General features: G+C 64.6%; 51 protein-coding genes (2 of these 51 running past the window's edge). 19 read left to right on the top strand and 32 right to left on the bottom strand.

Annotation, left to right across the window (positions count from 1 at the left end; all coding sequences use genetic code 11):
- Positions 1–352, top strand: partial view of a formate/nitrite transporter family protein gene (locus HV711_RS05145; protein ID WP_028360235.1) — the final stretch only. Its footprint begins 557 nt before the window's first position; only the last 352 of its 909 coding nucleotides appear in the window; the start codon falls outside the window, past its left edge; it ends in the stop codon at positions 350–352.
- A gap of 63 nt (positions 353–415) precedes the next feature.
- On the opposite strand, the gene HV711_RS05140 is transcribed toward HV711_RS05145, so the two are convergent.
- The gene (locus HV711_RS05140) at positions 416–1,666 is read right to left on the bottom strand and encodes an arsenic transporter (protein ID WP_013591776.1); all 1,251 of its coding nucleotides are present in this window, start codon (positions 1,664–1,666) and stop codon (positions 416–418) included.
- 299 nt (positions 1,667–1,965) lie between these two features.
- Here HV711_RS05140 and HV711_RS05135 point away from each other — a divergent pair, with 299 nt between their 5' ends.
- From HV711_RS05135 to dinB, 4 genes are all read left to right on the top strand, one after another.
- Positions 1,966–2,529, top strand: coding sequence for a YceI family protein (locus HV711_RS05135; protein WP_013591775.1), 564 nt, complete (start codon positions 1,966–1,968; stop codon positions 2,527–2,529).
- A 61-nt stretch (positions 2,530–2,590) separates the two neighbouring features.
- Positions 2,591–3,169 (top strand): YceI family protein, encoded by a 579-nt coding sequence (locus HV711_RS05130; protein ID WP_035478059.1) that lies wholly within the window; start codon positions 2,591–2,593, stop codon positions 3,167–3,169.
- Positions 3,170–3,362: 193 nt separating this feature from the next.
- Entirely contained in the window at positions 3,363–4,037 is a 675-nt protein-coding gene (locus HV711_RS05125) for a hypothetical protein (RefSeq protein ID WP_035478057.1), read from the top strand.
- Between the two features lie 59 nt (positions 4,038–4,096).
- Positions 4,097–5,263 carry a DNA polymerase IV gene (gene dinB, locus HV711_RS05120; protein WP_013591772.1) on the top strand — a complete coding sequence of 389 codons (1,167 nt, stop codon included), beginning with the start codon at positions 4,097–4,099 and terminating at the stop codon, positions 5,261–5,263.
- Here dinB and HV711_RS05115 read toward each other — a convergent pair.
- The 6 genes from HV711_RS05115 to HV711_RS05090 all read right to left on the bottom strand — a co-directional run bounded on the left by HV711_RS05115 (position 5,230) and on the right by HV711_RS05090 (position 14,181).
- A complete protein-coding gene (locus HV711_RS05115) occupies positions 5,230–6,714 on the bottom strand; it encodes a heavy metal sensor histidine kinase (RefSeq protein ID WP_035478054.1) in 1,485 nt (494 codons plus the stop codon). The two genes, dinB and HV711_RS05115, sit on opposite strands and share 34 nt — an antisense overlap.
- Positions 6,711–7,397, bottom strand: coding sequence for a heavy metal response regulator transcription factor (locus HV711_RS05110; RefSeq protein ID WP_035478051.1), 687 nt, complete (start codon positions 7,395–7,397; stop codon positions 6,711–6,713). Before HV711_RS05110 ends, HV711_RS05115 begins: the two co-directional genes overlap by 4 nt.
- A gap of 83 nt (positions 7,398–7,480) precedes the next feature.
- Positions 7,481–9,007, bottom strand: coding sequence for an efflux transporter outer membrane subunit (locus HV711_RS05105; protein ID WP_051223937.1), 1,527 nt, complete (start codon positions 9,005–9,007; stop codon positions 7,481–7,483).
- Positions 9,008–9,033: 26 nt separating this feature from the next.
- Positions 9,034–10,257, bottom strand: coding sequence for an efflux RND transporter periplasmic adaptor subunit (locus HV711_RS05100; RefSeq protein ID WP_028360241.1), 1,224 nt, complete (start codon positions 10,255–10,257; stop codon positions 9,034–9,036).
- A gap of 82 nt (positions 10,258–10,339) precedes the next feature.
- Positions 10,340–13,528 carry an efflux RND transporter permease subunit gene (locus HV711_RS05095; RefSeq protein ID WP_035478047.1) on the bottom strand — a complete coding sequence of 1,063 codons (3,189 nt, stop codon included), beginning with the start codon at positions 13,526–13,528 and terminating at the stop codon, positions 10,340–10,342.
- 215 nt (positions 13,529–13,743) lie between these two features.
- Positions 13,744–14,181: a VOC family protein gene (locus tag HV711_RS05090; protein WP_013591766.1), complete on the bottom strand. Its 438-nt coding sequence runs from the start codon at positions 14,179–14,181 to the stop codon at positions 13,744–13,746.
- Between the two features lie 132 nt (positions 14,182–14,313).
- On the opposite strand from HV711_RS05090, the gene HV711_RS05085 reads away from it, so the two are divergent.
- Positions 14,314–15,189, top strand: coding sequence for a LysR family transcriptional regulator (locus HV711_RS05085; protein ID WP_035478044.1), 876 nt, complete (start codon positions 14,314–14,316; stop codon positions 15,187–15,189).
- Between the two features lie 145 nt (positions 15,190–15,334).
- Complete coding sequence (locus tag HV711_RS05080; RefSeq protein WP_035478043.1) at positions 15,335–15,982, top strand: LysE family translocator; 648 nt, start codon at positions 15,335–15,337, stop codon at positions 15,980–15,982.
- Between the two features lie 6 nt (positions 15,983–15,988).
- Here HV711_RS05080 and HV711_RS05075 read toward each other — a convergent pair whose 3' ends face one another.
- From HV711_RS05075 to ftrA, 3 genes are all read right to left on the bottom strand, one after another.
- Positions 15,989–17,686, bottom strand: coding sequence for a SulP family inorganic anion transporter (locus HV711_RS05075; protein ID WP_035478042.1), 1,698 nt, complete (start codon positions 17,684–17,686; stop codon positions 15,989–15,991).
- 516 nt (positions 17,687–18,202) lie between these two features.
- Entirely contained in the window at positions 18,203–19,405 is a 1,203-nt protein-coding gene (locus HV711_RS05070; protein ID WP_035478040.1) for a DUF2252 domain-containing protein, read from the bottom strand.
- A 63-nt stretch (positions 19,406–19,468) separates the two neighbouring features.
- The gene (ftrA, locus tag HV711_RS05065; RefSeq protein ID WP_035478036.1) at positions 19,469–20,431 is read right to left on the bottom strand and encodes a transcriptional regulator FtrA; all 963 of its coding nucleotides are present in this window, start codon (positions 20,429–20,431) and stop codon (positions 19,469–19,471) included.
- A gap of 127 nt (positions 20,432–20,558) precedes the next feature.
- Between ftrA and HV711_RS05060 the strand changes: the two genes are divergently transcribed.
- The 4 genes from HV711_RS05060 to HV711_RS05045 all read left to right on the top strand — a co-directional run bounded on the left by HV711_RS05060 (position 20,559) and on the right by HV711_RS05045 (position 25,245).
- Complete coding sequence (locus HV711_RS05060; protein WP_051223930.1) at positions 20,559–21,032, top strand: rhodanese-like domain-containing protein; 474 nt, start codon at positions 20,559–20,561, stop codon at positions 21,030–21,032.
- A gap of 146 nt (positions 21,033–21,178) precedes the next feature.
- A complete protein-coding gene (gene ypfJ, locus HV711_RS05055) occupies positions 21,179–22,045 on the top strand; it encodes a KPN_02809 family neutral zinc metallopeptidase (protein ID WP_035478033.1) in 867 nt (288 codons plus the stop codon).
- 130 nt (positions 22,046–22,175) lie between these two features.
- Positions 22,176–24,254: a putative bifunctional diguanylate cyclase/phosphodiesterase gene (locus tag HV711_RS05050; RefSeq protein WP_035478029.1), complete on the top strand. Its 2,079-nt coding sequence runs from the start codon at positions 22,176–22,178 to the stop codon at positions 24,252–24,254.
- Between the two features lie 184 nt (positions 24,255–24,438).
- Positions 24,439–25,245, top strand: a complete 807-nt coding sequence (locus tag HV711_RS05045) for a hypothetical protein (protein ID WP_035478026.1) — start codon at positions 24,439–24,441, stop codon at positions 25,243–25,245.
- Between the two features lie 23 nt (positions 25,246–25,268).
- On the opposite strand, the gene HV711_RS05040 is transcribed toward HV711_RS05045, so the two are convergent.
- The 4 genes from HV711_RS05040 to dapA all read right to left on the bottom strand — a co-directional run bounded on the left by HV711_RS05040 (position 25,269) and on the right by dapA (position 28,204).
- On the bottom strand, positions 25,269–25,685 hold the full coding sequence (locus HV711_RS05040) for a bactofilin family protein (RefSeq protein ID WP_013591756.1): 417 nt from the start codon (positions 25,683–25,685) through the stop codon (positions 25,269–25,271).
- Positions 25,686–25,718: 33 nt separating this feature from the next.
- A complete protein-coding gene (locus HV711_RS05035) occupies positions 25,719–26,006 on the bottom strand; it encodes a hypothetical protein (protein ID WP_309586299.1) in 288 nt (95 codons plus the stop codon).
- Between the two features lie 79 nt (positions 26,007–26,085).
- Positions 26,086–27,099, bottom strand: a complete 1,014-nt coding sequence (locus tag HV711_RS05030; protein WP_035478020.1) for a M23 family metallopeptidase — start codon at positions 27,097–27,099, stop codon at positions 26,086–26,088.
- Between the two features lie 214 nt (positions 27,100–27,313).
- Positions 27,314–28,204: a 4-hydroxy-tetrahydrodipicolinate synthase gene (gene dapA / locus HV711_RS05025; protein ID WP_035478017.1), complete on the bottom strand. Its 891-nt coding sequence runs from the start codon at positions 28,202–28,204 to the stop codon at positions 27,314–27,316.
- 420 nt (positions 28,205–28,624) lie between these two features.
- Here dapA and HV711_RS05020 point away from each other — a divergent pair, with 420 nt between their 5' ends.
- Entirely contained in the window at positions 28,625–29,917 is a 1,293-nt protein-coding gene (locus tag HV711_RS05020; RefSeq protein WP_035478014.1) for an aspartate carbamoyltransferase, read from the top strand.
- 60 nt (positions 29,918–29,977) lie between these two features.
- Here HV711_RS05020 and HV711_RS05015 read toward each other — a convergent pair whose 3' ends face one another.
- Positions 29,978–30,787: an alpha/beta hydrolase gene (locus HV711_RS05015; RefSeq protein ID WP_035478264.1), complete on the bottom strand. Its 810-nt coding sequence runs from the start codon at positions 30,785–30,787 to the stop codon at positions 29,978–29,980.
- 269 nt (positions 30,788–31,056) lie between these two features.
- Positions 31,057–31,833 carry an NAD(P)H-dependent oxidoreductase gene (locus HV711_RS05010; protein WP_014973035.1) on the bottom strand — a complete coding sequence of 259 codons (777 nt, stop codon included), beginning with the start codon at positions 31,831–31,833 and terminating at the stop codon, positions 31,057–31,059.
- A 75-nt stretch (positions 31,834–31,908) separates the two neighbouring features.
- Between HV711_RS05010 and HV711_RS05005 the strand changes: the two genes are divergently transcribed.
- Positions 31,909–32,817, top strand: coding sequence for a LysR family transcriptional regulator (locus tag HV711_RS05005; protein WP_035478012.1), 909 nt, complete (start codon positions 31,909–31,911; stop codon positions 32,815–32,817).
- A 19-nt stretch (positions 32,818–32,836) separates the two neighbouring features.
- On the opposite strand, the gene HV711_RS05000 is transcribed toward HV711_RS05005, so the two are convergent.
- Positions 32,837–33,724, bottom strand: a complete 888-nt coding sequence (locus HV711_RS05000) for an aldo/keto reductase family oxidoreductase (RefSeq protein WP_035478011.1) — start codon at positions 33,722–33,724, stop codon at positions 32,837–32,839.
- 103 nt (positions 33,725–33,827) lie between these two features.
- Between HV711_RS05000 and HV711_RS04995 the strand changes: the two genes are divergently transcribed.
- Both HV711_RS04995 and HV711_RS04990 read left to right on the top strand, forming a co-directional pair.
- The gene (locus tag HV711_RS04995; protein ID WP_035478009.1) at positions 33,828–34,724 is read left to right on the top strand and encodes a LysR family transcriptional regulator; all 897 of its coding nucleotides are present in this window, start codon (positions 33,828–33,830) and stop codon (positions 34,722–34,724) included.
- 106 nt (positions 34,725–34,830) lie between these two features.
- Positions 34,831–36,057, top strand: coding sequence for a sensor histidine kinase (locus HV711_RS04990; protein ID WP_028360255.1), 1,227 nt, complete (start codon positions 34,831–34,833; stop codon positions 36,055–36,057).
- A gap of 38 nt (positions 36,058–36,095) precedes the next feature.
- Here the strand turns inward: HV711_RS04990 and HV711_RS04985 are convergent, their stop codons facing one another.
- Both HV711_RS04985 and HV711_RS04980 read right to left on the bottom strand, forming a co-directional pair.
- Positions 36,096–36,560, bottom strand: coding sequence for a hypothetical protein (locus HV711_RS04985; protein ID WP_035478008.1), 465 nt, complete (start codon positions 36,558–36,560; stop codon positions 36,096–36,098).
- An 8-nt stretch (positions 36,561–36,568) separates the two neighbouring features.
- The gene (locus tag HV711_RS04980) at positions 36,569–37,738 is read right to left on the bottom strand and encodes a hypothetical protein (protein WP_035478005.1); all 1,170 of its coding nucleotides are present in this window, start codon (positions 37,736–37,738) and stop codon (positions 36,569–36,571) included.
- Positions 37,739–38,239: 501 nt separating this feature from the next.
- Here HV711_RS04980 and HV711_RS04975 point away from each other — a divergent pair.
- Complete coding sequence (locus HV711_RS04975) at positions 38,240–38,617, top strand: DUF2917 domain-containing protein (RefSeq protein WP_035478002.1); 378 nt, start codon at positions 38,240–38,242, stop codon at positions 38,615–38,617.
- 147 nt (positions 38,618–38,764) lie between these two features.
- Here HV711_RS04975 and pcaF read toward each other — a convergent pair whose 3' ends face one another.
- The 8 genes from pcaF to HV711_RS04935 form a co-directional block, all read right to left on the bottom strand.
- Positions 38,765–39,967, bottom strand: a complete 1,203-nt coding sequence (gene pcaF, locus HV711_RS04970) for a 3-oxoadipyl-CoA thiolase (RefSeq protein ID WP_035478000.1) — start codon at positions 39,965–39,967, stop codon at positions 38,765–38,767.
- Positions 39,968–40,369: 402 nt separating this feature from the next.
- On the bottom strand, positions 40,370–41,350 hold the full coding sequence (denD, locus tag HV711_RS04965) for a D-erythronate dehydrogenase (protein WP_035477998.1): 981 nt from the start codon (positions 41,348–41,350) through the stop codon (positions 40,370–40,372).
- Between the two features lie 42 nt (positions 41,351–41,392).
- Entirely contained in the window at positions 41,393–42,178 is a 786-nt protein-coding gene (gene otnI, locus HV711_RS04960; protein ID WP_035477996.1) for a 2-oxo-tetronate isomerase, read from the bottom strand.
- Positions 42,179–42,259: 81 nt separating this feature from the next.
- On the bottom strand, positions 42,260–43,594 hold the full coding sequence (locus tag HV711_RS04955; protein ID WP_035477993.1) for an MFS transporter: 1,335 nt from the start codon (positions 43,592–43,594) through the stop codon (positions 42,260–42,262).
- A 74-nt stretch (positions 43,595–43,668) separates the two neighbouring features.
- Positions 43,669–44,364, bottom strand: coding sequence for a 3-oxo-tetronate 4-phosphate decarboxylase (gene otnC / locus HV711_RS04950; protein WP_051223928.1), 696 nt, complete (start codon positions 44,362–44,364; stop codon positions 43,669–43,671).
- Positions 44,361–45,707 carry a 3-oxo-tetronate kinase gene (otnK, locus tag HV711_RS04945; protein WP_035477991.1) on the bottom strand — a complete coding sequence of 449 codons (1,347 nt, stop codon included), beginning with the start codon at positions 45,705–45,707 and terminating at the stop codon, positions 44,361–44,363. Before otnK ends, otnC begins: the two co-directional genes overlap by 4 nt.
- A 15-nt stretch (positions 45,708–45,722) precedes the next feature.
- Positions 45,723–46,631 (bottom strand): L-threonate dehydrogenase, encoded by a 909-nt coding sequence (gene ltnD, locus HV711_RS04940; protein ID WP_028360263.1) that lies wholly within the window; start codon positions 46,629–46,631, stop codon positions 45,723–45,725.
- 81 nt (positions 46,632–46,712) lie between these two features.
- A complete protein-coding gene (locus HV711_RS04935; RefSeq protein WP_035477988.1) occupies positions 46,713–47,417 on the bottom strand; it encodes a FadR/GntR family transcriptional regulator in 705 nt (234 codons plus the stop codon).
- 213 nt (positions 47,418–47,630) lie between these two features.
- Here HV711_RS04935 and HV711_RS04930 point away from each other — a divergent pair, with 213 nt between their 5' ends.
- A complete protein-coding gene (locus tag HV711_RS04930; protein WP_013591734.1) occupies positions 47,631–48,455 on the top strand; it encodes an IclR family transcriptional regulator in 825 nt (274 codons plus the stop codon).
- A 98-nt stretch (positions 48,456–48,553) separates the two neighbouring features.
- Here the strand turns inward: HV711_RS04930 and HV711_RS04925 are convergent, their stop codons facing one another.
- From HV711_RS04925 to HV711_RS04910, 4 genes are all read right to left on the bottom strand, one after another.
- Complete coding sequence (locus tag HV711_RS04925) at positions 48,554–49,744, bottom strand: M20 aminoacylase family protein (protein ID WP_035477985.1); 1,191 nt, start codon at positions 49,742–49,744, stop codon at positions 48,554–48,556.
- 65 nt (positions 49,745–49,809) lie between these two features.
- A complete protein-coding gene (phnN, locus tag HV711_RS04920) occupies positions 49,810–50,361 on the bottom strand; it encodes a phosphonate metabolism protein/1,5-bisphosphokinase (PRPP-forming) PhnN (RefSeq protein WP_035477983.1) in 552 nt (183 codons plus the stop codon).
- 137 nt (positions 50,362–50,498) lie between these two features.
- Positions 50,499–52,322: a sensor domain-containing diguanylate cyclase gene (locus HV711_RS04915; RefSeq protein WP_013591731.1), complete on the bottom strand. Its 1,824-nt coding sequence runs from the start codon at positions 52,320–52,322 to the stop codon at positions 50,499–50,501.
- On the bottom strand, positions 52,322–53,470 hold the full coding sequence (locus HV711_RS04910) for an extracellular solute-binding protein (RefSeq protein WP_035477980.1): 1,149 nt from the start codon (positions 53,468–53,470) through the stop codon (positions 52,322–52,324). The genes HV711_RS04915 and HV711_RS04910 overlap by 1 nt, the downstream gene beginning before the upstream one ends.
- 603 nt (positions 53,471–54,073) lie before the next feature.
- On the opposite strand from HV711_RS04910, the gene HV711_RS04905 reads away from it, so the two are divergent.
- A complete protein-coding gene (locus HV711_RS04905; protein ID WP_013591729.1) occupies positions 54,074–54,856 on the top strand; it encodes an ABC transporter substrate-binding protein in 783 nt (260 codons plus the stop codon).
- Between the two features lie 242 nt (positions 54,857–55,098).
- Positions 55,099–56,214, top strand: coding sequence for a succinylglutamate desuccinylase/aspartoacylase family protein (locus HV711_RS04900; RefSeq protein ID WP_028360269.1), 1,116 nt, complete (start codon positions 55,099–55,101; stop codon positions 56,212–56,214).
- Positions 56,215–56,297: 83 nt separating this feature from the next.
- On the opposite strand, the gene HV711_RS04895 is transcribed toward HV711_RS04900, so the two are convergent.
- Positions 56,298–56,968 carry the 3' portion of a MetQ/NlpA family ABC transporter substrate-binding protein gene (locus HV711_RS04895; protein WP_035478261.1) on the bottom strand. The gene runs 145 nt beyond the window's last position, so the window shows 671 of its 816 coding nt (coding positions 146–816); the start codon falls outside the window, past its right edge — the gene reads right to left on this strand; its stop codon occupies positions 56,298–56,300.

Below are 56,968 nucleotides of genomic sequence, written 5' to 3'. Positions count from 1 at the left end.
CGACGTGTCGCGCGCGGCCGTCGGCTCGGAGCACATGCTGCCGACCATGGTGAAGGCGGTTTTTGCCGGCTGGCTGATCGCGCTGATGGTGTGGCTGTTGCCGAGCGCCCGCTCGGGGCGCCTGTTGACCGTGCTGCTGATCACCTATGTGGTGGCCGTCAGCCATCTTTCGCACATCATCGCCGGATCGACGGAAGTGGCTTATGCGGTGATGAGCGGCGACGCGAGCCTGCGCGACTACTTTCTGCGCTTTCTGGTGCCGACGTTGGTGGGTAATACGGTGGGCGGCATGTCGCTCGTCGCGCTTCTCAATCACGCGGCGATTGCGCCGGAAATCAACGGTCCTCGCTGACGCGCGCCAACATACCGGGCCGCGGCGCATCGTGCGCGCCGCGGCGCCGTCACGCGCCCGGCATCAGCCGATCAGAATGCGCGCGCCGAGCGCCAGCACGAGCGCGGGCAACATCACGACGGCACCGACCTTCAGGAACCGCATGAAGCTTACGTCCTCGCCTTCGCGGCGAATCGCGTTGAGCCAGAGGATGGTCGCAAGCGAACCCGTGATCGACAGGTTCGGTCCGAGGTCCACGCCGATCAGCAGCGCGTCGATCACGCGCTCGGGGCTGTGCGCCTGCATCACAGTGGAACTGGCGATCAGCCCGGCGGGCAGATTGTTCATCAGATTGCTGCCGATCGCGATCGCCGCGCCGGCCCAGCCTGCCGTGCTCGCTTCATGGTGCGCCGCGCCGGCTTGTGTCAACGCGGCGAGCATGCGGATCACGCCGGTGTGGTCCAGCATTTCAACGAGTACGAAGAGCGCAGCCACGAGCGGCAATACGCTCCACGAAATTTCGCGGATCATCGGCACCGGCGATTTGCGTTCCTGAATCAGCACGACGATGGCAGTCAGCGCGCCGAGTATCGCGGTGGGCAGGCCGAGCGGCACGTCGAACGCGGAGACCGCAAGCAGCACCACGGCCGTCACCGCAATGCCCGCCAGCGCCACACGGCCGCTGGACGACAGCCGCAGCGGCTCCAGATTCGCCTCGCAGGTGCCGGCCAGCGCCTCGCGCTGCGTCCAGCGCAGCAGCACATAGGTCGCGCCGATCGACAGCAGCGACGGCAATGCGAAGCGCGCGAGCCACGGCCCGAGCGCGGGCGTGTGGTTGCCGTACAGCACGATGTTGGCAGGATTGGAGATGGGCAGCACGAAGCTCGCCGCATTCGCGATGAACGCGCAGACGAACAGGAGCGGCAACGGATCGGTCCTGGCTTTCTTCGCGGCCGCGAACACGGCAGGCGTGAGGACGACCGCGGTGGCGTCGTTCGAGAGGAACGCGGTGATCACCACGCCGACCAGATAGACGAGCATGAAGAGCTTGCGCGGCGAGCCCTGCGCATGATTGACCGCGAGCACGGCGACCCAGTCGAACAGTCCCTCGCGGCGCCCAACTTCGGAAAGCAGCATCATGCCGAACAGGAACAGATAGACGTCGGTGCCCTTGCCGACGGCCTCGATCGCGAGATTGAGCGGCAACAGTCCGAGCGCGACCAGCAGCACGGCGCCGGCCACGGCCCACACCGCCTCCGGCCATTTGAAAGGACGGGTGATGACGCCGGCGGTCGCACACGCGGCGATACCCCATGAAAGGAAAATCGAAGTCACAACGAACGTCCTGAAATGGAGGGTTATACGTGGGCAACGCCCGGTGCGCAGCATAACCCAAGTCGTGAGCGGTGCTTTCTTTCTGCCTGCTTCGATGCAATGCGCAAGCCCGGCCCGCATTGGCGTCACCAGTAGAACGATGCGTTCTCGTGCGTACGGCTATTCGGTTGTTATCGGCATGCCTACCATGCGCAGTCTCCGCGTTTCCTGCCGGGCGCGGATTCGCTACGGCCTGTTGGCAATCAAATTCCCCACTGTGTGCAATGAACGCGCGTGGGTTCGATAGGATGCGTACCACCATGAAAACCACACTCCATCACTCCATTCTCGCGGGCGTCGCCGCCCTTTCGCTGCTCGGGGCCAGCCTCGCGCATGCCGACGTCGACACGAGCAAAAGCACCGTGATCGCGACCACGAAACAGATGAACGTGCCCGTCGACGGGAAGTTCAGGAAGTTTTCGGCGCAATTGTCGTTCGACCCGGCCAAGCCGACGGCGGGCAGCGCAAACGTGTCGATCGATACCGGCAGCTACGACCTCGGCGCGGACGATTACAACAAGCAGGCACAAGGCAAGGAATGGTTCGACAGCGCCACCTATCCGGCGGCGACCTTTGTATCCAGCGCAATCGCGCCGGCGGGCGGCAACCAGTACAAGATCACCGGCAAGCTGACCATCAAGGGCAAATCGCAGACCGTGGTCGTGCCGGTCACCATTGCTAGCCAGGGCTCGACTCAGACCTTCGACGGCTCGTTGCCCATCAAGCGCTCGCAGTTCGACGTGGGCACGGGCGAATGGAAAGACACGTCGGTCGTCGCCGATGAAGTCGTCATCAAGTTCCACCTCGTCGCCTCGAAGAAGTGATTGCCGATATCCCGGCAGAACGTCCAAGCGTCATCATCCTTTTTTAAGCCTGGAGAACATCTTGAAGAAGCAATTCCTGCTCGCCGCGGGCGCACTGGCCGCCGCATTGTCGTTCAACGCAATGGCTGCCGACACCTATCAGCTCGATCCGACGCACACGGCCCCGAGCTTCGAGGCTGACCACTTCGGCGGCGTGTCGATCTGGCGCGGCAAGTTCAAGAAAAGCAGCGGCAGCGTGGTGCTGGACCGCGCGGCCAAGACCGGCACCGTCGACGTGACGATTTACATGAGCTCGGTGGATATCGGCAATGACAAGCTGGATTCGGAACTGGTCGGCGAGAAGTTCTTCGACGTGGCCAGGTACCCCACCGCGACCTACAAGGGCACGCAGATCCGCTTTGACGGCGACAAGCCCGTGGAAGTGATCGGCACGCTGACCCTGCATGGCGTGACGAAGCCGGTGAATCTGAAGATCGAGTCGTTCAAGTGCTTCGTGAACCCGATGCTCAAGCGCGAAGTGTGCGGCACGGAATCGACGGCGACGTTCAATCGCGACGATTTTGGCGTCGACTTCGGCAAGACGTACGGCTTCAAGATGCAAACCGTGCTGCACATCCAGGCCGAAGGCATCAAGCAGTAAGTGTCATGGCAGCCGCGCTCGCCTGCGCGGCGAAGTGCTCGGCACAAATTACAGGGCGATATTTCCGCTTTTTCCGCCGCCGCCGAATGGAGTGGGAAGAGCCGCCGGAAGTGCCCGCTGTTCCCGCATTTGAACCGCGCGCCCGAACCGTAAAGTCATCCCCACGCAATTGATTTTTGTCGGGAGACAAGCGGTGGTGAAGTTCGAAGGGCAAGTAAAAAGTGCGGCTGCGGCCGCGATGACTGCGCTGGCGCTGGCTGCATTAGCGGGCAAGGCGCAGGCGCAGGAGGTCTATGTACACGGCGGCACGCTGGGCGCGGGCATCGGCGCCGCGTTGCCGCTCAATTCCTGGACGGGCGTGCACGCGGAGTTCGAGGGGCTCGGCTTCTCGCACTCGGTCAACGGGAACGACAACCAGTATGACGGCCACCTGAAGCTGCTGCAAGGCGGCCTGTACATGGACGTGTTCCCATTCCATTCGAGCGGCTTTCGCCTGACGGCCGGCGCGCTCATCAACGACGACGAACTGTCTGCCCACGCCGTGCCGAATGCGCAAGGCAACTACAAGATCGGCGACGACTTCGTGCCCGCCGTCGGTCCGGCACCGTCGGCCACGGTCACGCTGCCGCGCGTGATGCCTTACGTCGGCATCGGCTATGGACACAAGCCGGTTTCCAAGGGCTTCGGCCTCACGTTCGACCTCGGCGTCGCCTATGGCCGTCCGCGCACGCACTATAACGTGCCCGCCATTTACTCGATGTTCACGACGCAGGCGAACATCGACGAGCAGGAACAGAAGATCAACGACAAGGTGGAGCGCTACAAGATCTATCCGGTCGTGCAGCTCGGCGTGAGCTACCGCTTCTAGACGGCACCCGCGAAGGCGGAGCAAGGTACTATTACGGGTGCCATTCGTTTCCGCCTTCCATGAGTTCAGCAAGCCGCCGTATCGCGCATCTCGACATGGACGCGTTTTACGCGTCCGTCGAGCTATTGCGCTATCCGGAACTGCGCGGCAAGGCCGTGGTGATAGGCGGCGGCCGCAACGGCGCGCCGCAAACACTCGCAGACGGCAGCCGCCGGTTTGCGAAGCTGCGCGACTACGCAGGGCGCGGCGTCGTGACCACCTCCACTTACGAAGCGCGTGCACTCGGCGTGTTTTCCGCCATGGGCATGATGAAGGCGGCCGTGCTCGCGCCGGACGCGATCCTGCTGCCCACGGACTTCGACTCCTACCGTCATTACTCGCGGCTCTTCAAGGCTGCGGTGGCCACCTTTACCGACCGCATCGAAGACCGCGGCATCGACGAAATCTATATCGATCTCACGGAACTCCCGGGCGAGCCGCGCGACATCGCCGCACGCATCAAGCAGGCGGTGAATCAGGCCACCGGCCTTACGTGTTCGATCTGCGTGGCGCCGAACAAACTGCTCGCGAAAATCGGCTCCGAACTCGACAAGCCCGACGGCCTCACCCTTCTCACGCCCGCTGACGTGCCGCTGCGCGTGTGGCCGCTGCCCGTGCGCAAGGTCAACGGCATCGGCCCGAAGGCGGCGGAAAAACTCACGGCGCTCGGCATTGCGACCGTCGGCGATCTGGCCGCGGCAGACGCGGGCCTGCTGCAGGACCACTTCGGGCGCAGTTACTCGGCGTGGCTCATGCGTGTCGCGCAAGGCGAGGACGAGCGGCCCGTGGTGGTGGAATCGGAACCGAAATCGATGAGCCGAGAAACGACCTTCGAGCGCGACCTGCATCCGCGCCACGACCGGCCCGCGTTATCGAGCTCGTTTACCGGCCTGTGCGTGCGGGTCGCGGAAGACCTGGTGCGCAAGGGCTATGTCGGCAAGACCGTCGGCATCAAGCTGCGCTATGACGATTTCCGCACCGTCACGCGCGACCTGACGCTGGAGGCGCCCACCGCCGACGCCGCGGAAATACGCCGCGCGGCCACCGAATGTCTGCGGCGGGTCGAGCTCAACCGCAAGCTGCGGCTGCTCGGCGTGCGCGTGAGCGCGCTGAGCCTCGCAAGCGCCGCGCCGCCGCAGCGGCGTCTCCCCGTTCAGGCAGACTTGCCCTTCACGAGCGACGAATAGGAAGCCGCGCCTGGCACGGAGGCGTTCTGCGCATTCGCAGCCGCACTCTCCGGCACATTCGCACGCGCCGGCTGCCCAACGCTCTCGACACGCGAAGCGGCTACCGAAAAAGCAAAGGTGTTCACGCCGTTCGCGGACTGCACCGACACCGTGCCGCGATGCATCTCCGCAATCGCCTTGACGATGGCAAGACCCAGCCCGTGATTCTCGCGGCTATTGGTGCGCGAGGCTTCCACGCGATAAAACCGGTCGAACAGATGTTCAAGCACCGCGGGCTCGATCGGCTCACCGGGATTCGCGACTTCGATTCGCACCTGCTCCGCTTCGCGCGCGATCCTGACGCTGATCTGCGCACCCGGCCGGCAATGCTGGATCGCATTCATCAACAGATTCGTGCAGGCGCGGCCGAACAGCGAGCGGTTGACATGCGCGACCGCGTCGCCCTGAAGGCGCGCCTGCACGCGGGCTTCTTCGAGCGGAATCTCCAGAAACTCCAGCGTATGCGCGACTTCTGCCGCGAGCGAGACTTCCACGAGCCCCGTCGCGCGCTCGCCCTGGTCGGCGCGCGCGAGGAACAGCATGTCGTTGATGATCGCGCGCATGCGTTCGAATTCTTCGAGGTTCGATTGCAGCGTGTGGCGCAGATCGTCCACGGAACGATTGCGCGTCAGCGCGACTTCCGTCTGACCAATCAGGATCGTCACCGGCGTGCGCAATTCGTGCGCGACGTCCGCATTGAACGACTCAAGCCGGCAATACGCGCCGTCGAGCCGCTCAAGCGCGCCGTTGAACGAATTCGCCAGATCGTTCAGCTCGTGCGGCAGCGACGCGGTATTGAGCCGTTGCGAGCGATTGTTGGGACTGACGGCGGACGCGTCGCGCGTGAGGCGCGTGAGCGGCGCGAGCCCGATGCGTGTGACCGAGTAGCTGAGCAGCAGCACCGCCAGACTGCCGAGCGCCGACAGCGCGGCGAGCGCGAAGCCGAATACGCGCATGGTGCGAATATTCGGCATGTAGCTCGACGCCACCTGCAGCTGCATCGGCGGACGCGTCGAATAGCCGGGAATGGACACGGTGGTGGTGAGCATGTCTGCACCGCCGCCCACTGGCCTCACGCGCGCGTAGCCGCCGGGCAGGGTCTTGATAATGGTGCCTTCTATCGGCTTGCCGTAGTTGTAAGACGGCTCGATGCTCGTGACCGCATACACGGTACTGCGGTCGGGCGGCGTCATGTCGGTGAGCTTTTCGCGCGACATGCGCCATTTTTCCGGCGTCAGCCCATGATTGCAGATGAGCCGCGCGATCTGCGCGCGGTCATCGAGCGACTCGCGCAAGTGGCTCTCCAGCTGCGAGCGCAGCACCGCAAAAAGCCCTGCGCCGACGAGCGTAAACACAAACAGCGCGACGAGCGCGAACATCAATGCAAGGCGCCGCGCGATGGAACGGTTCATGACGGCTCCGCCTCTTCACGCACTTCGAGCACGTAACCCATGCCGCGCACGGTATGCAGCAGCTTCGACGGAAACGGGCCGTCCAGCTTCGCGCGCAATCGTTTGATGGCCGTCTCCACCACGTTCGTATGACTGTCGAAGTTGACGTCCCACACCAGCTCGGTGATGGCCGTCTTCGACAGAATGTCGCCTTGCCTGCGGGCCAGAACGCTCAGCAACTGGAATTCTTTCGCGGTCAAATCGAGCCGCACGCCGTCACGTGTCGCGCGCCGTCCGATCAGATCGACAAACAGATCGCCGACCGAAATCAGCGTGGATTCCTGCGACCGCGTGCGGCGAGCGAGCGCGTGCAGGCGTTCGACCAGTTCGAGGAAGGAGAAAGGTTTGGTGAGGTAGTCGTCCGCGCCTTCGCGCAGGCCGCGCACGCGGTCGTTCACATGATCGCGCGCGGTGAGCATGATGACGGGCGTCGACTTGCGCATGCGCAGAGCCTTCAGCACGCTAAAGCCGTCGCGCTTGGGCAGCATGACGTCGAGCACGATGACGTCGTAATCGAACTCGGTGGCCAGATGTATGCCTTCCTCGCCGTCGAGCGCGACATCCACGACCCAACCCTGCTCTGTCAAACCGGAGCGCAGGTAGTCCACCACCTTGTGCTCGTCTTCAACAATCAGCAATTTCATGCGCGTCCCCTAGTGTCTGCATTATACGAAAGGCCTTGCATGGCTTCTCCCACGGGTTCATGGCGTCCGCGACCGCGCTCGTCTCACTGCGCGGCAGCGCGCGTTTGAATCGCGCCGTCTGCCTGCGAGTGCGGTTGCGTGTTCTGTTGCGCGGTCGGCTGCGTGTTCTGCTGCGACCCGCCCGGTCCCGCAGCGGCGGCTGCCGCGCCCTCGTCCCAGCCGCCGCCCAACGCCTTCACGAGCGCGACGGAAAGCGTCATCTGCTGACCGCGAATCTGCGCGTCCTGGCGCCTGCTGTTAAGCAGCGACTGCTGCGCGGTGATCACGTTCAGATACGCGACAAGACCGCCGGAATAGCGGTCGTTGGCGAGCCCGAGCAGGCGCTGCGCGTCCGCGACCGCTTCTTCCGACTGCTTCGCGGCGCCGTCGAGCACCGCAAGACCCGTGATGCCGTCCTGCACCTGCTGGAATGCGTTCAACACGGTTTGCCGATAATTGGCCTCCGTCGCCTTGTAGCCTTCGCTCGCGTATTGCACATTGGCCGCGCGGCGCCCGCCGTCGAACAGCACCTGGCCCGCCGCCGCGCCGAGCGTCCACATGAGCGTCGGCGCGCTCAGCAAGCTCGCGAACTGCGTGGCTTCCCAGCCGATGCCCGGCGTGAGCGTGAGGCTCGGGAAAAACGCCGCCTTCGCGACGCCGATCTGCGCATTGGCCGCCGCCATCGCGCGCTCGGCCGAGGCGATATCGGGCCGCCGCTGCAGCAGATCGCTCGGCACGCCGAGCGCAATGGCCGGCACCTGAAACGTCAACACCTTCGGTTCGATCGCGAACTGCGGCGCGGGCACGCCGACGAGTGCGGCAATCGCATGCTCGTATTGCGCGCGCTGGTTCAACAACAGTTGCGCCTGCACACGCGTCGAGTCGAGCAGCGACTTTTGCTGCGCGACGTCGAGGCCCGATACCGCGCCGAGTTCGTGTTCGGCGTTCACGTAGTCCAACGCTTTTTGCTGCAGCTTGACCGATTGATTGAGCACGTCGATTTCGATATCGAGTTCGCGCAGAGAGAAGTAATCGCTTGCGACCTCGGTCGTGAGAATGAGCCGCGCGTTGGCGAGATCGTCGGCCGACTGTTCCGCGGAAGCCGTCGCGCCTTCCACCTGACGGCGTATGCGGCCGAACAGGTCCGTGTCGTAGCTGACGGTGGGACCGAGTTGCAGATTGTTCTGCACGGTCGAGACGGTCGGCGTGGCGTAGTTGGTGCGCGGCCTGTCCTGCGAAATACGAAAGCGCGACGCCGACGCCGCGAGGTCCACTTCGGGCATTTGCTGCGCGCGCGTGTTCGCGAGCGTCGCCTTCGCCTGCGCATAGTGCGCGCTGGCCGCGACGAGCGTCTGGTTTTGCGCGAGCGCCTGCGTTTCCAGTGCGGCGAGCGTGGCGTCGTGATAGACGTTCCACCAGTCCGGGTCCATCGGCGCATGCGACGGAGCGGCAACGCGCCAGTAGGAGTCGGTGTTCCATACCGGCGGCACCTCGGCCTGCGGCCGTTTATAGTCGGGCCCCACGGTGCAGGCGGCGAGCATGCCCGCGCTCGCCGCGGCTAAACACGTCATCACGACGCGGCCGGCGCATGGCTGCTTCACGACGCCCCCTTCGCGCTCTTCTGCGGTGCGGCGATCTCCACATGATCGCCGTCCGCAATCGAATCGCTCGGATTGATGATGATTCTGTCGTTGCCGTCAATTCCGCTTTCGATTTCGAGCGTCTGTCCGAGGTCCTGCGCGATCACGATCTTGCGCAACTGCACGTCTCCCTTCGCGTCGACCACGGCAAGCCGCGGCCCCTCCGCGCGAAACAGCAAGGCATTGCCGGGCACCATCCACTGCGCGCGGGCGACGGAAGGCAGCGCGACCTGCACGTAGGCGCCGGGACGCAGCGTGTTGTCGGGATTCGGCAGCGTCACCTCGACCTGCAGGGAGCGGGTGGGCACGTCGATGGCGCCCGAAATGTGCGTCACGGTGCCGTGAAACTGCTGCCCCGGCAGTTCGGCCTGCGTAACAACGACCTTCTGCCCCACCGACACGTTCTGCGCATACGCCTGCGGCAATTGCACATAGACGCGCAGCGGGTCCGATTGCGCAAGCGCGAAAAGCGCGCGGCTCGTGCCGCTGCCCGCGTCGATGAGATCGCCGACATCCACATTGCGTTGCGTGATCACGCCTGCGAACGGCGCGACGATGCGCTTGAACGATTCGAGCTGGCGCAGGCGCTGCACGTTCGCATCGGCAGCGGCCAGGTTGGCAATGCCCTGCGTATAGGTGCTTTGCCGCTCGTCGAGCTCCTGCTGCGAAACCGCGTCCCGTTGCCGAAGCTGCTGCCAGCGCTCGAGCGAGCTCTTTGCCAGCGCGAGACTGGAACTGGTCTGCTGGCGCTGCGCCAATGCCTGCGCAAGTTCCTGGTCGATTTCGGGCGTATCGAGTTCCGCGAGCAGTTGACCCTGCTTCACACGCGCGCCGATGTCCACGTACCAGCGCAGCAGATAACCGGTGGAGCGCGCATAAATCGGCGATTCGACGCTGCCGCGCAAGGTGCCCGGCAAGGTGGTGACGCCGCCGCCTTCGGCGGGTGCCGGCCTCACCACATCGACATATTGCGTGGCGTTCTGCCGGGTCGTTTGCTCGACGGCGCGGTTCTGCATCAGATTCGCGACCACGGTACGCAGCGCGCCGAGCGCGAGCAACACGAGCACGATCCAGATGGCGATCTTCGCGCGCTTCCATTCGCGATTGCGCGGCGGCAGGGCGTGGCCGCTTTCCGTCTCTCGCGACGGAATCGCCAGCGATGCATGAGTTTTTTCGGTCATCTCAGTTAGCCATTCTGGTGAGCTAGCCCGGTCGGTCCGAGGTAGCCGTTTTCTTCACGTTCTCAGTCCATCGCTCCGGCGCTCATGCCGGTTCGCCGGGGCTGCCGCTTTCGTGGTCTTCGTGTTCGTTTCGATGACGACGCGCGAGACGCGTATGAATGCCCGCAAACACGACCGGCACCAAAAACAGCGTGGATACCGTTGCAAACAGCAATCCGCCGATCACCGCGCGGCCGAGCGGCGCGTTCTGCTCGGCGCCTTCGCCCAGACCGAGCGCCATCGGAATCATGCCGATGATCATCGCGAACGCCGTCATCAGCACCGGGCGTATACGGCTCGCTCCCGCCTCCAGCGCTGCCGTCAGCGGCGGCGCACCGGCGGAAAGCCGCTGCCGCGCGAACGCGACCATCAGAATGCTGTTCGCCGTGGCGACACCCATCGTCATGATCGCGCCGGTGAGCGCGGGCACGCTCAGATGCGTGCCGGTAAGAAACAGCATCCACACGATGCCGGCGAGCGCCGCAGGCAACGCACTCACGATAATGAGCGGATCGACCCACGACTGGAAGTTCACCACGATCAGCAGATACACGAGCACGATCGCCATGGCCACACCGAGGCCGAGACCGAAGTACGACGTGCGCATGGTCTCTACCTGGCCGCGCACGGTGATCTGACTGCCGCGCGGCAGCGTTGCGCGCGCTTTCTCGACGAGCTTGTCGACCTGATTCGCGACACTGCCCAGATCGCGCTTGTCGACGCTCACGTACAGATCGATCACGGGCCGGATGTTGTAGTGCGTGACCACCGCGAACTGGTTTTGCGGCGACACGCGCACGAGATTGCCGAGCAGTTGCGTCGGGCCTGTCGAAGAGGCCGACACCGGCGTGCGCAACAGATCGTCGATAGACGAAATGCGGTACTGCGGCGTTTGGACCGCCACGTTGTACTCGACGCCGTTGCGGTCGTTGTACCAGAAGCCCGGCGACGTCTGCGAGCTTCCCGATAGCGAAACCAGCAGGTTTTGCGCAACGTTGCTCGCGCTCAGGTTGAGCTGCTGCAAACGCGTGCGGTCCATCTGCAGGTTGATGGCGGGCTCGTCAAGCTTCTGCTGGATGTGCGTATCGACCGTTCCCGGAATCTGGCGCACTTCTTTCAACAGCTTGCGTGCCACGTCGAAATTGCCCAGCTGGTCCGCGCCGGCTATCTGCACGTCCACCGCGGCGGGCAGGCCGAAGTTGAGAATCTGCGTGACGATGTCGGCGGGCTGGAAGAAAAACTCGACGCCCGGAAAACGCTGCGGCAGCAGCGCGCGCAACTTCTCCACGTAGCGCTGCGTCGGCTCGTGGCCTTCTTTCAGCGCGATCTGGATTTCGCCGTCGAGCGTGCCGATCGTGCCTGAATTGCTGTACGACAGGTTAATGCCGCTATAGGGCAGCCCGAGATTGTCGAGAATGGTGCCGAGTTCTTTCTCGGGCACGACTTCGCGAATCACCTTCTCGACTTCGTCGGCAAGACGCGCGGTTTCCTCGATACGCGTGCCGGTCGGCGCGCGCATGTGCAGGCGGATATTGCCCGCGTCGACGCTTGGGAAAAAGTCTTCGCCGAGTACGAAGGCAAGTCCCATCGACACCACGCAGAAGCCGAGAAACAGGCTACCGAACCGGCCGCGGCGCACCAGCAGGCTGCTGAGAATCACAATGTAGGCCGCGCGCATGCGCTCGAAGCCATTGTCGAAACGCCGGTACAGGCGCTGAAACAGACTCGGCCTGGCGTCGGGCTTCGGCTTGTGCGCGTGGCCCATCAGCAGCATGGCGAGCGTGGGCACGAGCGTGCGCGACAGAATGTACGACGCCAGCATCGCGAACACTACGGCCTCCGCGAGCGGCACGAACAGGTAGCGCGCCACGCCGGTCAGGAAGAACATCGGCACGAACACGATACAGATGCACAGCGTGGAAACGAGCGCGGGAATCGCGATTTCGCCGGCACCTTCCAGAATCGCATCGTGCAGATTCGTGCCCATATGCAGATGCCGCTCGATATTCTCGATCGTCACGGTCGCGTCGTCGACGAGAATACCCACCGCAAGCGCGAGGCCGCCGAGCGTCATGATGTTGATGGTCTGCCCGAGCGCATGCAGCGCGATCAGCGACGAGAGAATCGACAGCGGAATCGAGATCGCGATGATGCAGGTGCTGCGCCAATTGCCGAGGAAGAGCAGGATCATCGCGGCCGTCAGCGCGGCGGCGACCACGGCCTCGCGCAGCACGCCCTCCACCGCGGCCTTCACGAACACCGACTGATCGAAGAGCGCGGTGATGTTCAGGTCGGGCGGCAATGCGGCGCGCGCGGCCGGCAGCAGCCCGTGCAGCGTATTGACGATGGACAGTGTCGACGCACTGCCGTTTTTGAGCACTGAAATCAGCACGCCGCGATGGCCGTTCTGCCGCACGATATTCGTTTGCGGCGAGAAACCGTCGCGCACATGAGCGACTTCGCGCAGATACGTCGTGGCGCCGTTGACCGTGCGCACCGGAATATCGTTGAGCCCCTCCAGCGTCGACGGCGAGCCGTTCATGTTGATCGTGTATTCCCTCGGGCCGATCTTCGCCGTGCCGGTGGGCAGAATCAGATTCTGCGCGTTGAAGGCGCTGACCACATCGAGCGGCGTCAGCCCTTTGGCAAGTAACGCGCGCGTGTTGAGGTCGACGGAAATAAGGCGCGACTTCCCGCCATACGGATACGGCACGGCGGCGCCGGGAATGGTCACGAGCTGCGGGCGCAGAAAGTTGAGCGCGGTATCGTTGAGCTGCTGCTCCGAGAGCTTGGTGCTCGACAATCCCAGTTGAATGACCGGAATGCTCGAGGCCGAATAGCTGATGACGAGAGGCGGCGTCGCGCCTGGCGGCATCTGCTTGAGCTGCGCCTGCTCGACGGCCACGGTTTGCGCGATCGCGGTCTGGATGTTCGCATTCGGCTGCAGAAACACCTTCAGGATCGTGATGCCCGCGAGCGATTGCGACTCGATGTGCTCGATGTCGTTGACCGTGGTCGTAAGACTGCGCTCGTTGACGGAGGCGATCCGGTGAGCCATGTCCTCGGCGGACAGGCCGTTATAGGTCCAGATGATGCTGACGACCGGAATGTTGATTTCGGGCAGCACGTCGACCGGCGTGGTGAACAGCACGAAAGGCGTCGCCAGCACGATCAGAATGGCCATCACGATGAACGTGTAGGGCCGCTTAAGCGCAACGTTGACAATCCACATGAAACGCGCCTGAGTTAAGTGCGGGAGACCGCTGCGAGCAGCTGGAGGGTAGATTAACTGGCGCTTATGCTAGATCGCCAGCCCCAACACCTGCATGGCGCGAAAATGGCGGAATTGTCAGGAAGCTTATCGTAAGGAAAAAGCGTTGCAGGGCGGCGCTGCCTTGCGCAAGCCGCCGCTTTTATTTCAATTGTCCTACACGTTTTCTGTGCGTTTTACTTTGCGAACAGAGACGACATGTCGGCAAACGCCTTGAATTCGAGCGCGTTGCCCGACGGGTCGAGGAAGAACATGGTCGCCTGCTCGCCCACTTCGCCCTTGAAACGCACATGCGGCTCGATGATGAAGTCGATGCCCGCTTTTTGCAGCTTGTCCGCAGCGGCCTGCCATTGCTCCATGGAAAGCACGGCGCCGAAGTGGCGCACCGGCACGGCGTCACCGTCGACCTTGCTCGTTTGTCTGTGTCCGACTTCGTCCGGCGCGAGGTGCGCGACGATCTGATGCCCGTAGAAATTGAAATCGACCCAATGCTCGGAACTGCGGCCTTCCGGGCAACCGAGCAGTTCGCCGTAGAACTCGCGCGCGGCGGCGAGGCTGTGAACGGGAAACGCCAGGTGGAACGGCGGCAGGACGGTGGTGGTGGTCGCGCTCATGACGATGGACTCGCTGTGGGTGCTCGATGGATGAATGACGGTGCTGTGACTGCAAAGTTTAACCACCAGTATAAATGATGGAAAGCGATATATATTTGAGCTGACCAACACGAAAATCGATCAATTGAAAACATGCTCGCCGAACTCAGAACCTTGATTGCCGTCAGCCAGTACGGCACGTTTTCCGCGGCGGGTGCACGCATCGGTCTCACCCAATCGGCGGTGAGCGCGCAGATGCAACGCCTCGAAGACGAACTGGGCTTTGCGCTTTTCGACCGCACGGGCCGCTCCGCGACGCTCAACGACGCGGGGCGCGAAACGCTCGCGCTTGCCGAGGAAATCATCGCGCTGTATGCGCGCCTCTCGGAACGCGGCGCGCTCGCAGCGGAGAGCGGCATGCTGCGCGTGGGCGCGATTGCATCGGCGCAAGTGTCGTTTCTCGCAGACGCCCTGGCGCGCTTTCGCGAGGACCGTCCAGGCTGGCGCATTCGCGTCGTGCCCGGCGTGTCGTTGAATCTGCTCGGACAGGTCGACTCTGGCGAACTCGATCTCGCAGTCATCATCAAACCGCCGTTCGCGCCGCCTTCGGAGCTGGAATGGCGCACGCTCGTGACCGAGCCCTTCGTGCTGCTCGTGCCGAAAGCGCTGGCGCGCGGCAAGCGCTCGTGGCGCGAGTTGCTGAAGAGCGAGCCGTTTATCCGTTACGACCGGACTTCGTTCGGCGGCCGGCTCGTCGACCGATTTCTGCGGCGCGCGCGGCTCAATGTCCACGAGGTGCTGGAGCTCGACGAATTGCAGGCGATCGTGCAACTGGTCGCGCGAGGCATCGGCATCGCCCTGATTCCCGACACGGCAGGCCTCGGCAAGTGGCCCGCCGGCGTCGCTGCCCTGTCGCTCGACGAGGCGACGTTTCATCGCGAGATCGGGCTGGTGCAGCGCCCGCGCCATAGCCGGCAAGCGGTGGCGGCGGCGCTCGCCGACTGCATCGGGAGCGCGGCACAGGCATGAGCCGCGGTCTGCCGGCAGCATGGGTGTCCCGCCAACTGCCGGCGCAGCACGATTGTGCCGATCAGCGCTTGCTCAACTGTATCTGTGCGCTCGTCCGCGCGCCGCGCACAATGGTGGTTCCCTGCCCGCCCGCGAGTCCGAGCCCATGACGCCCAGCGCTTTTCTCACCGCAGATGTCCTGATCGCCTACAGCGCCTACTTCGTCGGCACGGCAAGCCCCGGCCCAAGCAATCTGGCCATCATGTCTCTCGCAATGAGCGCGGGCCGCCGCGCGGCGCTCACGTTTGCGCTCGGCGTCGTGTCGGGCTCCTTTTTCTGGGCGCTGCTCGCGTCGCTAGGATTGTCGGCGGTGCTCGCCGCTTATTCGGGTTGCCTCGTCGCGATCAAGATCGCCGGCGGTCTGTATCTGCTGTGGCTCGGCGTCAAGTCGGCGCGCTCGGCGCTCGCGCCGGCCAGCTTGCCGGCGGGCCGCTCGCGTGAGGACGAACCGCTCAGGCGGCTCTATATGCGCGGCCTGCTGCTGCATCTCACGAACCCGAAAGCGATTCTGGTGTGGATGTCGATCGTGTCGCTTGCCATGTCGTCGGGGGGCAGCGGTGCCCATGCGGCGCACACCGCGCCCGTCGTGCTCGGCTGCATGTGCATCGGCGTGTCGGTGTTCAGCAGTTATGCGCTGCTGTTTTCGACGGCATCGGCGCGGCGCATTTACATGGCGGTCCGCCGCTGGCTCGACGGCTCGCTCGCCGTCATGTTCGGCATTGCCGGCCTCAAACTGCTGACGTCGAAAAATTAAACCGCCTCATTTGTCGGCCGGCTGCACGACCCCCGCTGCATGCAGCGCTTCGTGCAAGGTGCCGAAAATACAGCTTGCGCCGATAATCGGCGTAATGCCGTGCCGGTCCATGTCCGAGCGCAGATAGCGGTTCACGCGCGCGAACATCACCTTGATACCGCTCTGCTTCAGGAGGCCACACAGCTCGCCCACGGAGCGCGCCGCCGAATAGTCGAGGTCGGTAATTGCGCTCGCATCGATCACGAAGCAGCGCACTGTGCTCGGCGCATGGTCGATCAGGCTGCGCGTATCGTCGACAAAAAAATGGTCGTTCGCATAGAACAGGTCGGCGCCGAAGCGATAAACGATCAGCCCCGGCGCAGTCTGCGTGCCTGGAACCGCGGGCACCGGAATCCATAGGCCGTCGTCGCCGGGCGCGAGAATCATCGTATGCGGGCGATAGCTGTGGCGCACGTGACGCAGCAGCGACACGGCCACCGCAAGCAGAATGCCGTGCTCGACGCCGATCAGCACCACGGCCGCCGCGGTGGAGACGGCGAGCGCGAATTCCCCCGGACTTTCGCGGCGAATCGCAAAGAGCGTCCTGAGGTCCACCAGTCCGACTGCGATCGTGAAGACGATGCTGGCCAGAATGCAGCGCGGTAAATACTGCAAAAAGCGGCTGAAGAACAACAGCACCACGGCGACCACCGCTGCAAACACGATCTGCGCGAACTGGCTGCGGGTGCCCGCGCGGTCGGCCATGGCGGTCTGCGTCGGACTGCCGTTCACGACGAAGGCGCCCGACCACGCGGCGGCTGCGTTGGCCGCGGCGATGCCGAGCAGGTCCGTATTGGTGTCGGCCGCTTCATGATGCCGCTCGGCGAACACGCGGCTCGCCGCGGCGCTCTGCGCGACGATCATCACGAAACAGGAAGCGGCGACCGGCACGAGATCGAGCATCTGCTGCCAGGTGACGGACGGCATGCGCAGCGCCGGCAAGCCGCCTGTCACCGGACCCAGTACGGCAATGCCGTGCGCGGCGAAACCGTAGAGATCGCTCGCGGCAATGCCCCCCACCACAGCGATCAACGGCACGGGCAAGCGCGGCCAGACGCGTTTGAAAACCAGCACCGCGCTCACGACGAGCACGGAAATGGCCAGCGTCGGCACATTGAGCTGCGCCCAGTGGAGCGCGACGAGCACCAGCTGATCCGTCGTGCGCGCCGCGTGACCGGGCAAGCCCAGCATATCGCCCAGCATGGCGATGCCGACCTGCACGCCGACTCCGGCAAGAAAACCGACCAGCACCGTGCGCGACAGGAAGTCGGCGAGAAAGCCCAGCTTGAAAATGCGCGCGATCAGCAGCAGCGCGGCGGTCAGCAACGCGACCATCGCGGCGAGCGACGCATACTCGGCGCCCGAAACCGGCGCTATGGTCGACAGGCGGCTTGCGAAGATGGTGGCGGTGGCCGAATCGGCGGCAACGACGAGGTGTCGCGACGCGCCGAACAAGGCGAACGCGATAAGCGGCAGAAAGACAGTGTAAAGACCGGTAACGGCAGGCATGCCGGCAATGCGCGCGTAGCCGAGCACCTGCGGTATGTCCATTGACGCGAGCTGTACGCCCGCCAGCGCGTCGCGCATGGCGGCCGCGCGGTTCAACGGAAGCACGCCCTTCAGCACGCTCGCGCGCGCCGTCCAATTCGCCAGAAAGTCTCGCATACGCGATGCTGCCCCACGCTCAGGTAATCGCGCATCGTGCCGCGACACGGCACCTTCTGGCAAGGCCTGCGAATACGACCGCGACCGGCAATGCTGAAAGCCGGCAGCGGATCCTACGTGCCGGCTCGGCCCGAAATCGCGACGTTGAGAGTCAACGCTTGAAGTGGCCCGTCCGTGGATCGACATGCCGCGCAAAACCGAAAAGCGCCGCAATGCAGATCGGACAGGCGATGATGAAAACGGCCAACATCTCGCACCCCGTAACCATTTTTGTTACTGGGAAGTCTACGTCATAAGGGGGTGAATTAAATGAGGGAAAACCGCAAAGCACTGTTGCGGTCTATTACACGTGTGTCGCGCCGGTGCACGATAGTGGCGCATTTTAAGCGCTGAAACAGCGGGTAAACCTGATGACGGCGAGCAACGTGTGCAGGCCGGTGCGAACGGCAAACGCCTGTTTGAACACGCAAACGTTTTCCTGGCTTTTATCTCCAGGTGCGCACCGGCCTCGTCGAACTAGACCGCAAAGGCACCCCGATCGTAAGCGTCGCAATACGCTTTCCAGTCCGCCGCGACCTGTGCCGCGCACTCTGTCGCGAGCTCGATCAGCGGCGAGTGCCAGTCGGCGCGATAGCCGAACGCGATCATTTCATCGGCAATGGACGACTTCTGCCGGCCGCCGCTGCGCAAATGCGCCCATGCGCTCAACTCGGCCATGCTGCCGACCACTGCCTCGAGCCTCGGCAGTTTGCCGTCCCAATCCTGCAACGCGACGCGGTCTTCCGAAGGCTGCAGGCTGCGCAGCACATACGAGCGCTGATTGAAGTCCACCGCGTGCAAAAACGCCTGCGAAACCGCCTGATTTCGCCGCTGAATCTCGACGACGCGCTCCGCTTCGGTTCGCCATGCGGGCTGCGGCGTGCACACATGCGGCGCGACCGAAGAAGGCAGCGCTTCTTTCAGATCGAGCAGATAGTTGCCGTCCGGCGAGCCCTTGCCTTCGACGAGAATCACATAACGGTCGACGCCGAGGCTTCCCGTTCCCGCGATGCGACGCGCGACGTCGAGCACGCGATAAAAATCCGGATCGCTTTCGCCGGCAGCGAACTGCTGCATGAACTGCGTGACCGCGGCGCGCCGTTCATCGCTCACGGGCAGTGCTTTCTTGCCGTCCACCTTGAGCGTGCGCGTCTTGCCCTTGAGCGTGGTGCGGCGGTCCAGATGCGCGGCGCGCGTGCGGCTCGCCAATGCATCGAACAGGTCGCGCACCATACCGGACGACGTCTCGCGCTCGACCCAGCGCGCCTTGCCGAAAGCGAGCGCCGCGCCATACGCCTCCACCGCCGTATGACAGAGCGCCAGCGCCTGCGCGCGGCTCAGCTTGAGATCGGCGGCACCGGCCAGCACGCTGGTGAGCAAACGCGCCAGTTCGGCGAGGTTCGGCGCAAGGCACGCCTCGTCGAAATCGTTGTTGTCGAAATAGACGAGTCCGTTGTCCGCCTTGTAGCTGCCGAAGTTTTCCAGATGCATGTCGCCGCAGATCCACACGGGCGGCGCGTCGTCGAGCACGCCGGCTCGCGGCAGGCGCTCGTAAAACAGATGACACGTGCCGCGCAGGAATACGAAAGGCGACGTGCGCATCGCCTTGTATTTCATGGCGAGCCGTTCGGGATCGCGCCCGGCGTTAAAGCGGGCGATAGTCTCGGCAACGTCGATCATGTGAGGTTCCTTGCAGGCGCCCTGTTGCGCCATCGAACTGCGGCTTGCGGTACGCTCGCGCGGCTACGCCATGGTAGCGCCGAACTTCTTACGATACGCCCCCGGGCTCGTCAGCGCGATGCGCCTGAAGTGGCGCCGCAGCGATTCTTCGGAGCCGAAGCCGGCGAGTTGCGCGACGCGCGCCATCGGCAGAGGATTCGGCGCCTCCAGCAACTCCCGCGCGACGGCCACGCGCTCGCGCACCAGCCATTCATACGGCGCCATGCCTGTCGCGTCACGAAACTGCCGCTGCAGCGTGCGCGGACTCATCGCGGCGCGCTCGGCGAGCGAGCGCAGCGTGTGCGGCAACGCGGGATGACTGCGCACCCAGTCCATGAGTCTCGCGAGGCGCCCACTTTCGTCGTGGGACATGGGGCGCGGCACGAACTGCGCCTGACCGCCCTCGCGATGCGGCGGCACGACGAGCCGCTGCGCGACGCGGTTTGCCACCGCGCTGCCGTGATCGCGGCGCACGAGATGCAGCAGCATGTCGAGCCCCGCCGCCGATCCCGCCGACGTGATGATCTGCTGCTCGTCGATATAGAGCGCGTTTGGCTGCACGCGCAGATTCGGATAGCGCGCCTGCAATTTCGCCGCATAACGCCAGTGCGTGGTGACCGTCTTGCCGTCGAGCACACCGGCTGCCGCGAGTACAAACACGCCCGAGCAGATCGAGCACAGGCGCGCACCGCGTTTGTACGCGGCGCGAATCTTTTTCAGCAGCGGTTCGGGCGGCATTTCGTCGGCATCGCGCCAGCCGGGTATCACGATGGTGTCCGCGCGATCCAGCAGCCTGAGCGTGTACGGCGCCGCAAGCGTGATACCGCCGGCCGCACGAATCGGCCCGGCCTCCGCCGCGCAGACGCCGAAGCGATACCAGTTCACGCCGAGCTCCGGGCGTTCGAGCGCGAACAACTCCGTTACGCAGCCGAATTCGAACGTGCAGAGCCGGTCGTAGGCCAGCGCGACGACAAGATGATTGTGCATGGCGTGATGTTACCGAAGATTGTCGATTGCGCCACTTATCCGGTGCGGACCCAGGCGACACAATGAGCGGCCTGAATCGCAAAACGACCCTCATCTCACGCACACGCTAGTTCACGGAGGTCTCATCATGTCTGAGCTCGGCACTACAAGCGCCATAACGCCCCTAAGCACCATCAACGCGGCCAGCACCGCCAACGCCGTCACGGCCGTGCCCGCCGCGCCCAGCGCCGCGGCGATCGCCCACTTCGAAGCCCAGTTTCAATTCGAAACCGATTGCGCCGATGTATTCGCCGCATTGCAAAGCGGCACGCCGGGCTTCGTGCTGCTCGACGTGCGCAGCCCGGCACACTTCGCGGCCGGCCACGTGCCGGGCGCGCTCAACCTGCCGCACGGCAAGATCGTCGAGTCGAAGCTTTCCGGCTATCCCGTCGGTACGCTTTTCGTCACTTATTGCGCCGGTCCGCATTGCAACGGCGCGGCACGCGGCGCGCTCCGCCTCGCGCGGCTTGGACGCCCCGTCAAGCTGATGGCGGGCGGCGTCACTGGATGGCTCGACGAAGGATATACGCTGAGCTCGGTCGAGCCGGAGGAAAATCGCTAGCCATTTTGTCAGGTCTGAAGGAACCGTGACCATCCGCTCGCGCGCCGTCGCACATCGGCACGCCGCGCGGGTATGCTTACTGCTCCATTGCGGCAGTGGACCGCAATGCGTCACAGCCTGTTGCACGCGATCACGGAGAAAACACCATGCGCCTTGATGATGAAGTGGAAAGCCAGAACGTCGAAGACCGGCGCGGCGGCGGCGGCGGGATGCGGGTCGGCGGCGGCATCGGCATTGGAACGATCATTATCGCGCTGGCCGCGTCGTACTTCTTCGGCATTAATCCGATGACCATCATCAACGGCGCGCAGGTGCTGCAAGGCAACGCGCCCCAGGCCACCGCGCCGACCAACGCGCGCCCCGAGGACGCCGGCAGTCACTTCGTGCGCCGCGTGCTCGGCAACACGGAGCGGACCTGGCAACACATTTTCCGCACGCAGTTCAATCAGGACTACCCGGCGCCCAAGCTCGTCCTGTTCAGCGATGCCACGCCCACCGCTTGCGGCACGGGTCAGTCCGCGATGGGGCCGTTCTACTGTCCGCCCGACCGCACCGTTTATATCGATCTGTCGTTTTACCGCGAGTTGCGCGACCGCTTCGGCGCAAGCGGCGACTTCGCCCAGGCCTATGTAATCGCACACGAGGTCGGGCACCACGTGCAGAACGTGCTCGGCATCTCGGACAAATACGAAGCCGCGCGGGCGCGCATGTCGCAGGCACGCGGCAACGCGTTGTCCGTACGCCTCGAGTTGCAGGCCGACTGTTTCGCGGGCGTGTGGGCGGCAGTCGCGCAGCAGCAGAACGCGAAGCTGATGGAGCCCGGCGACTTCGAGCAAGGACTGAACGCCGCAGGCGCGATCGGCGACGACCGGTTGCAGCGGCAATCGCAAGGGCGCGTCGTGCCGGAAGCATTCACGCACGGCACGAGCGAGCAGCGCCAGCGGTGGCTCAAGCGCGGCATGACGACGGGCGACATCCGCCAATGCGATACCTTTTCGGCGCAGTCGCTATGATGCTGATGTCGCGCGACTGCCTGCGGCCGGCACCGTCAGCCAATCGCTAACATATTGAAATTCAATTAAATAAAAGCGCTGAAGTGTCGATAACAAGTTCAACCGCGTCTCCCTCGCGGTTGGACCTGACATGCAGAGCTCATATAATCCCTGGCTGGTGGCGATGTCGTTTGTCGTCGCGTCGCTCGCGTCGTACACGGCACTCGATCTGACCGGCCGCATCTACGTGCTGGCGTCGCCGCGGTTGCGGCAGGTCTGGCGCATGGGCGGTGCGCTGGCGCTCGGCGTCGGCATCTGGTCGATGCACTTCGTGGCCATGCTCGCGTTTTCGCTGCCGATTCCGCTCGGCTACGATTTCGCCGACACCGCCTATTCGCTCGCGCTCGCCATTGGCGCCTCTTATCTCGCCCTGTGCCTGACCACGCACACACAGCTGACGGCCGCGCGCCTTGTCGGCGGCGGTGCGTTCATGGGCCTCGGCATCGCGGGCATGCACTATAGCGGCATGGCCGCGTTGCGCATGTCGCCCAGCATCAGCTATCGACCGGCGTGGTTCGCGGCCTCGCTCGCCATTGCGATCGGCGCCTCCAGCGCCGCGCTGTGGATGGCGCGCGCGCTCAGCAACGACGACGCGCGCCATGTGCTGCGCAAGCGCTTCGGCGCCGCGCTCGTGATGGCGATTGCCATCAGCGGCATGCATTACGTGGCCATGGCCGCGGCCGAATTTGCACCCGGCGCGATCTGCGGGGCCGCCGCCGGTGTGAATGCCGCGTGGCTCGCCACCTCTGTGATCCTGTTCACCTTCGCGATTCTGATCGTCACGCTGCTGCTGTCGCGATTCGATGCACGCACAAGCTTTCTCGTCGGCGCCGTGTCGAAGCTCAACGGGCAGATCGTGCGGCTCGCCACGCTCGACACGCTCACCGGACTGCCGAACCGCGCCACGCTGACCGAGCGCATCGAGCGGGCCATTCATGCGGCGCGGCGCCAGCGGTCGCTGTTCGCAATCCTCTTCATGGATCTCGACGGCTTCAAAACGATCAACGACTCGCTCGGTCATTCCGCCGGCGATCAGGTGCTCGCCGCGTTCGCGCAGCGTCTTCTGATCTGCGTGCGCGCGGGCGACACGGTGGCGCGCCTCGGCGGCGACGAGTTCGTGGTGCTCTCCGAGAACCTCGCTTCGCGCACGGATGCGGCGGCGCTCGCAGAAGGCGTGCTTGAGCGCATGCGGCGCGACACGTGGGCCGATTCGCAACCGCTGCAGGTGATGCCGAGCATCGGCATCGCGCTCTTTCCCGAGGACGGCGATAGCGTGGACACGCTGCTCAAACACGCGGACGCCGCGATGTACGAAGCGAAGCGCGCGGGCCGCAGCACCTACCGTTTCTTCGAGCGGCGCATGAACGAAGCCGCGACGCGCACGCTGCAAATCCAGAACGCGTTGCGCGAGGCGCTCGCCGAGCGTCATTTCACGCTGCATTTCCAGCCCAAATTCGACGGCAAAAGCGAGACGCTCGCGGGCGCGGAGGCGCTGATCCGCTTGCATCATCCGCAACTCGGCACGCTGGCGCCGCTCGAGTTCATTCCGATTGCCGAGCGCTCGGGGCAGATCGTGCAGATCGGCTACTGGGTTTTGCGCGAGGCGTGCCGGCAGATCCGCCGCTGGATCGCGCAAGGCCTGCCGCCCATCAAGGTGGCGATCAATCTGTCGCCGCGGCAGCTCCTGCAGGCCGACCTCGTGCCGACCATGCTCGACATCGTCAACGCAGAGGGCGTGCGCTGCGAGCAGATCATGTTCGAAATTACGGAGACAGTGGCCATGCAGGACGCCGCCAGAACGATCGAGATGCTCCGCGAATTTCAGGCAAGCGGCTTTGAGATCGCCATCGACGATTTCGGCACCGGCTATTCGAGCCTCGCGTATCTGCAGCGCTTTCGCGTGAAGCAACTGAAGATCGACCGCTTCTTCACGAATGGCCTTGACGCCCACGGCGAGGAAGGCAGCGCGATCGTGTCCGCGATCATCGCGCTCGCGCATTCGCTGGAAATGGATGTGGTGGCCGAAGGCGTGGAAACCGAGTCGCAACTGCACATGCTGAAGGCCATGCGGTGCGACGAGATGCAAGGCTTCCTGCTCGGCAAGCCGCTCACTGCGGAAGCCTTCGGGGATTTGTTACGAGGACAGACCCTGACGGCGGACGCCTGCTGACGCTTTATGCGGACGTTCTGTGCGGACGTTCTATGCCGATGCGGCGGCGCAATGTCCGACAGCGCCGCGCCGTCTGCGCGTCGCACTCCGTGCGCGCAGGTCCTGCCCCGCTCAGGCAAACGTGGCCGCACAGTAGTACGGTTCAACAATAAACAATAAACGCTGCACAGGTGCTGGAGACTTCATGAGATTCGATGTAGCGACGTTCACCTCGTTGTGCCTGATCACGTTTCTGTGCTGCGCGCTGATCGCCACCGTGCTTTCGCGGATGTTCGCGCAAGTCGGCGCATTCCGCCTCTGGGCGGCCGCGTTTTATCTGCTCGCCGCGGCCTCCGCCTGTTTCGCGCTGCGTTCGGCGTGGCGCACCGATTTTCTCCTCTTCGCCACCGCGGCGTTCGCGCTGCAAAGCCGCATCCTGATCTGGGCCGGCACGCGGGCATTATTCGGTGTGCCGATGGCATGGCGTACCGCGGTTATCGTCACGTGCGCGTTCTGTGTGCTGTATGGCGGCGCGCTGCTACTCGAGCTGCCCATGTTGCCGCGCGCCGTGCTGCTCGCGCTGTTCTTCGCGCCTTATCGCGCGGCCACGCTGTACGAAGTGTGCCGCCGGCGCCGTCCGCATCTCGGCATGGCACGCACCGTCGTCGCAATCGGCGCGACGATCGCCACGCTGGGTGCAATCGTACCGCTCACGCTGGTGCTGCTCGACCACGCCAATCTCGCCCTGCTGATCGGCAATCCGCGGACCACGTCCGCGGTCTACGCCGTGGTGTTCGCCGGGGATGTCCTGCTCGCAAGCGGGCTCATCGTGCTGGCCTTCAAACTGCTGATTCTCGAACGCGACATGCTCGCGACGCTGGACCGCAGCGCCAGCGAACGGCTCGCCCTCGCGCGGAATTCGCGGACCAGTCTGGGCTCGGCAACGGCTCGCGAGCCTCTGCCGCGCCACGACGAACCAAGCCAACGCCGGTCGCTGCCGGGCATGGTATGAGCGGGATCCGGCGTCATTGAGCCTTATTCGCGGGCAGGATCGACCATCGACGTAAGCGGCACAGGTGCTTCCGCTCCCTCCCGACGCGTGAGCTTGCCGTCCACCGAGGCGCCGCAATCCATGCGCAGTTGCTGATAGTAGATGTTGCCCGTGACATGCGCGTTGGCTTGCAGTTCGACGAAGTGATCGGCAATGACGTCGCCGACGATCTTGCCGTTGATCACGACGTCGTAGCCGTGCACGTTACCTTCGATCGAACCGCGATCGCTCAGCACAAGCAGTGTCTGGCTGCCGGACTCGCCGCTGACGTTGCCCTTGACGTGACCGTCCAGTCGCAGGCCGTTTGTGAACTGGAGGTCGCCTGTCACGCGCACGTCGTGCGCGATCAGAGTGGCAAGCTTCGACTGCCGGATGCCTGCGGATTTTTTCTTGCTGAACATAAATACTCCGAAAATAAAACGTGTCGAGCGAACCTAGCGCCGCGCCGCCCGGCTCTGGCCGCGCAGGAACTGCAATTCGTCGTTGAGCCGCGCAACCTCAGCCGCGGCGCTGTCCGCTGTCTTCTGCACCGCCGCGCGCGCCGCCGACTCCTCAGCCAAGGCAAACCGCACGCGGGCCAGTTCGGCCTGCTCGGCACTCTTGTCGACGGGAACAGGCAGGCATTGTGCGAGCGGCAGGCCGGCGCGCCATGCCTCGCCGATCAGCACTGCCGCGGCGCCGCCCAGCGCGCTCAAGATGCCGACCAGCGCCCATACCGCCACGCGAACGCGTAGGCGACGCACTGGCGCGAGCGCGTAAGCGCGACGCGTCAGGGCACATGCGTCGCGATAAAAAAACCGGTTAGTCATGCGAACGAGTGTCGAAAAGCGCAAGGTAGGCAGCTGGATCGACGGGCGCGCCGTTGACCAGTACTTCGAAATGGAGATGCGGGCCGGTCGAGCGTCCGCTAGAGCCGACGTCCGCGAGGTATTGGCGCGGCAGCACGAGATCGCCGGCATGCACCACGATGCGCGACGCGTGGCCGTAGCGCGTCATGAGTCCATTGCCGTGATCGATTTCGACTGCGTTGCCGTAGCCGGACTTCTCGCCCGCAAGCACCACGCGGCCGCCTGCCGCGGCCAGAATCGGCGTGCCCGTCTTCGCGACGAGGTCGAGGCCCGGATGAAAACTCAGCCGATGCGTGAAGGGATCCGTGCGGTTGCCGAATGGCGAGCCGAAGCGCGCGCCGTCGGCGGGCATGCGGCCGGGGAACGCGGCGTAAGCGACCGCATGCGCGAGGGTTTGTTGCTCGAGCGCGCCCAGCGTGGCCGCGATGCAGTCCACTTGCTCGCCGGTGCGCGTCACGTCGGGGCGGGCGCCGAAGCGCGACGTGCGGCCCGTGCCGCCCGTGCAGCGGCGTGGCGGCAAGGCGGGGCCGCCCTCGCCTTCGCTATCGGTCGCGGACGTATCGCCGCTGGAAGCGGGCAGCGCCGGTGAAGCGGACGGAACGGACGGCACCGACGGCGCCGCGGCAGGCGCGCGCGGCGCCGGCCGTGGCGGATTCAGCCGTGCTTCGAAATCGCGCAGCGCATCGACCTGCGCGGTGAGGCGCGCAATGCGCGGCTCGATCTGCGCGACCGAAGCGTCGAGCTTACCGAGCTGGTCGATTGCATAATCGCGCTCGATGCGGTTTGCGGTTTGCATGCCGGAGGCGTCGCGTGCGGACCAATGCAGGCCGATCGCAATGCCCGCGGCGAGCGCAAGCACCGCAGCAAGCAGCGCGGCGGCAAGCGCAAGGGTCGTCGCAGAACGGCGCGTGACGAGGCCCACGGAACCGCTGGCGAGCCGGGCGCGCGCTCGAAACGTGGACCCCATCAGCGTGCTCCGGCGCGCGCGCTGCGTGCAGCGCGCCGCAGGCGGCACGCGGCCGGCACATGGACGGCGAACAAGGATCCGATCAACTCAACTGACTGCATGCGGCGTGAGCCGGACCCATGCCGGCGACGATAATCGATAGAGGGCGCCGATTATCGCCTTGCAGCCGGAAGCAGCATCTCAAATACGCCGCGTGGGGCTGCGACCGCCGCGTTCAGTCCCGCTCCCATGCCGCGAGGCGCTCCGCTAACGTTGTGCTCGCGCGCGTCATCGGCAGGCGAAGTTCGTCGCGTATCAGCCCTTGCGATGCAAGCCACGCCTTCACCGGCGCGGGATTCGGCTCGGCGAACAACGCATGGATCAGCGGCACGAGCGTGTGAAAAATGCGCCGCCCTTCTTCGAGCGCGCCCGCCGCCAGCGCGCGATAGAGCGCGACGAACTGCTCCGTGCGCACATGCGCCGACGCTGCAATCGCGCCGCTGCCGCCAAGGCAGAGCGTGTTGAAGATCTGCATGTCTTCGCCTGTCAGCACCTGCAAGCGTCCGTCGCGACTCAGCGCAAGCGTGGTGTCGAGCGAACCGGCGCAGTCCTTCACCGCCTGAATCCGCGGATGCGCGGCCAGCGTGAGCAGCGTGTCCAGTTCGAGCCGCACGCCGGTGCGATAGGGAATGTCGTAGAGCACGACGGGCTTTTCGCTGGCATCGGCGAGCGTCATGAAATGACTGACAATGCCCGCCTGCGACGGCCTCACGTAGTACGGCGCGGCCATCAACACCCCCGCGATGGGCAGCGCATTCAGTTGCTGAATGCGCTCGCGCATGCTGGCGGTGTGGTTGCCCGGCACGCCGGCCACCACGGGCAACGGCGCGCTCGGCTCCGAGGTACCGCCGCGGCCGGCCCGCGCCGCCTCCAGAATGGTCGCGATCACGGCGTCCTGTTCCGCGTCGTCGAGCGCGGCCGGCTCGCCGGTCGTGCCGAGCGCGACAATGCCGGCGACGCCCGCATCCGCGTAACGGCGCACGAGCGCGCGCAACGCGGCATGGTCCACCGCGCCGTCCGCGAAAGGCGTGATGAGCGGAATCCAGATACCCGAAAAAATAGACATGTCTTTCCTCTTACGTCGATGAGCGACCGTATCGATTCCGGCAGCGTGCGAAGGGGAAAGACAGGAAAGACCGCTGGAGCGCGCGATCCGCTGTTCCGTCGCATCTGACGGAACAGCGTGCTCCGGTCAGATGAGCGGCTGTTTTTTGACTTTGGCGCCGAGTTCCGGACGGCATTGCTCGGCGCACTGCGCGATTGCAAGCGAACGGCGCGCGCGTGCGAGCGCCGCGTCTGCGAAGGCGGAATGCGTCGCGGTCAATGCGCGGAGGGAGAAAGTCGGGCCGAAGAGCATGAAGCGCAGTGTAACCGCGCCCCAAGCGGATTGGCAAAGCGTATCTCGAAATGACTTGACTTCTGCGGCAGCCAAACTAATATACGCACCGCGTATATTCCGCGCGCACACTTTCCGACAGGTGCCTCCATGAGCGTCCCCCAACAAGCCTTTCTCCGCGACGCCATGCGGCGCCTGAACATGACGCGCGATACCTTCGCGGGCCGCATCGGCGTGTCGCGGCGCGCGCTCGACACATGGCTTCTCCCTGACGATTCGCAGGAGTCGCGGGCCATGCCGGAGATTGTCGAGCGTTTCGTCTCCGAGATCGTGGTAAACGGCGAACCGGGCGAAAAGTATACGCAAAGCGTAGATTCACAATCGCTGGCGAGCCAGATGCTATGGGAAGGCAAGCCGCAGTTGCTGTCGGTCGACCAGTTTTCGCGCGACTCGGTGGAGGCGCTCTTTCGAGTCGCGGACATCATGCAGCCCATCGCGCGGCGCCGCAAAATTTCGCGCGTGCTCGAAGGCGCGGTGCTCGGCAATCTGTTTTTCGAGGCGAGCACCCGCACGCGCGTGAGCTTCGGCGCGGCGTTCTGCCGGCTGGGCGGCTCCGTGTGCGACACCACAGGCTTTACGTTTTCGTCGATGGCCAAGGGGGAGTCGATCTACGACACGAGCCGCGTGATGAGCGGCTACGTGGACGCGCTGGTGATCCGCCACCCTGAGCAAGGTTCGGTGGCCGAATTCGCGCGTGCGACCAACGTGCCGGTGATCAACGGCGGCGACGGCCCCGGCGAGCACCCAAGCCAGGCCCTGCTCGACCTGTACACCATTCAGCGCGAGTTCTCGCGGCTCGGCAAGATTGTCGACGGCGCCCATATCGCGCTTGTCGGCGATCTGAAGTACGGACGCACGGTGCACTCGCTCGTCAAGCTGCTGGCGCTTTATCGCGGCATCAAGTTCACGCTGATCTCGCCGCCCATGCTGGAAATGCCGGGCTATATCATCGAGCAGATTGCGCGCAATGGACATGTGATCGAACAGACTCACGACCTGCCGAGCGGGCTGCGCGGCGCCGACGTGGTGTACGCCACGCGCATTCAGAAGGAGCGCTTTACCGACGAATCATTCGAAGGCTACACGCCGGATTTCCAGATCAATCAGGCGCTGGTGGACAGCGTGTGCGGCAGCGACACGCTCGTCATGCACCCGCTGCCGCGCGACAGCCGGCCGGGCGCGAACGACCTGAGCGTGGACCTCAATCACGACTCGCGGCTCGCCATTTTCCGGCAGACGGACAACGGCATTCCAGTGCGGATGGCGATATTCGCGGTGCTGCTCGGCGTCGAAAAACTGGTTCAGCATTCCATGCGCGACGCGGCCTGGCGCCCGCCCGCATATCTCGGTCCGGACGACGCTGTCTTTCATGGCATCGACTGATCATCGGCTGATGCGCGAGACAATTTGCTTCGGCAACCGAAATAAAACCGGCGGCACGCCTCAAGCCACAGCGCTGCTGCCGTTGCGCCTGAAACCGGCGGCAAAAAACTGCACCTGGTACTGCACCGCATTGGACCAGTACTTCCACGTGTGGCCGCCGGGCCGCTCGGCATAGCGATGCGGCACGCCGAGCTCGAGCAGGCGTGCATGCAGCATCCGGTTGGAATGCACGAGCGAATCGTTCATGCCGCAGTCGATCATCAGCGCAATATGCGCGCTGGCAAAGCTGCGCGCGTGCTCGACAATCGCCTCGCGGTTCCAGAAATCGGCGTGGCCGGCGGGATCGCCGAACACCTGGTCGATGCCCGGCTCGTCCTCGCAGCCGCGTGGGTCCACTGCGCCGCTCATGCTGCCGGCGGCGCCGAATTCGTCGGGCCGGTCGAGCGCGATATGCAGTGCACCGAATCCGCCCATGCTCAAGCCGGTGATCGCGCGCGCGTCTTTCGTCGCAATGGTGCGGAAATGCATGTCGATGTAAGCGACGACTTCGCTGCCGACATAAGTGGCGTAACGGCTGCCTGCATCGACGGGACTGTCGATGTACCAGCTTTCGCGGCCGCCGTCGGGCATGACGAGAATCACGCCATAGCGGTCCGCGAGTTTGCCGATCGGCGAATTGGCGGTCCAGTCGGTGTAATCGCCGCCCGAACCGTGCAGCAGATAGACAACCGGAAACCGGTCGGCCGCCTTGCCGCGTGCATAGCGGTCGGGCAACACGACCGTCGCTTCTAGCGACTTGTGCATGGCCGCGCTCGGAATCGTCACGACGCGCGACTGGAACGCCCATGCAGGCGCTGCAAGCAGCAGCATCGCGACCAGCCAGCCCAACCGTGCGCCATGCGCGCCAAGTAACCGGCGGGCCCTAAGTGCATCAAGTGCGGTACTCATATTCGTCGCTCTCCCTGTCTACATGTGTGGCTAACACAGTCGATGCAGCAGGCAATACACAACTGCATACGGGGCGGCAAATTCCAGCGACGACTCTAGCAACAGCGACTTACAGCCAAATTTCAGCGAACCCTACGATTGACCTCGCCCGATGCGCAACGCATGCGTCGTAACATGCGTGCGCAGTACACCTATTTGATGTGCACGCCAAGACCCGCGCGGCCCGGCGCGATGTCTTCCCTCAGCGTCAGCTCGGGAATCCGATAATCACCGCCGTTTTGCGGACGAAACGGTATCGGCGCCGTGGTCCAGAGATTGTCGAGGCGCTCGCCGAGCGCGTCGCGCACCTGCAGAAATCTTTCTTCGTCGACGCGGCTCGTGCGATACACCACGAACGGCGGCAGCACGTCGAAGCCGGGGTAATAGAGTATGCCGTGCTGGATCGGGAACAGGACGTCGTCGATCGGGCCATTGATGCCGCGCGGGCTGTAGTGCGATTCCCATCCTCCCGTGGTGACGACGAGCATCGCGCGCTTGCCGGCGAAAGTGCCCTCGCCGTAGCGATCACCCCAGCGCGCATCGGAATGCTCGCCCACGCCATACGCAAAACCATACGCGTAGACGCGCTCCACCCAGCCCTTCATGATCGCCGGCATGGAGAACCACCACAGCGGGAATTGCAAAATGACCGCGTCGGCCCACCTCAGTTTGGCCTGTTCGGCTGCGATGTCCGGACTTTGCAGTCCGTTCTCGAATGCATGCTTCGACGCGCGCGAGGGATCGAAGCGGCCGCCCGTTGCGGGCGCAACGCTATCGTGCGCATCGAGCGAGGCCTTCCAGTTCATCGCATACAGATCGGAAACCTGAACCGTGTGCCCGGCCTCCTGGAGGCGCCTGACGGAGAAGTCCTTCAGCGATCCGTTCAACGACCGCGGTTCGGGATGAGCATAAACAATCAGCACGTTCATTTTGCTTGCCTTGATTCATGTGGGAATACAAACACGATAGGCGCCGTCACGGTATATTGGAAATGAATTGCTGATATGACAGGTATTGCCGTGAATAATCTTCGCAAGCTCGACCTCAACCTGCTGGTCACGCTCGACGTTCTGCTCGCGGAGCTCAACGTGACGCGCGCTGCGGAGCGCCTGAATTTTTCGCAGCCTTCGGTGAGCGTGCACCTCGCCAAACTCCGCGACGTGCTCGGCGATCCGCTGCTCTTGCCCGGCCCGCGAGGCATGCGTGCGACCGCGCGCGCGGAGGCCTTGCGCGAGCCGCTGCGACAGGCGCTCGAAGCATTGGAGCAGGCCGTGGCGCCGGCGCGTCCTTTCGACCCCGCGCTGGCCACGCAAACGTGGCGCATTGCGGCGACGGACTACGCGGAGTCCACGATCGTACTTCCGGCGCTGCAGCGGCTGCGCGTGGCAGCGCCGGGCACGCGGCTCGCGATTGTCGAGGCGGCGCCCCCGCGTATAGCGAAGCAGGCGGAACAGGGCGAGATCGACCTTGGCTTTCATACGAGCGAAGGCGCGCCTGCCGGCTTACGCCGGCGCGTGCTGTTTGCGGAGCGCTATGTGCTTGCCGGCCGCGCGGATCATCCGCGTCTGAAACGGCGATCGAGTCTCGCGCAATTCTCGAAGTTCGAGCACGCCATTGTGTCGCCCGACGGCGGCGGCTTCGCGGGCCCGACGGATGACGTGCTCGCGAAAGCCGGCCTGTCGCGCAGAGTGGTGCTGTCCGTCCCGCACTTCCTGTTCCTCATTTCGGCGCTCGCGAACACCGACCTCGTGGCGATGGTGCCCGCGCGGCTCGTGCGCAACAACCCGGCGCTACGCGTGGTCGAGTCGCCCGTCGAGGTGCCCGGCTATGAAATGGCCATGCTGTGGCACGAGCGCTCGCATCGCGATCCGGCGCATCAGTGGCTGCGCACTCACATCGTGGATTCGGTGTGAGACGCGATGCTTCGCCATCCTAATGGTGTGTCTGACCGCCGGCAGCGCCGATCGCATCCAGCTTCGCGAGAATTTCGCTGTTCAGTTCCAGATTCGCCGCCGCCAGGTTCTCACGCAAATGTGCGACGGACGACGTGCCCGGGATCAACAGGATGTTGGGCGCGCGCTGCAGCAGCCAGGCGAGTGCCACCTGCATCGGTGTCGCGCCGAGCGTCCGCGCAATGTCCGTCAACGCCGACGACTGAATCGGCGTAAAACCGCCGAGCGGGAAAAACGGCACATAGGCGATGCCCTGCTCCGCCAGCTCGTCGATCAGCGCGTCGTCGGCACGGTGCACCAGGTTGTAGTGGTTTTGCACGCCGACGATCCTGGTAATGCGCCGCGCCTCGGCAATTTGGGCGCGCGTCGCGTTGCTCAGCCCGATGTGGCGGATCAGGCCGCGCTGCTGGAGCTCGGCGAGCGCGGTGATCTGCTTTTCGATCGACCCTTCGCTCGGCGCATGCACGTCGCCCATCAGGCGCATGTTGACCACCTCGAGCGCGTCGAGGCGCAGATTGCGCAGATTGTCGTGCACGCCGCGCGCGAGATCCTCCGGCTCCTGCGCCGGCAGCCAGGCGCCGTCGCTGCCGCGCACGGCGCCGAGCTTGGTGACGATGACGAGATCGTCCGGATAGGGATGCAGCGCCTCGCGAATCAGCTGGTTGGTGATGTGCGGCCCGTAAAAATCGCTGGTGTCGATGTGATTGACGCCTTGCGCGAGCGCTTCGCGCAGCACGGCAAGTGCGGCGTCGCGGTCTTTCGGCGGCCCGAACACGCCGGGCCCCGCGAGTTGCATCGCGCCATAGCCCATGCGCCGCACGGGGCGATCGGCGAAAAGAAATGTGTCCGTGGTATTCAGAGTGGGCATAACGCTCTCCTTGATGGTTGTTCAGGCGCAGTATCGCCGGGATTGCATCGTTCAATAAAGCCGACTAACGTGCACAGGTTGTTCACATTAATGAACAGTCGCCATGGAACTCAACGACCTGACCGCCTTTATCTCCGTCGCGCGCGCCGGAGGCTTTCGCGACGCGGCCCGCCGCAGCGGCGTTTCCGCGTCGAGCCTGAGCATGGCCGTGCGCCGCCTGGAAGGCCGGCTCGGTTTGCGCCTGCTGAACCGCACGACGCGCAGCGTCGCGCCGACCGAAGCGGGCCTGCGTCTGCTGGACAAGCTGACGCCGCTCTTCAGCGAAATGGAAGCGGCGCTCGACGTGCTCAATGTATTCCGCGACCAGCCGAGCGGCACGCTCAAGCTCAACGTGCCGGCGAGCGCTGCGCGCATCGTGCTGCCCGGCGTCATCGCGCCGTTTCTGAAAGCGTATCCGGACATCCGCGTGGAAGTGCTGGTCGAAGACGGCTTTGTCGACGTGCTCTCGATCGGCTGCGACGCCGGCATCCGCTACGACGAACGGCTCGAGCAGGACATGATCGCCGTGCCGATCGGCCCGCGCGTGCAGCGCTTTGCGACTGCCGCCGCGCCCGCCTACCTCGACGCGCACGGCCGCCCGCAGCATCCGCGCGAGCTCCTCTCGCACGCCTGCCTGCGCGGCCAGTTCGCGAGCGGCGCGACGCCGACCTGGTCTTTCAAGCGCGACGGCGAAGTGGTGCAGCTGAATCCGTCCGGACCGCTGCTCGTGCGGCCCGGCGCGGCGATGGACCTCGCCATCAGCGCGGCCGTCGCGGGCGTGGGCGTCATCCATCTGTTCGAAGACATGCTCCGTCCGCATCTCGACAGCGGCGCGCTGGAGCCGATTCTTAAGCCGTGGTGGCAGCCTTTTTCCGGACCGTTTCTCTATTATCCAGGCCGCCGCCATGTGCCCGCGCCGCTGCGCGCGTTTGTCGATTTCCTGAAGGATCACGGCGGATGACTTCACCAGCCCGCAAATTCGACGCCATCCGGTCCAATTGCGGCGATAATGACTTGCCGTTTGCCAGGTACGCGCACAATGTCAAAACCTTATCCACCGGGGCACTATGAGCGAGATACGCGTTAGCCCGCTGCGCAACTTCGCCGATTTCGTTCGCGCCGAGCGGGTTCGATTGACAGAGCAATGGATGAAAGCGGTCTTCGGCGACGCCGACCTCGTGGAAGCCGACAAGCTCACTTATCAGCAACTCGCCGACCATCTGCCGGACATTCTCGACGGCCTGTGCGCGGCGCTCGATATCGAAGACCTGGAACGCGTCGAACCGGCCATCGAACGCGATGCGCGAAAGCATGGCATCGTGCGCTGGCGCCAGGGCTACCGGATCGAAGAGCTGGTGCGCGAGCTGGACCTGTTCCACCAGGTTCTCGCCGATGCGCTCGACACCTACGCGGCGACCGACAACACGTTCACGCGCCGCCACGAAAGGCGCGCGCGCCGCATGATCGCGGAAACGCTGAGCGTGGTCACGCTCACGTCGATCCGCGAAGTGGTCAGCGAACGCGATCGCAAGATCGACGAATACACCGGCCGGCTCGAGCGTGCCAACCACGAACTCAAGCTGAAACAGCGGCTCGTCGGCGAGTTGTACGAGTCGCGCATGCACATCACGCGCAGCGTGGTTCACGATCTGCGAAATTTTCTCAATGCGTTTTCGATGGCGCTGCAACTGATCGCGCGCGCGCCCGCGAGGGCCGACACCGCGTTGACGCTGGCCAACCGGCAGGCGGAAGACATGAAAGCGCTCGTCGACCAGATGGTCGAGTACTCGGTGATACTCGGCGACGGCGCGCCGCTGACGCTCGAACAGGTCGACCTGCGCGAGCTGTACGAAGAACTCGTCGTGTCGTCGCGGCCATCTATCGAGGCCAAGGGGCTCACGCTGCGCCCGGCATTCGATCCCGCGCTGCCGGTGGTGACGTCGAACCGTCTGAAGCTCAAGCAGATCGCCGTCAACCTGCTTTCCAACGCGATCAAATACACGCAATCCGGACAGGTCGAGTTGCACTTTGCCATGGCCGGCGCAGAACACTGGTCGATCCGCGTGTCGGATACAGGCGTCGGCATTGCGCCTGCCGACGCCGACCGCGTCTTCCACGAATTCGAGCGCGCCGCCGACGAGGACATTCCCGGCACCGGGCTCGGACTCGCCATCGTGAAGGAACTGTGCCGCGTGCTGAGCGGACACATCGACTTCGCGTCGCGCGAGGGCGTCGGCACGACCTTCACGATCCGTTTTCCGTTGACGCTCGCGGCGGAGTCGTCGGAGCAGTAAAAAGGCGAACAGCCGCGCGCGTCTTCAGCGGCCGCCCGCTATTGCTCCGGTCCGGCGGGGCTCAGGCGCGGGCATTCGCTCAGTGCGCCGCGCGCGCCGCTCCGGGTGCTCAAGCCCCGCATGACCACGTCCGACGCCGTCCCGTCGCGGCGCGCCAGTTCCGCCAGATCCAGCAAGGCCGCGTAGCGGGCTGTGCAATTCGTCGAGGCGATCATCGCGCGGAGTTCGCGAGGCACGTCGGTGTTGGCGGCGAAGCGCTGCACGGCGATCAACAACGCGGCCGTCACGAAGAGAGTGACCCATACGCCCGCTTTGCGAGAGCCGCGTTCGTCCGATGCCCGCAACAGCCGCCGGCGCGCTCTCGCAAGCCGTGTCAGGTCCGCGTTCGCGCGGCGGGGCGCCCCCCTTGGTGTGCGCATGAGATAGCCGGCGCGCCGCACGCGGCTGGCAACTCCCGGGCCGGCACCGCGGTTACCGCGAGCAAAGCGCAGTCTGAATCGCATGGCGTGGCTCATCGGGACCAGTGCGCGGGCACGTACACGCGGCCGACCCAATGCGCCGGCACCCAGACGGCCGGGCGCGGCGCCGGTGCGACGTAGACACGGCGCGGCGCCACGTAGACGACGGGCGGCGGCGCATACACCACGGGCGGCGCAACATAAGCGACGGGCTTGGGTGCCACGACGACAGCCGGGGGCGGCGGCGGCACATAGGCCACGGGCTTCGGCGCCACGACGACAGCCGGCGCTGGCGGCGGTGCGGAAACAACCGGCTTCGGCGTCACCACGACGGCCGTCGCGGGCGGCGGTGCCGGGACAACCGGCGCGGGCGCCACGACGACAGCCGGCGCTGGCGGCGGAGGCGGCGGAACGTAGACAACCGGGTTCGGCGCGACCACCACCGGCGCAGGCGGCGGCACGTACACCGGCTTCGGCGCGACCACGACAGTCGTCCCGCCCGTCGCCACCACGCCCGTGCTTACCACCGTTCCGCTTGAACTCACGGTATTGCCGTGCGTGCCCGTTACGCTACTGGACGTCGTGACGACACCTGGCGCCACGCGTGTCGCCGTGCCCGAATGCGTGACTGTCCCGCCGTCCGAACCTGTCTCGGTGCCCGAACGCGAGCACGAAGCGCCCGCGCAATTCGTCGACGCCGAGTGGTTGACCGTGTTGCCGTTCGCCCCCGTCACCGTGCCCGACGACGAGTATTGCCCCGCGCCCGTCTTCGTCACTTCGCCGGATGTGCTGGCGCTCTTGCCGTCCGGTCCCGTGAGCGTGCCGGTGTGCGAGCAGGTGCCGCCGGCGCAGCTCGTATCGCCCGCGTGCTGGACCGAGTTGCCGTAGCGGCCGGTTGCCGTCCCCGAATTGGAGAACTGGCCGGGCGCGTTGCGCGTCACCGTGCCGGTGTTCGTCGCGAGACCGCCATAGGGACCGATGACGCCGCCGGCATGCGAACAGCTGCCGCCGCCGCACGAGCCGACGTGGCCTTCGTTATACACGCCGCGCGACGTGTAGGCGGTGCCGTGCTGCGACCACGCGAAGGCCGACGCGCTGCCGAAGGCGAGCGTGGCGGCAGTCGCGCCGAGCGCGAGCGTGCGCAGCGCGCGACGCGCGGCACGCGAGGTGGCGGCGGCAGACAATGCGCCGGTAGCCGGGACTGCGAACGAATGAGATTTCACGGTATGTCCTTTGAGTTCGGGCCACTTCGTGCGACTGCTGCTGCGCTGCGTGGCGATGAGCGGACTATAGAAGGACGCGCCGTAACAATCAGCACGTAAGATATGTCGCGCTGTTTCACTGCGAAAGAAGCCCGCTGCGCAAGGCTTCGCGAGCGTTTTTCCGGCGCCGTGACATGGGCCGACATAATTTGCAACAGAAGAACGCACGCAGTGTCGAGGGCTGCGGCAGCGCAAGGCGCGGCAACGCGGCTACGGAAAACCACAGCTGAATTCTGTTGACACGACCTGCGGCAAAACGGCACACTCGACTCATGTTCACGCACACCTCCATCGCCGTAGCGATTAATCACCCGAAGCGAGCCGTCATCGGCTGGCCTTTGGGAGCTTGTGCGCGTTAGCAGTCTGAATCTGTAAAACAAGACCCCAAGGCCCCGCCGGTAACGGAAGGGGCCTTTTGTTTTGAGGGCGCCTCCGTCAGCCGGCTTTATCACGGAGAGCAAGATGGATCAGGCAAGCCCGCAGTGCATGGACGACGACGCGCAATTTTTCGAGCATCGGCAAAACGAGCGTCGGCCGAAGATGGTGGTGCATTTTCAGATCGCGCCCGGTGCGACGCTGACCTGGCGTGTCGCGGCGGACAGCACGCTCACGGTGAACGGTGCGCGGCTCTGGCTTACGCGCATCAGTTCTCCTTACGATCACTGGCTCGTGCCGGGTCAAACATTCAGCCTGCAGCGCGGCGAACGCATCTGGCTCAGCACCGACGGCGAACGCACCGCCAATGTCTCGCTGACTTGCCTGTTGCCCGCGCAAGGCTTCTTCAGGCGTTGTTTGAGCCGGCTTGCAGGCTTGAGTCTCGGACCGCCCACGCCGCGTTGATAGGCGTGCGGCATGCGAGCACGTTTCGATCAGCGTGCCTGCATGCCGCCTCGCACCCGTGGACCAAAAAAAGCCTCTTCGCTGCTGCGAAGAGGCTGCTTTCTGTCACCGTGTGCAGATGCGAGCAAACGCATCCGCGTTGAAACCTCACACGCGTTCGATGGCGATCGCGATGCCCTGTCCCACCCCAATGCACATCGTGCACAGCGCGAAGCGCGCTTGCGTGCGTTGCAATTGATACATCGCGGTGGTCACGAGCCGCGCGCCGCTCATGCCGAGCGGATGGCCCAGCGCGATGGCGCCGCCGTTCGGGTTCACGCGCGCGTCGTCGTCGGCGACACCGAGCGTGCGCAGCACCGCAATGCCTTGCGAGGCGAACGCTTCGTTCAGCTCGATCACGTCGAACTGATCGATGCTCATATTGAGGCGCGCGAGCAGCTTCTGCGTGGCGGGCGCGGGACCGATGCCCATTACGCGCGGCGCGACGCCCGCGGTGGCGATGCCGAGCACGCGGGCACGCGGCGTGAGGCCGAAGCGCCTGGCGGTCTCTTCGTTGGCAAGCAGGAGCGCTGCCGCGCCGTCGTTGACGCCCGACGCGTTGCCGGCCGTCACCGTGCCGTCCGGGCGCACCACGCCCTTCAGTTTCGCGAGGGCCTCGAGGCTCGTTTCACGCGGATGCTCGTCTTGCGACACGGTGATCGGATCGCCCTTCTTCTGCGCGATCGTCACGCCGACGATTTCCTGCGCGAGCGTGCCGTCCTTCTGTGCGCGCGCCGCTTTCTGCTGGCTGCGCAGCGCGAACGCATCCTGATCGGCGCGGCTGATCTTATAGTCAGTCGCAACGTTCTCGCCCGTCTCGGGCATCGAGTCGACGCCGTACATCTGCTTCATCAACGGATTGACGAAGCGCCAGCCGATGGTCGTGTCGTAGATGTCGGCCTGGCGCGAAAACGCGCTGGTCGCCTTGCCCATCACGAACGGCGCCCGGCTCATGCTTTCTACGCCGCCCGCGACCATCAGCGCGGCCTCGCCCGACTTGATTGCGCGCGCGGCAATGCCGACCGCGTCCATGCCCGATCCGCACAGACGGTTCACCGTCGAGCCCGGCACGGCTTGCGGCAGACCCGCCAGCAGCAGCGACATGCGCGCGACGTTGCGGTTGTCTTCCCCCGCCTGATTCGCACAGCCGTAGATCACGTCGTCGATGGCGTTCCAGTCGACGTTCGGGTTACGCTCCATCAGCGCCTTGAGCGGCACCGCGCCCAGATCGTCGGCGCGAACCGACGACAGCGAGCCCGCGTAGCGGCCGATGGGGGTGCGAATTGCGTCGCACAGGAATGCTTCGGTCATGTGATGTCTCCAGTGATGTACTGCGTGCGCCGCGCCGTCTGTCTGGATGCGCGCGCGGCGCGGGCGGATGTGCACGGATGAACCGGGCACCGGCCGGACGGGCGTAACGAGGACTAGTCTCGCGCGAATTCAGCTTAGCGCAGGATGGTGAACGGGGTGTTCGGATCGCCTGCCGCTGTGTTCTTTATACGAACATTAGGTCATATATCGAACAATAAGCCTCGATAATAGGCGCGCGGCGGAAACGCTGTCAAGCGCCCGCAAGTCGGCATCAGGGAATACGCGAGGGGCTGGTGAGGGAGCGCAAAAGCGTCTGACGATTGATGTGCGCACCGCCGCCCGCGCCGCCGTCAGCCCGGCAGCGGGCCGGCGGACCAGGTCAGCGCGAGGCCGGCGCGGGGTTCAGCAGATCTGGATGCCTTCGTCGGCAATATACGCGCGGATCACGTCGGCGAAATTGCGGTCGCCGGTCAGGCCCAGCTGCTCGGCGCGGGCCGTGTCCCAGCGCCCCGGCCAACTGCCGACAATTTTTTCCACGCGCGCATCCGGCTGCCACACGATCCGTTTCGCGACTGCGTCGCCGGCCACTTCGCGCAACGCCGCCACCATCTCGTCAACGCTAACGGAAATGCCCGGCAGATTCAGCACGCGCTGGTTGCCGAGCGCGGAGCCGTCCAGTTCGAGGCCCGCAATCAGGCTCTCGATGGCTTTGCGCGGCGACAGCAGCCACAGGCGCGTCGAGCCGTCGACGGGACAGACGGCCTGCTCGCCGTTCAGCGGCTCGCGAATGATGCCGCTCGCAAACGACGACGCCGCCGCATTCGGCCTGCCCGGCCGCACGCTGATGGTGGGCAGGCGCAGCACGCGCCCGTCGACGAAACCGCGCCGCGAATAATCGTTGAGCAGCAATTCGGCAATTGCCTTTTGCGCGCCATACGACGATTGCGGATTGAGCGCGGTGTCGTTCTGCACGATCTCCGGCAGCTCGCCGCCGTAGACCGCGACCGAGCTCGTGAACAGCACGCGCGGCCGGTGCCCGCGTTGCCGGCATACGTCCAGCAACAGGCGCGACGCATCCAGATTGATGCGCATGCCGAGATCGAAATCCGCCTCGGCGTGGCCGCTGACAATCGCGGCAAGATGAAAAATGGCCGCGATTTCACTGTCGATAACACGTTCGAGCACGCTCTGCTCTGCGATATCGCCCACTTCGGTGCGCACGCGGCTGTCGCCGAAATCGTTTGCCTGCACGACGTCGAGCAGCACCAGTTGCGTGAGCGCTTGCGGCGCGCCCTTTGCGTCTTTCAATGTACCGCGCGCGAGGAGTTCGCGCGCGAGGCGCTGGCCGAGAAAACCCGCGCCGCCGGTAATCAGTACTTTCATGATTTGCTTTGCCCTCGTATTCGTTGTCAGGTGGGAGGTGGTTCAGGCGGCGTTCAGATACGGCTTCGCCCAGCCCAGTCCCGCGGATGTCGCGGCGCGCGGCCGGTATTCGCAGCCGATGTAGCCGTCGTAGCCGAGCGAGTCGATCACCTCGAACAGATACGGGTAGTTAATTTCGCCCGTGTCCGGTTCGTGCCGCTCCGGCACACCGGCAATCTGAATGTGGCCGATGCCCGCGTGGTCGCGTCGGAGCTTCATCGCGAGATCGCCTTCGACAATCTGGCAGTGGTAGCAGTCGAATTGCACCTTGAGATTGGCCGCGCCGACTTCCGCGCAAATGGCCTGCGCCTCGTCCTGCCGGTTCAGAAAGAAGCCCGGCATGTCGCGTGTATTGATCGGCTCGATCAGAATCGTGATGCCCTCGGCTTGCGCCGCGTTGGCCGCATGCGCGAGGTTGCGCAGATACACCTCGCGATGCCGCTCGCGCGATTGATCCGCGCCGATCAGGCCCGCCATGACATGCAGCTTGCGATTGCCGATCACACGCGCGTAGTCGAGCGCGGTGTCGATGCTGCGGCGGAACTCGTCTTCGCGCCCCGGCAGGGTGGCGATGCCGCGCTCGCCGTTCGCCCAGTCGCCCGGCGGCGCATTGAAAAGCGCTTGCGTGAAGCCGTTGGCATCGAGCCGCGCCTTGATCTCGTCCGCGCGGAAATCGTAGGGAAACAGAAATTCGACCGCCTTGAAGCCGTCTTTGGCGGCGGCGGCGAAGCGGTCCAGAAAGGCGTGCTCGTTGTACATCATCGAGAGATTCGCGGCGAAGCGAGGCATGGCGGCAACTCCTTTGAAGCGGTATTTCCGTGCGCGGCAAGCAGCGCTGCGACAGCCAGGCTTGCGCGGCGCACGAGAGGGTTAACGGTTGACCAGTTTCGCCGGCGTGAGCCACGTGGCAATCGCGCCGATCACCAGCATGCCGGCCAGCACATACATGCCCGACTGCGTGCTGTGCGTGAGATCCTTCAGATAGCCGATCATATAAGGGCTCGCGAAACCCGCCAGATTGCCGATCGAGTTGATGATCGCAATGCCGGCAGCGGCGGTCGCGCCCGACATGAACGCGGTAGGCAGCGACCAGAAGAGCGGCGCACAGGTCAGCACGCCCGCTGCGGCGAGCGAGAGAAAGGCAATCGACACCACCGTGTTGCTCGCAAACGACGCGGCCACCGTAAAGCCCACCGCGCCGAACAGCGCCGGCACGATCAGATGCCAGCGGCGTTCGCGGCGCTTGTCGGCGCTGTGGCCCAGCAGATTCATCACGACGATCGCGCAGATAAACGGAATCGCGCTCAGCAAGCCGATATTGAATGCGCCGCTCACGCCGGTCGATTTGATGAGCGTCGGCATCCAGAACGTCAGCCCGTATTGGCCGGTCACGAATGCAAAGTAGATGAGCGACATCCACCACGTGCGCGGATCGCGGAACACGGCGCGCAGCGAATGGGCGTTGGCCTTTTGCTTCGGCTGCGATGCGGCGATTTCGTCGGCGAGCAGGCGCTTTTCCGGTTCGCTCAGCCACTTCGCGCCCGCAATGCCGTTGTCGAGATACAGAATGGTCGCGATGCCGACCGCAACCGCCGGCACGGCTTCGATCAGGAACATCCACTGCCAGCCGGCCAGACCCGAACTGTTGTGAAACGCCTGCATGATCCAGCCGGAGAGCGGATTGCCGAAAATGCCCGACACCGGAATCGCCGACATGAACACCGCAATGATCTTTGCGCGCCGATGCGAGGGAAACCAGTAAGTCAGATAGAGGATCACGCCCGGATAAAAGCCGGCTTCGGCGAGCCCGAGCAGAAAGCGCAAGATATAGAACTGAGTCGGCGTCTTGACGAACACAAAGAGCGCCGACATCACGCCCCACGTAATCATGATCCGCGCAATCCAGATGCGCGCGCCGATTTTGTGCATCAGAATATTGCTTGGCAGTTCGAACAAAAAATAGCCGATAAAGAACACGCCCGCGCCGAGCCCGAACACCGTTTCGCTGAAGGCGAGGTCCTGCGACATCTGCAGCTTGGCAAAGCCCACGTTCACGCGATCCAGATACGCGACCACGTAGCACAGCATCAGGAACGGCACGATGCGCCAGAACACCTTTTTATATGTACGCTCGACTTCGGCGGCGCCGGGTTGTCCCACGGCCGCCGCAATCGGCTGGCCCGATACGGACTGATACGAACTCATGCAATGTCTCCTTGAGTGGAAGTGTGATGTGTCGCCTGTGGCGATCTAGGTGTGGACGGCTACGGTGTAATCGGCTACCAGCGCGCGCCGAACACGCTGCGTAGTTCGTCGAGCGCCGCCTCCTCCAAAGGCGCGGGCCGCGGATTCGTCATGAGCCACAGACGCGCGGTTTCCTCGAGTTCTTCGAGTGCATACGACGCATGCGCAACCGAACGCTCCCATACCACCGGGCCGAGGCGTTCGAGCAGCACGGCGCGAACCTGATCGGCCAGTGCCGCAATTTGCGCGGCGACTTGCGGGTCGCCCGGTCGGCTGTAACGAATCAAGGGGACGTGGCCCACTTTCATCACGTAGTACGGCGTGATGGGCGGCAGGACGTCATGCTCGCTCCAGACGCCCGCTAGTGTCAGCGCGACGAGATGCGTGGAATGCGTATGGACGATGCCGCGCGCTTCACCGTTGCGCGCGTAGATGCCGCGATGCAGCGCGAGCGTTTTGGAGGGCTTGCCGCCGGAAACGGCATTGCCGTCGAAATCGACTTTGGCGATGTTGGCGGGATCGAGCCGGCCGAGGCAGGCGTCGGTCGGCGTGATAAGCCAGCCGTCGTCGAGACGCGCGCTGATGTTGCCCGCGCTGCCCACCGTATAGCCGCGCTCATAGAGGCTTGCGCCCGTCACGCAGATGTCCTCGCGCACGCGTGATTCGCTGGTCGCGTGAATGGCGGGTGCGCTTATCGTCGTGTTATCCGGCTTTTGCGTCGCGCCGCTCATTGCACGCCTCCGTCCAGATGGCGCAGCGCCTTTTCGAAGAAGTCGGTCGCACCAAAGTTGCCCGACTTGAGCGCGAGCGCGAGCGGTTGCGCGCCCGTCGTCGCCGTGGCCGGCACGCCCGGATCGATCTGCGCGCCGATGCGCAGGCTACGCACGTTCAGCGCCTGGACCACTGCACCGGATGTCTCGCCGCCCGCCACCACGAACTTGCGCACGCCGCGCTCATGCAGGCCGCGGGCAATCGCGGCCAACGTGGCTTCCACCAGATGCCCTGCTTGATCGACGCCGAGTTCGCGTTGCACCGCCTTCACTTCGTCGGGCGTGGCGGTGGCGTAAATCAGCATCGGCTCGCCCTTGTCGAGGTAGGGCTGCGCGAATGCAAGCGCCTGTTCGACGACGGCTTTGCCGCGCGCCGCCGCGAGCGGATCGATGCGAAACGCCGGGCGCGTTGCGCGCCACGCCGCCACCTGCGCGTTGGTCGCTTTCGACGCGCTGCCCGCGAGCACCGCCGACAAGCCCTCGACGCGCGGCAGTTGCGCGGCATTGTCGCGCGGCTCGAGCAGACCCGCGCGGCGGAAGTTGCCGGGCAGACCGAGCGCGATGCCCGAGCCGCCGGTGATCAGCGTGAGATCAGCGCATGCTTCGCCGAGCACATAGAGGTCGGCGTCGGAGACGGCATCGGCGATGGCCATGCGCACGCCGTCGCGGCGCAACGCGTCGAACGATTCGCGCACTGTGTTGACGCCCTGCGCCACGGCGTCGTAACGCACGAGGCCGACTTTGGAGCGCGTCTGGCGCTGCAGCACGCGCACGAGGTTTGCGTCGCGCATGGGCGTGAGCGGATGGTTCTCCATGCCGGACTCGTTGAGTAATGCGTCGCCGACAAACAGATGTCCGCGGAAAATCGTGCGGCCGTTCTCGGGAAACGCCGGGCACGCAACCGTGAAAGCGCTCGCCTCGCTGTTTGCGTTGTTGCTGGCGGACAGCGCGTCGAGGAGCGCGTCCGTCACCGGGCCGAGATTGCCCGCGTCGGTCGAATCGAAAGTCGAGCAGTATTTGAAAACGAACTGGCGGCATCCTTGCGCACGCAACCAGTCGAGCGCGGCGAGCGATTGCGCGACCGCCTCGGCAGCAGGAATATTGCGCGATTTCAGCGCGACCACGATGGCGTCCGCGGCCATGTCAGTGTCCGTGCCCGCCTGCAGCGTCTCACCGCGCTCGGGCACGCCGATGGTCTGCACCGTGCGCATGCCGCCGCGCACCAGCATATTCGCGAGGTCCGTCGCGCCGGTGAAGTCGTCGGCGATGCAGCCGAGCAGCGCACGTTGGGTCGTAGCCGTCATGACGGGCGCTCCTGGTTACTTCGCCGCCGGCACGTCGATGCCGGGGAAAATCTTGATGACCGCGGAATCGTCCTCGCCGCCGTGACCGGCCGTGGACGCCATCATGAACATCTGGTGCGCCGCCGCGGACAGCGGCAGCGGAAACTTCGAGCGGCGCGCGGTATCGAGCACGAGCCCCAGATCCTTGACGAAAATATCGACGGCCGAGAGCGGCGCGTAATCGCCGTTGAGTATGTGCGGCACGCGGTTTTCGAACATCCACGAATTGCCCGCGCTGTGCGTGATCACGTCGTACAGCGCGTCGGGATCGACACCCTCGCGCAAGCCGAGCGCCATGGCCTCCGCCGCCACCGCGATATGCACGCCCGCGAGCAACTGGTTGATGATCTTTACTTTGGATCCGGCGCCATGAGCCGAGCCGAGGCGGTAGACCTTGCCGGCCATCGCCGCGAGCACGTCCTCGCACGCCGCATAAGCCGCGGCCGGGCCGGAGGTCATCATCGTCATTTCGCCCGCTGCGGCGCGCGCGGCGCCGCCCGAGACCGGGGCATCGAGCATCTGCAGGCCGGCCGCCTCGATGCGCTTGCCGAGTTCGATCGCGAAGTCGGGGGCCACCGTCGCGCTCGCGATCACGACGCCGCCCGGCTTCATCGCCGCGACCGCTCCGCCTTCGCCGTGGGCGCCCGGTGCGCCGAACAGCACGGCTTCGGTTTGCGCGGCATTCACGACCAGCGTGACGACCACGTCGCATTGCGCGCCGAGTTCCGCCGGCGTAGCACAGCCCACGCCGCCTTCCTTCACGAACGCCTGCAGGACTTCACTGCGCAAATCGCACGCGTGAACGCGAAAGCCCGCGCGCAGCAGCGAGCGCGCGACGCCGAGTCCCATTGCGCCAAGACCGATGACACCGACATTTCTGGACATGCTCGAACCTCTCTGGAATCTGTTACGCGCTCAGGCGGACTGGCGCGGGAATGGGCAACCTTCGCCGGGCGCGGCGATCCGTCAGCAAATGCCGGCTTCCGCGAGGCGCCGCGCCGCGTTGTACATATGGGTTCGCGCGGCATTGCGCGCGGCCATCGGATCGCCCGCGCGGATCGCGGCGGCAATGGCCGCGTGCTCCTCGCGCACCTGACGCGAGAAGTCCTCGCGCAACGCCTCGTTGCGACGCGTCACGACGGTGCCGGCCTCGAGATACTGGTTCAGGAACGTGAGCGTCTTGAGGAAGTACGGGTTGCCCGTGGCGGCCGCGATTGCGCGGTGAAACGCGACGTCTTCCGTTACGCCGTCCTCGCCCTCGGCCACGGCTTCGTCGATTTTCGCGAGCGCGGCGTCGATCGCCACCATGTCGGCGTCGGTGCGGCGCATGGCGGCCTCGGACGCGACTTCGGCCTCGATCGCCCGGCGCAGCGCGAGAATCTGCACGACCGAGCCGGGCTCGACCGCCTCCGCGTAGTCGATGCGCAGCGGCCGCACCGCCCCGTGCGCCGCCACGAACACGCCGCTGCCCTGACGCGGCTCGACCACGCCTTCGTTCTTCAGCCGCGAGATCGCCTCGCGAATCACCGTGCGGCTCACGCCGAACTGCTGCGCGAGCATGGCTTCGGTCGGCAGCTTGCCGCCTCGCTCGAAGGTGCCCTTGTCTATCTGCTTGAGAAGCTGCTGCGCGACGGTATCGCTCAATGCGCGCGCTGGAATCTTGTCGAACATCCCATGCCTCATTGTCATGTCATCGGGTCATCATACAAATTTTGGATGCGCGCTGCATCCGCGCTAACCCTGGGTTTCCGTGGTTTCGGGTCCGCGCCGCGGCGAAGTTGGCGAAACGGAGGGCTTAAGCTATCGTCACGCCTTTGCGCACCGTTGCGTCGCTCCCTTGGCGCGAGCGGTGTCCGAGCCTTCCGAACGCATTCTTCCAGGTCCATGAGCAAAGCCTTGCCGCCGTCTTCCGACGTTTCCGCCAGCGCCGAACCGGCCCCGGACAAACCGGGCGACTCCTACGTGCAGTCGTTCGCGCGCGGCCTCGCGGTGATCCGCGCCTTCGACGCCACCCGCCCCGAACAGACGCTGACCGACGTCGCCGCCGCCACCGGCCTCACGCGTGCGGGCGCACGCCGCATTCTGCTCACGTTGCAGACGCTCGGCTATGTCGAAGCCGAAGGACGCCTCTTTCGCCTCACGCCGAAGATTCTCGAACTCGGTTTCGCGTATCTGACGTCGATGCCGTTCTGGAATCTCGCCGAGCCGGTCATGGAGGAATTGTCCGCGCAGGTGCACGAAAGCTGCTCGGCGGCCGTGCTCGACCGGACCGAGATCGTCTATGTGCTGCGCGTGCCGACTCACAAGATCATGACGATCAATTTGTCGATCGGCAGCCGCTTGCCGGCGTATTGCACGTCGATGGGCCGCGTGCTGCTCTCCGCACTCGACGACGAAACGCTCGACGCGACGCTCAATTCGTCGCCGCTTTATGCTCATACGCCGCGCACGGTGACCGACAAGGAAGAACTGAAGAAGCTCATCGCGCAGGTGCGCCGCCAGGGCTGGGCTATCGTCGATCAGGAGTTGGAAGGCGGCCTGATTTCGCTGTCGGCGCCGATCCGCAATCGCCAGGGGCGGGTGATCGCGGCCATGAACATCAGCGGCAACGCGCAGCGTAACTCCGCGAAACAGATGGTGAAGGCGTTTCTCGAGCCGCTGCAGCAGGCGGCGCAAAGCGTCTCGGAGATGGTGGCGCGGCGCGGTTGATGCCGGCCGCGGCGGGTTATCAAGGGTGAAGCGCGCGCGGCCGGCGAGCGCAACCCCGCGCGCCGCGGCGCCTGGCGGCTTCGCGCCCGCCAGCTCATCTAGCGGCCTAAATACCGCTCGACGAGCCGCGTCCAGAACGCGGCGCCGACCGGCAGGTTGCGGTCGTTGAAGTCGTAATGCGGGTTGTGCACCATGCAGCCGTCCTCGCCGACGCCGTTGCCGATCCGCAGGAACGTACCCGGTCGCTTTTGCAGCATGAACGCGAAGTCTTCGCTGCCCATCAGAATGTCCGTCTGAGCGACAACCTTATCGTCGCCCACCAGTTCACGCGCCACTTGCACGGCGAAATCTGTTTCGTCATCCGAATTAACTACGACCGGATAGCCTTCGATATAGTCGACGATAGCTTTACCGCCGTAACTCGCCGCCTGCGTTTCGGCGAGTTCGGTAATGCGTTTTTTCAGCAGCGCGCGCACTTCGGCGCTGAACGAGCGCACGCTGAGTTCGAGCTTCGCCGTACTGGCAATCACGTTGTTCGCCGTGCCCGCATGCATGGAGCCGACCGTGACGACCGCCGGCTGCGACGGATCCACGTTGCGTGCGACGATTGTCTGCAGCGCCATCACGATGCTGGCGGCCACCACGACGGGATCGACTGTCAGATGCGGGCGCGCCGCGTGACCGCCTACGCCTTCAATGGTGATGATCGCCTTGTCGCCCGCCGACATGAACGGCCCCTTGCGGAACAGCAGCACGCCCGGCTCCGCGCCCGGATGATTGTGCAAACCGAACACAGCGTCGCACGGAAAGCGCTCGAACAAGCCGTCTTCGATCATCTTTTTCGCGCCGCTGTCGATGCCGCTTTCCTCGGCCGGCTGAAAGTACAGATGCACGGTACCGGAGAAGTTGCGCGTGGCCGCGAGGCGTTGTGCCGCGCCCAGCAGCATCGTCGTGTGGCCGTCATGGCCGCACGCGTGCATTTTGCCGTGCGTGCCGCTTGCATAAGGCAAACCGGTCTGCTCGACAATCGGCAACGCGTCCATGTCCGCGCGAATGCCGATGCTGCGCGTGCCGTCGCCCACCTTGAGCGTGCCGACCACGCCCGTTTGACCGACGCCGCGCGTCACCTGCCAGCCCCATTGTTCCAGTTTGTCGGCGACCAGCGCCGCGGTCTGCAACTCTTCGTAAGCCAGTTCGGGATGGTGATGAATGTGATGGCGAATCTCGCGCAGGCTCTCGGCGGCGGGGACCAGATCGGCTACTTCGGTGAAACGCGCGGTTTCGCTCATTTTGCAAGGGACTCCGTGATGTAGGGCAACAGGAACGCAGGATGGATGCAAACGCCGAGGCGGCACTACCGCCCCGCATGTGATTTGAGAAAGGCGATCAACGCGTGGCCCGCGTCTTCGAGTTTGCCGGAATTGTCGATCGACTCGCAGCGCAGGCCGTCGGGCAACGTGAAAGGCGCGTGGCGCGCGAGCCGCGCGGCCACCTGTTCCGCCGATTCGCGCGCCCGCGCGCCGAGCCGCGCTTCGAGAATATGCGGCGCCGCGTCCACGTGCACGACTTCGGCGCGAGGATAGCGCGCGAGCGCTTGATGCAGATGCTGACGCGAACCGTTGACGACCACGGTACAGCCGCGCGCGAGCCACGCATCGACCTCGATGCCGATGCCATAGCGCAGCGAATGACTCGACCACTCGAGCGCGAAGAGACCCAGCAGCGAACGGGCGGCAAATTCTTCGACGCAAAGCGCGATATGCTCCTCGCCATTGCCGCTTGGCCGCGTAATGTAACGATGCGCAAAGAGAATCGGCTCGCCCGCAAGGCGCTTGCGCGCAAACCCTAGCAACGCGTCTTTGCCCGCGCCGGACGGTCCCATTACATAGACCAGGCGACCTGTCATTGGCCCCTCACCTCGTGGCTCCGAAACCGGACACTTTGCCACAAGACGGCAGTGCGTGGGCCTTTAGCGATGCGTTCAGCGCAACGTTTTCACGTGGACCGCGGCGCTGGAATGAGGCGCCGCTTGCCGCGCGGGCTTCACGCGGTCGGCTCGGCTTCGTGTCCTTCGGTGGCGCCCTCGCCGGCCGGCACGTGCGCGGCTGCCGCAAGCTCCGCCTGCTGGCGCCGTCGCGCTTCGAGCACGTCGTGATAACGCAGATAGGCGCAGCGTCCCCCCGATTTCGCCGCATACATGGCGGCGTCCGCATTGAGCAGGAGCTCTTCCGCCGTACCGCTGTCGTCGGGAAACTGGCTGATGCCGATGCTCGCGCCCACCGTCATGCCCTGGCCGTCCATCACGATCTCTTCGTTCAGCGTCGTCATGATGCGCGATGCGATGCCCGGCGCCGCCTCGGCTGAGCGCGGTCCCTCGATCAGCACGATGAATTCGTCGCCGCCCAGACGCGCGACGACGTCCGCGGCATGCAGCACCTGTTTGAGCCGCAGCGCCACCGCCACGAGCACCTTGTCGCCGACGGAATGGCCGAACTGATCGTTGATCTGCTTGAAGCGGTCGAGATCCACGAACAGCACCGCGAGCCCCTGGCGGCGACGCGTCGCTTCCTGGATCGCGCGCTCGAGTTTCTCCATGAACAGCATGCGGTTCGGCAATCCGGTAAGCACGTCGTGCGTGGCGAGATGCACGAGCTCGCGCTGCTTGACATGCAGCGCGTCCATTTGCGATCTGATCTCGCGGCGCAGCCGGTCGAAGCAGCGCGCGAGCACGCCGATCTCGTCGGTGCGCCTGAGCGGCAGTGTTTCCATCGCGTGTTCGGCGAACAGATGCGTCGCCGCGTACGCGAGCATATGCAGCGGTTTGGTGAGCGCGCGCGCGAAGAGAATGGCGAGAAGCACGGCCAGCACGCTGAAAATCAACACCATGCGCACGATGCTGCCGCCCAGCAGATGCGCGCCGGACAGCACGTCTTCGAGCGGCTTGCCGAGCCCGAGCACGATAAAGCGGTTGCCCTCGGACGCGCCGAACGGTCTGCGCACGAAAGCCAGCACCTGTCCTTCTGCTTGTTTGGGACGCGCGAGTCCGTTCACGAGTACTTCGCTCTCCTTCTGATCGAACAGTGGCCTGGTCACGGCGAAGCTGTCCTGCATCAACACGCGGCGGCCGACGTCGAAGCCGAACGTCTTGGCGGGGTCGGGATGAACGAGGAAGTCGCCCCACTCGTTCGCGAGATAAACCTGGTAATCGCTCGGCAAGTCGCTTTGCAGACGCTTTAAAAGATCGGTGAGGTTGACGTCGATCACGACGACGCCCACCACCGCGCCCTGCGCGTCGGCGACCGGCGTACCGATCCGCAGCGTCGGCTTGCCCTGTGCCGCGTGCGCGCCGTATTCATGATTCACGGAAATCGGCGACGTGTAGAGGCGCCCCGGCGAAAACGAGAGCGGCTCGAACACATACGAGAACTGGCCCTTTTCCTGCAGATTGCCGCCTTCCACGCGGATGAGTCCGTCGGCGTCGCGATCGAAACGAATGATTTCCAGCCCGTAATGCGCACGGCTGATGAGGCGTATCTGCAGGTACTCGGGGTGATGGATCATGAAGCTCGAGTACACCTGCGCGAGCCGCTCGCGCGGCAGGCTCGCGCCGAGGCCGTCGTCGCTGGAGACGACCTGGGCCGACGACGGCAGGCTCGCCAGCACGAGCGCGTCCGCGCCGACATCGTCGACAGATGCGGAGAAGCGCTCGCCGAGCAGTTCCGTGGATGTCATCAAACTGCGCCCGGCCTCCTTCACGAGCATCGTGCGATTCGCGTGATACGCGTAATAGCCGGTCGCGCCCGATGCCAGCACGCCGATGCATGCGAGCAGAACGGATAGTTTGAAGGTGAGGCCCGGACGGATCATCAGAAGCGCTCCGAGCGGTCGCCGGACGCAATTCTGGCCCACAGGTCCTCGCGCCGCTGGATGTTCTCCACCGGCCCGATCCACACGATGCGCGCGTTACCTTCATTCGCGGCAGGCGCGGTCAATGTATTGGCGAGTCCCTGCCGCTGCGTGAGCAACCGGCTCACATCCGGTTCGAGCATGTAATTGATCCAGGCAAGCGCGAGCGCGGGATCGGCGGCCGCACGCGTCATCGACCAGCAATCGAGCCATGCGAGCACGCCTTCGTCGGGAATCACGTAGCCGACGTCCGCGCCCGCGCGACGCAGCAGTTCCACTTGCTGCGTGCCGTAGTTGCCGAACATCAACGCGACGTTGTGGCGGATGAAAAACGCCGTGGCTTCCTCAGGCAACGTGTAATACGTCAACAGATTGCGGCGCAGCTCAACGAGCTTGTGAGCAATGGTGCGCATCTGCGTGTCGTTCAGATTGAACGGATCCGGATAACCGAGTGCCAGTGCAGTGAATGAAAAGTTGTGCTGCGCGCTGTTGAAGTCGAGCACCTTGCCGCGGTAGCGCGGGTTCCAGAGCTCGCGCATCGAGCGCGGCGCAACCGGAACCTGCCTGCGGTCGTAAATGAGGCCCATCGACGAATAGGTGAACGGAATCGCGTAGACCTTGCCGTCCGACGTAATTCCCTCAATCGATGAGCGCGCCTGAAACCGCGGCAATTGTCTTGCCGTATTGGGCAAGCTTTGCAGATCGAGCGGCGCGAGAAGATTGGCGCGCGTGTAGCGCTGGATTTCCGCGGTATTGGCGGCGAGCACGTCGAAAGGCGGCGCATTTTTCGCGTGCATCTGCGTCCACAATGCTTCGTCCGAATCGACGAGCGTGACTTCGACCTTAGCGTCATAGCGCGACTCGAACGCTCTTACGACGTCGGCGTCCGCATAACCGGGCCATGCAAGCACATGCAGGACTTTTTTCGCGGCCTGCGCCGATGCCCCCGGGAGCATCCCAATGCAAAGAAACGCGCTCAGCACGAGTCGCAGTAAAACGCCGCAAACGTGACGCGCCGCAGAGCGCTCGCCCCGCAAAGCCGCCGTAATTCGCCGCCGGTCGCGCCGCTCCTTGCAGCGCTTTTCATCTGCCGTCGAAATCATGTGCATATACAACACCGTTAAGCAGAAGCCAGTTCCCGCGAGCCGATGCCCGCGTAATCAATCGCGAATTACCAATGGAAAACGTTTCCTCAGACAGTACTGCTCTGTTGCGCTCCATGCGAAGCGGGAGGAGCAACGATGATAGCGCCAGGCAATATGTTTTTGGCCTCCTTAACGCCTCGTTGCAGGAAATAACTCAAGATGGTCGGGACACGACGGGCAATCATCACGTGATAACGGCACACATTTATCTTTTCTTTAGTCTTGCGACGAAATACATGAACGCCGCGGTCGGGAATTTTGCGTTTTAACGATTCGCATTACGGCGCCATTACGGCGACATTACGCGTTTGATCCCGGTCAGGAAGCCAATGCCGGATGCATCGGCGGCGCCCCCCAAGCCGGAGCGTTTTAATTCTAGAGGCGGTCCTCATACGCCATCCGGTGTTTCACTAACTACCCAATATTTTTGAACTGATAAGCTTGGCGCGCGCTGCTGGCCGCCCCGGCCGGCGGCTTCAACCCAGGCCCGGTCGTAAGTCGCGCCGGGTTTCCCGCAGCGGCATAACCGCATGCGGGAGAATTTGAACTACACCGAGGAGTTAAACAGTGAAAAAACTGCTAGCGGCTTTGACGGTTGCTCTGCTTGCCACCGTCTCGATTGGCGCACACGCTAAAGATTGGTCCACCATCCGTTTCGGCGTCGACGCCAGCTATCCCCCGTTCGAGTCCAAAGGCTCCGACGGCAAGCTCGTTGGCTTCGACATCGACCTCGGCAACGAAATCTGCGCGCGCCTGAAGGCCAAGTGCGTGTGGGTCGAAAACGATTTCGACGGCATGATCCCGGCTCTGAAGGCCAAGAAGTTCGACGGCGTGCTGTCGTCAATGTCCATGACGCCGCAACGCGCCGAGCAGATCGCTTTCTCGTCGAAACTGTTCAACACGCCGACGCGCCTCGTCGCGAAGAAGGGTTCGGGCATCCTGCCGACGGCTGACTCGCTGAAGGGCAAGTCGGTCGGCGTCGAACAGGGCACGATCCAGGAAACCTACGCGAAGACCTACTGGGAACCGAAGGGCACGAAGGTCGTGCCGTATCAGAACCAGGACCAGGTGTACGCAGACTTGCTGTCGGGCCGCCTCGACGCAGCGCTGCAGGACGCCGTGCAAGCTGACATCGGCTTCCTGAAGACGCCGCGCGGCGCGGGCTTCCAGTTCGTCGGCAAGGACCTCGACGATCCGAAGATCCTCGGCAACGGCGCGGGCATCGGCATGCGCAAGGAAGATACGGACCTGAAGGCGAAGGTCGACAAGGCCATCGCCGACATCATCAAGGACGGCACCTACAAGAAGCTCGAGAAGAAGTACTTCGACTTCGACGTGTACGGCAGCTAACACAGCGGCCTCGATGTCCACGAGGCCCGCCGCGCGCCTCTAGCGGCGCGCCGCACGGCCTACTGAACGGGCTCCGCCACACGCGGAGCCCGTTTCGTTTGGTACCCTCGAAAGACACGCCTCGCCGTATCGGCTAAGATCGTGCGATCGAGGTGCCGCCGTCCGCCGGCATCCTGCAGACTTCCCCCCTTGTAATCAACGAGATAGCGGCGCGCCGCACTTTCCCCGCGAATTCGACAACCATGCAAACCCAATCCCATCCGCTGATTGCGCCGACGCTCGGCACCGCACGCAACCTGACGAGTTTTCATTACGGCCCGGGCGGCGGGCAGAAGATCTATATCCAGTCGTCCCTGCATGCCGACGAATTGCCCGGCATGCTCGTCTCGTGGGAACTGCGCCGCAAGCTAGCGGCGCTTGAGGCGGCCGGCAAGCTGCGCGGCGAAATCGTGATCGTGCCGGTGGCCAATCCGATCGGCCTGAACCAGCACTTCCTCGGTCATCTGACGGGACGCTTCGAAACCAACACCGCGCAGAACTTCAACCGCAATTTCCACGATCTGTCGGCACTGGTGTCGCCCGTGATCGAAGAGCGCCTCAGCAACGACGTGAACGCCAATCGCACCGCCATCCGCGCCGCGATGCGCGAGGCGCTCGACGCGCAGCAGCCCACCACGGAGCTCGAATCGCAACGTCTCGCGCTGCAAAAGCTCTCGTACGACGCGGACGTCGTGCTCGATCTGCATTGCGATTGGGAAGCCGCCATGCATCTGTACACGAACCCGGACCTGTGGCCGGAAGTCGAGCCGCTGGCGCGTTACCTCGATGCGAAGGCTTCGCTGCTCGCGCTGAACTCGGTCGGCAATCCGTTCGACGAAATTCACAGCTTCTGCTGGTCCGATTTGCGCGGCCGCTTCGGCGAGCGCTTCCCGATTCCGAACGGCTCCATTTCGGTCACCATCGAATTGCGGGGCCAGCGCGAAGTGTCGTACGAGTATGCGGAGCGCGACGCACAGGCGATCGTCGAATATCTGACCTCGCGCGGGGTGATCGAAGGCACGGCCGCGCCGCTGCCGCCGCTCGAATTCGCGGCCACGCCGCTCGCCGGCGCGGAGCCGATCGTGGCGCCCATCAGCGGCGTGCTGGTGTATCGCTGCGAAGTGGGCACGTGGGTCGACGTGGGCCGTGAAATCGCCGACATCGTCGATCCGTTGACGGATCGCGTCGTCACGTTAAAGAGCGGTGTGGCCGGCGTGCTGTATGCGCGGCACCTCACCCGCTTTGCCACCGCGGGCCTCGAGTTCGCGCGCATTGCCGGCGCAACGGCGTTTCGCAGCGGCTCGCTGTTGAGCAATTGATCGGTCGGCGAAACCGCGGCCAACAAACGGAAGACGCCCCGAAAGGCGCCTTCCGGTTCACCTTGAGCCCCCAGAAAAAAGGCTTAAAACGCAGGAATAATGGCGCCTTTGAACTGCGTGTCGATGTACTTGCGCACTTCGTCCGACTCGTATGCCGCGACCAGCTTCTTCACCCAGGGCTGGTTGCGGTCCTGCTCACGCACGGCAATCAGGTTCGCGTACGGCCCTTTCAGGCCTTCGATCGCAATCGCGTCCCGGGTCGGCTGCAAGCCCGCCTTCACGGCATAGTCGGTATTGATCGAGGCCGCGTCGAGATCGCCCAGCGCGCGGGGCAACTGCGCGGCGTCCAGTTCAACCAGCTTGATCTTTTTCGGATTCTCGGCGACGTCGAGCGGCGTCGCGTTGACGCCGTTCGTGCCGACGCCCGGCCTCAGCTTGATCACGCCGTATTTCTGCAGCAGCAGCAACGCGCGATTGCCGTTGGACGGATCGTTCTGAATGCCGACTTTCGCCCCTTCCGGCAAATCCTTCAGCGATTTCAGCTTCTTCGAATAGAAGCCCATCGGCGAGACATACGTGAGGCCGACATTGACGATCTTGTAGCCGCGCTGCCTGATCTGGCTGTCGAGAAACGGCTGGTGCTGAAAACCGTTGGCGTCGAGATCGCCCGCATCGAGCGCTGCGTTCGGCTGCACGTAGTCGTTGAATTCGATCACCTTCACGTTCAGCCCTTCGCGCGCGGCCACTTTCGTGA

It is taken from the genome of Paraburkholderia phenoliruptrix, assembly GCF_902859825.1.
Lineage (GTDB): Bacteria > Pseudomonadota > Gammaproteobacteria > Burkholderiales > Burkholderiaceae > Paraburkholderia > Paraburkholderia phenoliruptrix.
This window is presented reverse-complemented; position numbering and strand designations above follow the sequence as displayed.

What these genes read in the sequence shown, in the direction of transcription:
- HV711_RS05000 (WP_035478011.1), bottom strand. Translation starts at nt 33,724, where the DNA reads ATGCCCACTCTGAATACCACGGACACATTTCTTTTCGCCGATCGCCCC.
- HV711_RS05080 (WP_035478043.1), top strand. Translation starts at nt 15,335, where the DNA reads ATGACGCCCAGCGCTTTTCTCACCGCAGATGTCCTGATCGCCTACAGC.
- HV711_RS05045 (WP_035478026.1), top strand. Translation starts at nt 24,439, where the DNA reads ATGAGATTCGATGTAGCGACGTTCACCTCGTTGTGCCTGATCACGTTT.
- otnC (WP_051223928.1), bottom strand. Translation starts at nt 44,364, where the DNA reads ATGAGCGGCGCGACGCAAAAGCCGGATAACACGACGATAAGCGCACCC.
- HV711_RS05040 (WP_013591756.1), bottom strand. Translation starts at nt 25,685, where the DNA reads ATGTTCAGCAAGAAAAAATCCGCAGGCATCCGGCAGTCGAAGCTTGCC.
- ypfJ (WP_035478033.1), top strand. Translation starts at nt 21,179, where the DNA reads ATGCGCCTTGATGATGAAGTGGAAAGCCAGAACGTCGAAGACCGGCGC.
- HV711_RS05015 (WP_035478264.1), bottom strand. Translation starts at nt 30,787, where the DNA reads ATGCTGCTGCTTGCAGCGCCTGCATGGGCGTTCCAGTCGCGCGTCGTG.
- HV711_RS05020 (WP_035478014.1), top strand. Translation starts at nt 28,625, where the DNA reads ATGAGCGTCCCCCAACAAGCCTTTCTCCGCGACGCCATGCGGCGCCTG.
- HV711_RS05010 (WP_014973035.1), bottom strand. Translation starts at nt 31,833, where the DNA reads ATGAACGTGCTGATTGTTTATGCTCATCCCGAACCGCGGTCGTTGAAC.
- HV711_RS05060 (WP_051223930.1), top strand. Translation starts at nt 20,559, where the DNA reads ATGTCTGAGCTCGGCACTACAAGCGCCATAACGCCCCTAAGCACCATC.
- HV711_RS04990 (WP_028360255.1), top strand. Translation starts at nt 34,831, where the DNA reads ATGAGCGAGATACGCGTTAGCCCGCTGCGCAACTTCGCCGATTTCGTT.
- HV711_RS04910 (WP_035477980.1), bottom strand. Translation starts at nt 53,470, where the DNA reads ATGCACATGATTTCGACGGCAGATGAAAAGCGCTGCAAGGAGCGGCGC.
- dapA (WP_035478017.1), bottom strand. Translation starts at nt 28,204, where the DNA reads ATGTCTATTTTTTCGGGTATCTGGATTCCGCTCATCACGCCTTTCGCG.
- HV711_RS04955 (WP_035477993.1), bottom strand. Translation starts at nt 43,594, where the DNA reads ATGAGTTCGTATCAGTCCGTATCGGGCCAGCCGATTGCGGCGGCCGTG.
- HV711_RS04915 (WP_013591731.1), bottom strand. Translation starts at nt 52,322, where the DNA reads ATGATCCGTCCGGGCCTCACCTTCAAACTATCCGTTCTGCTCGCATGC.
- HV711_RS05095 (WP_035478047.1), bottom strand. Translation starts at nt 13,528, where the DNA reads ATGTGGATTGTCAACGTTGCGCTTAAGCGGCCCTACACGTTCATCGTG.
- HV711_RS04935 (WP_035477988.1), bottom strand. Translation starts at nt 47,417, where the DNA reads ATGTTCGACAAGATTCCAGCGCGCGCATTGAGCGATACCGTCGCGCAG.
- HV711_RS05100 (WP_028360241.1), bottom strand. Translation starts at nt 10,257, where the DNA reads ATGACCGAAAAAACTCATGCATCGCTGGCGATTCCGTCGCGAGAGACG.
- pcaF (WP_035478000.1), bottom strand. Translation starts at nt 39,967, where the DNA reads ATGACCGAAGCATTCCTGTGCGACGCAATTCGCACCCCCATCGGCCGC.
- otnI (WP_035477996.1), bottom strand. Translation starts at nt 42,178, where the DNA reads ATGCCTCGCTTCGCCGCGAATCTCTCGATGATGTACAACGAGCACGCC.
- HV711_RS05030 (WP_035478020.1), bottom strand. Translation starts at nt 27,099, where the DNA reads ATGGGGTCCACGTTTCGAGCGCGCGCCCGGCTCGCCAGCGGTTCCGTG.
- HV711_RS04930 (WP_013591734.1), top strand. Translation starts at nt 47,631, where the DNA reads ATGAGCAAAGCCTTGCCGCCGTCTTCCGACGTTTCCGCCAGCGCCGAA.
- HV711_RS05085 (WP_035478044.1), top strand. Translation starts at nt 14,314, where the DNA reads ATGCTCGCCGAACTCAGAACCTTGATTGCCGTCAGCCAGTACGGCACG.
- ltnD (WP_028360263.1), bottom strand. Translation starts at nt 46,631, where the DNA reads ATGTCCAGAAATGTCGGTGTCATCGGTCTTGGCGCAATGGGACTCGGC.
- HV711_RS04975 (WP_035478002.1), top strand. Translation starts at nt 38,240, where the DNA reads ATGGATCAGGCAAGCCCGCAGTGCATGGACGACGACGCGCAATTTTTC.
- denD (WP_035477998.1), bottom strand. Translation starts at nt 41,350, where the DNA reads ATGAAAGTACTGATTACCGGCGGCGCGGGTTTTCTCGGCCAGCGCCTC.
- otnK (WP_035477991.1), bottom strand. Translation starts at nt 45,707, where the DNA reads ATGACGGCTACGACCCAACGTGCGCTGCTCGGCTGCATCGCCGACGAC.
- HV711_RS05090 (WP_013591766.1), bottom strand. Translation starts at nt 14,181, where the DNA reads ATGAGCGCGACCACCACCACCGTCCTGCCGCCGTTCCACCTGGCGTTT.
- HV711_RS05115 (WP_035478054.1), bottom strand. Translation starts at nt 6,714, where the DNA reads ATGAACCGTTCCATCGCGCGGCGCCTTGCATTGATGTTCGCGCTCGTC.
- dinB (WP_013591772.1), top strand. Translation starts at nt 4,097, where the DNA reads ATGAGTTCAGCAAGCCGCCGTATCGCGCATCTCGACATGGACGCGTTT.
- HV711_RS04900 (WP_028360269.1), top strand. Translation starts at nt 55,099, where the DNA reads ATGCAAACCCAATCCCATCCGCTGATTGCGCCGACGCTCGGCACCGCA.
- HV711_RS04925 (WP_035477985.1), bottom strand. Translation starts at nt 49,744, where the DNA reads ATGAGCGAAACCGCGCGTTTCACCGAAGTAGCCGATCTGGTCCCCGCC.
- HV711_RS04995 (WP_035478009.1), top strand. Translation starts at nt 33,828, where the DNA reads ATGGAACTCAACGACCTGACCGCCTTTATCTCCGTCGCGCGCGCCGGA.
- HV711_RS05050 (WP_035478029.1), top strand. Translation starts at nt 22,176, where the DNA reads ATGCAGAGCTCATATAATCCCTGGCTGGTGGCGATGTCGTTTGTCGTC.
- HV711_RS05005 (WP_035478012.1), top strand. Translation starts at nt 31,909, where the DNA reads ATGACAGGTATTGCCGTGAATAATCTTCGCAAGCTCGACCTCAACCTG.
- ftrA (WP_035478036.1), bottom strand. Translation starts at nt 20,431, where the DNA reads ATGCACAATCATCTTGTCGTCGCGCTGGCCTACGACCGGCTCTGCACG.
- phnN (WP_035477983.1), bottom strand. Translation starts at nt 50,361, where the DNA reads ATGACAGGTCGCCTGGTCTATGTAATGGGACCGTCCGGCGCGGGCAAA.
- HV711_RS05075 (WP_035478042.1), bottom strand. Translation starts at nt 17,686, where the DNA reads ATGCGAGACTTTCTGGCGAATTGGACGGCGCGCGCGAGCGTGCTGAAG.
- HV711_RS05105 (WP_051223937.1), bottom strand. Translation starts at nt 9,007, where the DNA reads ATGACGTGTTTAGCCGCGGCGAGCGCGGGCATGCTCGCCGCCTGCACC.
- HV711_RS04985 (WP_035478008.1), bottom strand. Translation starts at nt 36,560, where the DNA reads ATGCGATTCAGACTGCGCTTTGCTCGCGGTAACCGCGGTGCCGGCCCG.
- HV711_RS05110 (WP_035478051.1), bottom strand. Translation starts at nt 7,397, where the DNA reads ATGAAATTGCTGATTGTTGAAGACGAGCACAAGGTGGTGGACTACCTG.
- HV711_RS05070 (WP_035478040.1), bottom strand. Translation starts at nt 19,405, where the DNA reads ATGATCGACGTTGCCGAGACTATCGCCCGCTTTAACGCCGGGCGCGAT.
- HV711_RS05135 (WP_013591775.1), top strand. Translation starts at nt 1,966, where the DNA reads ATGAAAACCACACTCCATCACTCCATTCTCGCGGGCGTCGCCGCCCTT.